This window comes from Prauserella flavalba (genome assembly GCF_003202235.1).
GTDB lineage: Bacteria > Actinomycetota > Actinomycetes > Mycobacteriales > Pseudonocardiaceae > Prauserella_A > Prauserella_A flavalba.
The window spans coordinates 284,748-341,735 of record NZ_MASU01000009.1; the positions used below are offsets into that span (position 1 = coordinate 284,748).

The 56,988-nt window shown below is 71.5% G+C and carries 52 protein-coding genes (2 of these 52 running past the window's edge); 23 read left to right on the top strand and 29 right to left on the bottom strand.

The features are described 5' to 3' along the window. The 8 genes from BA062_RS23395 to BA062_RS23430 form a co-directional block, all read right to left on the bottom strand. On the bottom strand, positions 1-230 hold the beginning of the coding sequence (locus BA062_RS23395; protein WP_110340177.1) for an MCE family protein. It extends 1,075 nt beyond the left edge of the window; 230 of the gene's 1,305 nt are visible here — the first part of the coding sequence; its start codon is at positions 228-230; its stop codon lies beyond the left edge, outside the window. Then, positions 227-1,075, bottom strand: a complete 849-nt coding sequence (locus BA062_RS23400) for an MlaE family ABC transporter permease (protein ID WP_168214069.1) — start codon at positions 1,073-1,075, stop codon at positions 227-229. The genes BA062_RS23395 and BA062_RS23400 overlap by 4 nt, the downstream gene beginning before the upstream one ends. Continuing rightward, entirely contained in the window at positions 1,075-1,869 is a 795-nt protein-coding gene (locus BA062_RS23405) for an MlaE family ABC transporter permease (protein WP_110340181.1), read from the bottom strand. The genes BA062_RS23400 and BA062_RS23405 overlap by 1 nt, the downstream gene beginning before the upstream one ends. Before the next feature lie 24 nt (positions 1,870-1,893). After that, entirely contained in the window at positions 1,894-2,655 is a 762-nt protein-coding gene (locus BA062_RS23410) for a glucose 1-dehydrogenase (protein WP_110340183.1), read from the bottom strand. A gap of 7 nt (positions 2,656-2,662) precedes the next feature. Then, entirely contained in the window at positions 2,663-4,171 is a 1,509-nt protein-coding gene (locus tag BA062_RS23415; protein ID WP_110340185.1) for an aldehyde dehydrogenase family protein, read from the bottom strand. A gap of 9 nt (positions 4,172-4,180) precedes the next feature. Then, complete coding sequence (locus tag BA062_RS23420; protein WP_110340187.1) at positions 4,181-5,074, bottom strand: 3-oxoacyl-ACP reductase; 894 nt, start codon at positions 5,072-5,074, stop codon at positions 4,181-4,183. Next, positions 5,071-6,159, bottom strand: a complete 1,089-nt coding sequence (locus BA062_RS23425; protein WP_110340189.1) for a Zn-dependent alcohol dehydrogenase — start codon at positions 6,157-6,159, stop codon at positions 5,071-5,073. The genes BA062_RS23420 and BA062_RS23425 overlap by 4 nt, the downstream gene beginning before the upstream one ends. A 91-nt stretch (positions 6,160-6,250) precedes the next feature. Continuing rightward, on the bottom strand, positions 6,251-6,442 hold the full coding sequence (locus BA062_RS23430) for a ferredoxin (protein ID WP_110340191.1): 192 nt from the start codon (positions 6,440-6,442) through the stop codon (positions 6,251-6,253). 89 nt (positions 6,443-6,531) lie between these two features. On the opposite strand from BA062_RS23430, the gene BA062_RS23435 reads away from it, so the two are divergent. Genes BA062_RS23435 through BA062_RS23450 form a run of 4 tightly spaced genes read left to right on the top strand, consistent with a single transcriptional unit; the run spans position 6,532 to position 11,559 of the window. Further along, a complete protein-coding gene (locus BA062_RS23435; protein ID WP_110340193.1) occupies positions 6,532-7,713 on the top strand; it encodes an acyl-CoA dehydrogenase family protein in 1,182 nt (393 codons plus the stop codon). Positions 7,714-7,721: 8 nt separating this feature from the next. Further along, positions 7,722-8,786 (top strand): acyl-CoA dehydrogenase family protein, encoded by a 1,065-nt coding sequence (locus BA062_RS23440; protein ID WP_110340195.1) that lies wholly within the window; start codon positions 7,722-7,724, stop codon positions 8,784-8,786. Then, positions 8,783-10,381: a long-chain-fatty-acid--CoA ligase gene (locus BA062_RS23445; protein ID WP_110340197.1), complete on the top strand. Its 1,599-nt coding sequence runs from the start codon at positions 8,783-8,785 to the stop codon at positions 10,379-10,381. Before BA062_RS23440 ends, BA062_RS23445 begins: the two co-directional genes overlap by 4 nt. A 5-nt stretch (positions 10,382-10,386) precedes the next feature. Then, positions 10,387-11,559 (top strand): LVIVD repeat-containing protein, encoded by a 1,173-nt coding sequence (locus tag BA062_RS23450; RefSeq protein WP_110340499.1) that lies wholly within the window; start codon positions 10,387-10,389, stop codon positions 11,557-11,559. A 64-nt stretch (positions 11,560-11,623) separates the two neighbouring features. Here the strand turns inward: BA062_RS23450 and BA062_RS23455 are convergent, their stop codons facing one another. The 3 genes from BA062_RS23455 to BA062_RS23465 all read right to left on the bottom strand — a co-directional run bounded on the left by BA062_RS23455 (position 11,624) and on the right by BA062_RS23465 (position 16,517). Further along, positions 11,624-14,323, bottom strand: a complete 2,700-nt coding sequence (locus BA062_RS23455; protein ID WP_110340199.1) for a bifunctional acetate--CoA ligase family protein/GNAT family N-acetyltransferase — start codon at positions 14,321-14,323, stop codon at positions 11,624-11,626. Positions 14,324-14,328: 5 nt separating this feature from the next. Beyond that, positions 14,329-15,501, bottom strand: coding sequence for an acetoin utilization protein AcuC (locus BA062_RS23460; RefSeq protein WP_110340201.1), 1,173 nt, complete (start codon positions 15,499-15,501; stop codon positions 14,329-14,331). Positions 15,502-15,668: 167 nt separating this feature from the next. Beyond that, positions 15,669-16,517, bottom strand: coding sequence for a sulfurtransferase (locus BA062_RS23465; protein ID WP_110340203.1), 849 nt, complete (start codon positions 16,515-16,517; stop codon positions 15,669-15,671). A 138-nt stretch (positions 16,518-16,655) separates the two neighbouring features. Here BA062_RS23465 and BA062_RS23470 point away from each other — a divergent pair, with 138 nt between their 5' ends. The 3 genes from BA062_RS23470 to galE all read left to right on the top strand — a co-directional run bounded on the left by BA062_RS23470 (position 16,656) and on the right by galE (position 19,751). After that, positions 16,656-17,351 carry an iron-dependent transcriptional repressor DtxR gene (locus BA062_RS23470; protein ID WP_110340205.1) on the top strand — a complete coding sequence of 232 codons (696 nt, stop codon included), beginning with the start codon at positions 16,656-16,658 and terminating at the stop codon, positions 17,349-17,351. Beyond that, entirely contained in the window at positions 17,348-18,520 is a 1,173-nt protein-coding gene (gene galK, locus BA062_RS23475; protein ID WP_110340207.1) for a galactokinase, read from the top strand. The genes BA062_RS23470 and galK overlap by 4 nt, the downstream gene beginning before the upstream one ends. Before the next feature lie 226 nt (positions 18,521-18,746). Further along, positions 18,747-19,751, top strand: a complete 1,005-nt coding sequence (gene galE / locus BA062_RS23480; protein ID WP_110340209.1) for a UDP-glucose 4-epimerase GalE — start codon at positions 18,747-18,749, stop codon at positions 19,749-19,751. Here galE and BA062_RS23485 read toward each other — a convergent pair. Continuing rightward, positions 19,717-20,817 carry a DUF4192 domain-containing protein gene (locus BA062_RS23485; RefSeq protein WP_110340211.1) on the bottom strand — a complete coding sequence of 367 codons (1,101 nt, stop codon included), beginning with the start codon at positions 20,815-20,817 and terminating at the stop codon, positions 19,717-19,719. The two genes, galE and BA062_RS23485, sit on opposite strands and share 35 nt — an antisense overlap. A gap of 160 nt (positions 20,818-20,977) precedes the next feature. Then, positions 20,978-22,747: a Xaa-Pro dipeptidyl-peptidase gene (locus BA062_RS23490; protein ID WP_110340213.1), complete on the bottom strand. Its 1,770-nt coding sequence runs from the start codon at positions 22,745-22,747 to the stop codon at positions 20,978-20,980. A 150-nt stretch (positions 22,748-22,897) separates the two neighbouring features. Between BA062_RS23490 and BA062_RS23495 the strand changes: the two genes are divergently transcribed. The 3 genes from BA062_RS23495 (at position 22,898) to BA062_RS23505 (ending at position 25,743) form a co-directional block, all read left to right on the top strand. After that, positions 22,898-23,650, top strand: coding sequence for a class I SAM-dependent methyltransferase (locus BA062_RS23495; protein WP_110340215.1), 753 nt, complete (start codon positions 22,898-22,900; stop codon positions 23,648-23,650). A 77-nt stretch (positions 23,651-23,727) separates the two neighbouring features. Then, positions 23,728-24,657, top strand: coding sequence for a serine hydrolase (locus BA062_RS23500; protein ID WP_110340217.1), 930 nt, complete (start codon positions 23,728-23,730; stop codon positions 24,655-24,657). Between the two features lie 12 nt (positions 24,658-24,669). Continuing rightward, a complete protein-coding gene (locus BA062_RS23505; protein ID WP_110340219.1) occupies positions 24,670-25,743 on the top strand; it encodes a DUF2293 domain-containing protein in 1,074 nt (357 codons plus the stop codon). On the opposite strand, the gene BA062_RS23510 is transcribed toward BA062_RS23505, so the two are convergent. Both BA062_RS23510 and BA062_RS23515 read right to left on the bottom strand, forming a co-directional pair. After that, positions 25,714-26,163 carry a CBS domain-containing protein gene (locus BA062_RS23510; protein WP_110340221.1) on the bottom strand — a complete coding sequence of 150 codons (450 nt, stop codon included), beginning with the start codon at positions 26,161-26,163 and terminating at the stop codon, positions 25,714-25,716. The genes BA062_RS23505 and BA062_RS23510 overlap by 30 nt on opposite strands. A 92-nt stretch (positions 26,164-26,255) precedes the next feature. Beyond that, positions 26,256-27,164, bottom strand: a complete 909-nt coding sequence (locus BA062_RS23515; protein ID WP_110340223.1) for a neutral zinc metallopeptidase — start codon at positions 27,162-27,164, stop codon at positions 26,256-26,258. 80 nt (positions 27,165-27,244) lie between these two features. On the opposite strand from BA062_RS23515, the gene BA062_RS23520 reads away from it, so the two are divergent. After that, the gene (locus tag BA062_RS23520; RefSeq protein WP_110340225.1) at positions 27,245-29,293 is read left to right on the top strand and encodes a prolyl oligopeptidase family serine peptidase; all 2,049 of its coding nucleotides are present in this window, start codon (positions 27,245-27,247) and stop codon (positions 29,291-29,293) included. On the opposite strand, the gene BA062_RS23525 is transcribed toward BA062_RS23520, so the two are convergent. The 4 genes from BA062_RS23525 to BA062_RS23540 form a co-directional block, all read right to left on the bottom strand. After that, entirely contained in the window at positions 29,281-30,045 is a 765-nt protein-coding gene (locus BA062_RS23525) for an SDR family oxidoreductase (protein ID WP_210406969.1), read from the bottom strand. The two genes, BA062_RS23520 and BA062_RS23525, sit on opposite strands and share 13 nt — an antisense overlap. A gap of 95 nt (positions 30,046-30,140) precedes the next feature. Then, complete coding sequence (locus BA062_RS23530) at positions 30,141-33,005, bottom strand: vitamin B12-dependent ribonucleotide reductase (protein WP_110340227.1); 2,865 nt, start codon at positions 33,003-33,005, stop codon at positions 30,141-30,143. A 34-nt stretch (positions 33,006-33,039) separates the two neighbouring features. Further along, positions 33,040-33,537, bottom strand: coding sequence for a transcriptional regulator NrdR (gene nrdR, locus BA062_RS23535; RefSeq protein ID WP_110340229.1), 498 nt, complete (start codon positions 33,535-33,537; stop codon positions 33,040-33,042). A gap of 288 nt (positions 33,538-33,825) precedes the next feature. Next, on the bottom strand, positions 33,826-34,278 hold the full coding sequence (locus BA062_RS23540; RefSeq protein WP_110340231.1) for a LysM peptidoglycan-binding domain-containing protein: 453 nt from the start codon (positions 34,276-34,278) through the stop codon (positions 33,826-33,828). Positions 34,279-34,509: 231 nt separating this feature from the next. On the opposite strand from BA062_RS23540, the gene lexA reads away from it, so the two are divergent. Beyond that, the gene (gene lexA, locus BA062_RS23545; protein ID WP_110340233.1) at positions 34,510-35,199 is read left to right on the top strand and encodes a transcriptional repressor LexA; all 690 of its coding nucleotides are present in this window, start codon (positions 34,510-34,512) and stop codon (positions 35,197-35,199) included. 8 nt (positions 35,200-35,207) lie between these two features. Here the strand turns inward: lexA and BA062_RS23550 are convergent, their stop codons facing one another. The 3 genes from BA062_RS23550 to BA062_RS23560 all read right to left on the bottom strand — a co-directional run bounded on the left by BA062_RS23550 (position 35,208) and on the right by BA062_RS23560 (position 38,336). Further along, the gene (locus BA062_RS23550; protein WP_391353747.1) at positions 35,208-36,239 is read right to left on the bottom strand and encodes an SdiA-regulated/phytase-like domain-containing protein; all 1,032 of its coding nucleotides are present in this window, start codon (positions 36,237-36,239) and stop codon (positions 35,208-35,210) included. 11 nt (positions 36,240-36,250) lie between these two features. Then, positions 36,251-37,630 (bottom strand): GTPase HflX, encoded by a 1,380-nt coding sequence (gene hflX, locus BA062_RS23555; protein WP_245959977.1) that lies wholly within the window; start codon positions 37,628-37,630, stop codon positions 36,251-36,253. A 202-nt stretch (positions 37,631-37,832) separates the two neighbouring features. Further along, positions 37,833-38,336, bottom strand: coding sequence for an ArsR/SmtB family transcription factor (locus BA062_RS23560; protein WP_110340235.1), 504 nt, complete (start codon positions 38,334-38,336; stop codon positions 37,833-37,835). Positions 38,337-38,398: 62 nt separating this feature from the next. Between BA062_RS23560 and BA062_RS23565 the strand changes: the two genes are divergently transcribed. Further along, positions 38,399-39,640 carry an MFS transporter gene (locus BA062_RS23565; protein ID WP_110340237.1) on the top strand — a complete coding sequence of 414 codons (1,242 nt, stop codon included), beginning with the start codon at positions 38,399-38,401 and terminating at the stop codon, positions 39,638-39,640. On the opposite strand, the gene dapF is transcribed toward BA062_RS23565, so the two are convergent. From dapF to BA062_RS23580, 3 genes are read right to left on the bottom strand one after another with little or no spacing between them, the layout of a single operon-like run. Then, positions 39,637-40,461 carry a diaminopimelate epimerase gene (gene dapF / locus BA062_RS23570; protein ID WP_110340239.1) on the bottom strand — a complete coding sequence of 275 codons (825 nt, stop codon included), beginning with the start codon at positions 40,459-40,461 and terminating at the stop codon, positions 39,637-39,639. The genes BA062_RS23565 and dapF overlap by 4 nt on opposite strands. 10 nt (positions 40,462-40,471) lie before the next feature. After that, positions 40,472-41,377 (bottom strand): tRNA (adenosine(37)-N6)-dimethylallyltransferase MiaA, encoded by a 906-nt coding sequence (gene miaA / locus BA062_RS23575; RefSeq protein WP_110340241.1) that lies wholly within the window; start codon positions 41,375-41,377, stop codon positions 40,472-40,474. After that, complete coding sequence (locus BA062_RS23580) at positions 41,374-42,066, bottom strand: class III extradiol dioxygenase subunit B-like domain-containing protein (protein WP_110340243.1); 693 nt, start codon at positions 42,064-42,066, stop codon at positions 41,374-41,376. The genes miaA and BA062_RS23580 overlap by 4 nt, the downstream gene beginning before the upstream one ends. Before the next feature lie 171 nt (positions 42,067-42,237). Here BA062_RS23580 and BA062_RS23585 point away from each other — a divergent pair, with 171 nt between their 5' ends. Beyond that, positions 42,238-43,557, top strand: coding sequence for a DUF349 domain-containing protein (locus BA062_RS23585; protein ID WP_110340245.1), 1,320 nt, complete (start codon positions 42,238-42,240; stop codon positions 43,555-43,557). Between the two features lie 83 nt (positions 43,558-43,640). On the opposite strand, the gene BA062_RS23590 is transcribed toward BA062_RS23585, so the two are convergent. Then, positions 43,641-44,309: an aldehyde dehydrogenase family protein gene (locus BA062_RS23590; protein WP_110340247.1), complete on the bottom strand. Its 669-nt coding sequence runs from the start codon at positions 44,307-44,309 to the stop codon at positions 43,641-43,643. Beyond that, a complete protein-coding gene (locus tag BA062_RS23595; RefSeq protein ID WP_110340249.1) occupies positions 44,306-45,316 on the bottom strand; it encodes a 2-dehydropantoate 2-reductase in 1,011 nt (336 codons plus the stop codon). The genes BA062_RS23590 and BA062_RS23595 overlap by 4 nt, the downstream gene beginning before the upstream one ends. Before the next feature lie 177 nt (positions 45,317-45,493). On the opposite strand from BA062_RS23595, the gene BA062_RS23600 reads away from it, so the two are divergent. The 7 genes from BA062_RS23600 to BA062_RS23630 all read left to right on the top strand — a co-directional run bounded on the left by BA062_RS23600 (position 45,494) and on the right by BA062_RS23630 (position 54,157). Continuing rightward, on the top strand, positions 45,494-45,739 hold the full coding sequence (locus BA062_RS23600; RefSeq protein ID WP_110340507.1) for a DUF6457 domain-containing protein: 246 nt from the start codon (positions 45,494-45,496) through the stop codon (positions 45,737-45,739). A gap of 124 nt (positions 45,740-45,863) precedes the next feature. Continuing rightward, positions 45,864-47,603 (top strand): thiamine pyrophosphate-binding protein, encoded by a 1,740-nt coding sequence (locus BA062_RS23605; protein WP_245959967.1) that lies wholly within the window; start codon positions 45,864-45,866, stop codon positions 47,601-47,603. Positions 47,604-47,621: 18 nt separating this feature from the next. After that, positions 47,622-48,851 (top strand): formyl-CoA transferase, encoded by a 1,230-nt coding sequence (gene frc / locus BA062_RS23610; RefSeq protein WP_168214070.1) that lies wholly within the window; start codon positions 47,622-47,624, stop codon positions 48,849-48,851. Between the two features lie 3 nt (positions 48,852-48,854). Continuing rightward, positions 48,855-50,990, top strand: a complete 2,136-nt coding sequence (locus BA062_RS23615; RefSeq protein WP_110340253.1) for an acetate--CoA ligase family protein — start codon at positions 48,855-48,857, stop codon at positions 50,988-50,990. Positions 50,991-51,022: 32 nt separating this feature from the next. Beyond that, positions 51,023-52,531 (top strand): Nramp family divalent metal transporter, encoded by a 1,509-nt coding sequence (locus BA062_RS23620; protein ID WP_168214071.1) that lies wholly within the window; start codon positions 51,023-51,025, stop codon positions 52,529-52,531. Further along, complete coding sequence (locus BA062_RS23625) at positions 52,532-53,080, top strand: hypothetical protein (protein ID WP_110340254.1); 549 nt, start codon at positions 52,532-52,534, stop codon at positions 53,078-53,080. A 72-nt stretch (positions 53,081-53,152) separates the two neighbouring features. Further along, the gene (locus tag BA062_RS23630; protein WP_110340256.1) at positions 53,153-54,157 is read left to right on the top strand and encodes a TerC family protein; all 1,005 of its coding nucleotides are present in this window, start codon (positions 53,153-53,155) and stop codon (positions 54,155-54,157) included. 48 nt (positions 54,158-54,205) lie between these two features. Here BA062_RS23630 and BA062_RS23635 read toward each other — a convergent pair whose 3' ends face one another. Continuing rightward, on the bottom strand, positions 54,206-54,394 hold the full coding sequence (locus BA062_RS23635) for a hypothetical protein (RefSeq protein ID WP_110340258.1): 189 nt from the start codon (positions 54,392-54,394) through the stop codon (positions 54,206-54,208). A 91-nt stretch (positions 54,395-54,485) separates the two neighbouring features. Next, positions 54,486-55,232: a GntR family transcriptional regulator gene (locus BA062_RS23640; RefSeq protein ID WP_110340260.1), complete on the bottom strand. Its 747-nt coding sequence runs from the start codon at positions 55,230-55,232 to the stop codon at positions 54,486-54,488. A gap of 253 nt (positions 55,233-55,485) precedes the next feature. Here BA062_RS23640 and sucC point away from each other — a divergent pair, with 253 nt between their 5' ends. Both sucC and sucD read left to right on the top strand, forming a co-directional pair. Continuing rightward, entirely contained in the window at positions 55,486-56,655 is a 1,170-nt protein-coding gene (sucC, locus tag BA062_RS23645; RefSeq protein ID WP_110340262.1) for an ADP-forming succinate--CoA ligase subunit beta, read from the top strand. 5 nt (positions 56,656-56,660) lie between these two features. Continuing rightward, a protein-coding gene (sucD, locus tag BA062_RS23650; RefSeq protein ID WP_110340264.1) for a succinate--CoA ligase subunit alpha crosses the window boundary here: on the top strand, positions 56,661-56,988 show its beginning. Its footprint extends 557 nt past the window's final position; the window shows 328 of its 885 coding nt (coding positions 1-328); it begins with the start codon at positions 56,661-56,663; the stop codon falls past the right edge of the window.

The following is a 56,988-nucleotide window of genomic DNA, read 5'->3' on the forward strand; positions in this document are numbered from 1 at the left end:
CCGGTGGTCTCGATGGCACGGACCTCGCCGACGAGCATCCCGCGCACCTTCACGTCGGCACCCACGCGCATCTGGTTGCCGACGTGGCCGGTCTCCAGCCGCACGCCCACGTAGTCGGTGAACGCCTTGTTGTAGATCGCCACGCACAGCGCGAGCAGCAACGCCGCCACGATCAGGAACACCAGGCCGAGTACCTGGTGCCAGAGCCTGCGCAGCAGCGTCGCCCTCACCCGGAGATCCTCACCGTCGTCGACGAGCCCCAGATCGCGAGGCTCAGGAAGAAGTCGATCACCACGATCAGCACGATCGACGTCCGCACGGCTCTGCCCACCGCGACGCCGACGCCGGCCGGTCCCCCGCTCGCCGTGTAGCCGTAGTAGCAGTGGGACAGGATCACGAGCGCGCTGAACACGATCACCTTGAGGAACGACCAGAGCACGTCCTCAGGTGGCAGGAACAGGTTGAAGTAGTGGTCGTAGGTGCCGGCCGACTGCCCGTAGAACCACACGGTGATCTGCCGCGACGCCAGGTACGACGACAGCAGCCCGACGGCGTAGAGCGGGATCACGGCGGTGATCCCGGCGAGCACGCGCGTGGTGACGAGGTAGGGCATGCTCGGCACGCCCATCACCTCCAGCGCGTCGATCTCCTCCGAGATGCGCATGGCGCCCAGCTGGGCGGTGAACCCGCAGCCCACGGTCGCCGACAGCGCGAGCCCCGCCGCGAGCGGCGCGACCTCACGGGTGTTGAAGTACGCGGAGATGAAGCCGGTCAGCGCGGCGGTGCCGAGCTGGTCAAGCGCGGAATAGCCCTGCAGGCCGACGATGAGGCCGGTGAACAGGGTCATGCCGATCATCACGCCGAGGGTCCCGCCGATCACGGCGAGCGCGCCCGTGCCGAAGCTGACCTCGGTGAGCAGGCGCAGCATCTCGCGGCGATAGCGGCGCACGGTACGCGGAGCCCACGCGAGCGCCCTGGCGTAGAAGGAGAGCTGCCTGCCGAAGCCCTCGAGGCTCGCGCCGGGCCGCGCGATGATCTCCAGGGTCCGGTCGGACACCGTCGGCTGCCCGCTCATCACAGGGCCTTCGGCGGGACGATCTGGAGGTAGATCGCGGTCAGCGCGACGTTGATGAGGAACAGCAGCAGGAAGGTGATGACCACCGCCTGGTTCACCGCGTCACCCACCCCCTTCGGCCCTCCCTCCGGGTTGAGCCCTCGGAACGCGGCCACCACCCCGGCGACGAAGCCGTACAGGAACGCCTTGATCTCACTGATGACGAGGTCCGGCAGCTGCGCGAGCGCGTTGAAGCTCGCGAGGTACGCGCCGGGGGTGCCGCCCTGCATGACGACGTTGAAGAAGTAGCCGCCCAGCACGCCGACCACGCTGACGAGGCCGTTGAGCAGCACCGACACGACGATCGCCGCGAGCACCCTCGGCACGATCAGCCGCTGGATGGGATTGACGCCGAGCACCTCCATGGCGTCGATCTCCTCGCGGATCTTGCGCGCCCCGATGTCAGCACAGACGGCGCTTCCTCCGGCACCGGCCACGAGCAGCGCCGTGATCAGCGGGCTCGCCTGCTGCACGATCGCGAGCGCGCTCGCCGCCCCGGTGAACGACTGCGCGCCGATCTGCTGGGTCAGCGAGCCGAGTTGCAGTGCGATCACCGCGCCGAACGGGATCGCGACCAGTGCGGTGGGCAGGATCGTCACGCTGGCGAAGAACCAGCACTGCTGGATCCACTCCCTGGTCTGGAACGGCCTGCGCGGGATCGCGCGCAACACCTCCCAGGCCAATGTCGCGAGCCTGCCCACCTGCGCCAGCGCGGCGGTGCCGGGGATCGTCATCGACCCCTGCTGGGCTCCCATCAGACCTCCGGCCGCTCTACTCGGTCACAGCTTCAGCGCGTGTGTGGCCGTGGCGCCCCCGTCCGCCACGAACTCGCCCCCCGTGCAGTACGAGCTCTCGTCGCCGGCCAGGAACAAGGCCACCTCGGCGATCTCCTCCGGCCGCCCGACCCGCTGCAGTGCGAGCCTGCGGGCCACCCGCGAGAAGTCCACCTCGGCGCCCCCGGCCGCGTCGCTCACCATCTGGGTGTCGATCATGCCGGGATGCAGTGAATTGACCCTGATGCCGCGTTCCCCGAGCTCGAGCGCGGCCACCTTGGTCATTCCCCTGATCGCGAACTTACTCGCCGTGTAGGCGACCAGGAACGGCATACCCGCGAGTCCCTCCACAGAGGACACGTTGACGATCGAACCGCCACCCGCGTTCGACATGGGTTCAACGACCGAGCGCATGCCGAGAAACGCCCCGACCTGGTTGATTCTGATCACCCGCTCGTAGTCGGCGAGCGTGGTCTGGCCCAGCGGCGAGAAGTGCAGCACCCCGGCGTTGTTGACCAGGACCGTGAGCGAGCCGAACTCGGCGACCGTGCGGTCCACGACCCGCGCCCAGTCGTCCTCCTCGGCCACGTCGAGGTGCACGTAGGCGGCCGAGTCGCCGAGCTCACCGGCGAGCGCCTTGCCCTCGGCGTCGTTGACGTCGGCGATCATGATCTTGGCGCCCTCGGCGGCGAACCGGCGCGCCGCGGCGGCGCCCTGGCCGCGCGCGGCTCCGGTGATCAGGGCGACCTTTCCCGTCAGCCTGCCCATGCCCGTGTCACATCATCTCGTCGGTCAGCGGCAGGAACACCGACTTCAGCTCGGTGTAGGCCTCGATCGCCGACAGCCCGCCCTCGCGGCCGAGCCCGGACTGCTTGAACCCGCCGAACGGCAGGTGCGGTTCGATCTGGAAGCCGTTGACGCCCACCGTGCCCGCCTTGAGCGCGCGCGTGACCCGGAAGGCCCGCTGCACGTCGGCGGTGAACAGGCCCGCGCCGAGCCCGTATTCGGTGTCGTTGGCGAGCGCGATCGCCTCGTCCTCGTCGTCGAAGGGCACCACGGCGAGCACGGGACCGAAGATCTCCTCCTGCGCGATGGTCGCCGAGTTGGCGACGTCGGCGAAGATCGTCGGTGCCACGAAGTTGCCGCCCGCGAGGTCGCCGCCGAGCCGCTCGCCGCCGGTGACGAGCCTGCCCTCGGTCTTGCCCTGCTCGATGTAGCCGAGCACCCGGTCGAGCTGGCGCCCGTTGATGAGCGGCGCCGAGATCACGGTGGGGTCGAACGGGTCGCCGTAGGTCACCGCGGCGGCCATGCCCTGCGCGGCGCCGAGGAACTCGTCGTAGACGTCGCGGTGCACGAGCGCCCGCGTGTTGGCCACGCACGCCTGCCCGGACAGGCCCATCGTCACGGCGCCGACCACGGTCGCGGCGGCGACCCCGACGTTGGGCGCGTCGGCGAACACCACGGCCGGGCTCTTGCCGCCCAGCTCCAGCGAGACCCGCTTGAGGGTGCCCGCCGACGCCTCGACGATGTGCTTGCCGACGGCGCGGCTGCCGGTGAAGCTCACCTTGTCGACGTCCCGGTGGTTGATCAGCGCCTCGCCCACCTGCTCGCCCGTGCCCGTCACAACGTTGAGCACGCCCTCGGGCAGGCCCGCCTCGATGAGCAGCTCCACCATGCGCAGCACGGAGAACGTGCAGTACTCCGAGGGCTTGAGCACGATCGTGCAGCCCGCCGCGAGCGCGGGGGCGACCTTCTGCGCGAACAGCAGGAACGGCGCGTTCCACGGCAGGATCGCCGCGACCACGCCGATCGGCTCGCGGAACGTCATGGCGAGGTGGTCGCCGCCCTGGTACGGCGGCAGCGTCTGGCCGCCGAGCTTGTCGACCCACCCGGCGTGGTGGTCGAAGACGTCGGCCGCGGCGCCCACCGAGGTCGCGTAGATGCCGCCGAACGACAGCGGCACCGAGTTGTCGAGCGCCTGCAGTGCGCGCAGCTCGTCGGCGTGCTTGCGCAGCAGCTCGGCATAGCGGTGCAGCAGCCCGATCCGCACGCCCGCGCGGGGCCGCGACCACGTGCCCGAGTCGAATGCCTTCCTCGCGGCGGCGACGGCGGCGTCCACGTCGGCCGCGGTGCCTTTGGCGAACTCGCCGACCTCCTCGCCGGTGGCCGGGTGATGGTGGGTCCAGGTGGCGCCGCTCTCGGACGGGCACCAGGTGCCGCCGATGAGGAGCTGGCCTGCCTTGAGCCCCACCGACTCGCGGTGCGGCTGCACGGTGAGCGTCATGTGTTCTCCCTAGGGAAGTGACAGAACGTCGTTGGCTGCGAACATCCGATCGGGGTCACGCCCGGCGAAGTACCCGCCGACGTGCTCGGCGAGCTCGGCGGTGGTCCACGTGCCGCCCGCCGTGTCGAAGCGCCGCTCCACCTCCGGCGGCTTGAGGAGGGCGACCATGCCGCCGTGCACCACGAACACCTGGCCGTTGATCGCGGCGGCGGCGGGCGAGGCGAGGTAGGCGACGAACGGGGCGACGTGGTCCACCGACAGCGGGTCGGCGCCCTCGGCGGGCGCGTCGCCGAAAACCGACTCGGTCATGGCGGTGCGGGCCCGGGGGCAGATGGCGTTGGCGCAGACGCCGTAGCGGGCGAGTGCCCGGGCGCTCGACACGGTGAGCGCGGCGATGCCCGCCTTGGCGGCGCTGTAGTTGGGCTGGCCGGGCGAGCCGACGAGGAACGCCTCCGACGCGGTGTTGACGATCCGGCCGTACACCGGTCCGCCCTCCACTTTGGACTTCCCTCGCCAGTACGCGGCGGCGCCGCGGCACAGCAGGAAGTGCCCGCGCAGGTGGACGCGGAGCACGGTGTCCCACTCCTCGTCCGACATCGAGAACAGCATCCGGTCGCGCAGCACGCCCGCGTTGTTGACGAGCACGTCCAGCCCGCCGAAGTGCTCGGTCGCCGCGGCGAGCAGCGCGTCGGCGGTCTCGCGCTCGCCGACGTCGCCGGTGACCGCGAGCGCCTTGCCCCCGGCGGCCTCGATGTCGGCGACGGTCCGCGCGGCGCCCTCGCCGACGTCGTTGACCACCACCGCCGCACCGGCCGACGCGAGCGCGAGCGCCTCCGCGCGCCCGAGCCCCGCGCCCGCCCCGGTGACGACGGCGGTCCTGCCCTCCAGGCTGACCGGGCTCACCCGAGGGTCACCACCTGGCGGATGACGTCGCTGGTGCCCTGGCGCAGCACGCCGAGGCCGTCGTTGATCTCGCTGAAGCCGAGGCGGCGGGAGATCATGCCGTCGAGATCGAGCAGGCCGGCCCGCCAGAACCTGAGCATCCGCGCGGTGTCGCGGTGCACGTGCGCGGAGCCGTAGAACGAGCCGAGGATCTTCTTGTCGTGCAGGAACAGCTCCTGCGCGCTGAACTGCACCATCGCGTCGGCCTTGCCCGCACCGACGATGATCACGGAGCCGCCGCGGCGGGCGTTGTCCCACGCGGAGCGGATCGTGGCGGGCAGGCCGACCACGTCGAAGGCGTGGTCGAAGCCCTCGGCGGCGGTCAGCGACTCCTTGAGCCCGGCAAGACCTTCCGGCGTGGTCGCGTGGGTGGCGCCGAAGCGGAGGGCGACGTCGTGCTTGGCCTCGACCGGATCCACGGCGACGATCGTGGTGGCACCGGCGATGCGCGCGCCCTGGAGCACCGAGATGCCGACGCCGCCGCACCCGATCACCGCCACCGTGGAGCCCGGCGTGACCTTCGCGGTGTTGAGCACGGCCCCGACGCCGGTGAGCACGCCGCACGCGATGAGCGCGGCGGTCTCGAACGGCACGTCCTGGTCCACTTTGACCGCGCCCGAGGCGGGCACCACCACCTCCTCGGCGAACGTGCCGAGCCCGGCGTAGCCGAAGATCGGGCTGTCGCCCTGCTTGAACCGGGGCGTGGTGAACGCCGCGATCGCGTGGACCGCGCACAGGTTCGGCTCGCCGCGCAGGCAGCTCGGGCAGCTGCCGCACGGCGGCACGAACGACACGGTGACGTGGTCGCCGGGCGCGAGATGCTCGACGCCCTGGCCCACCTGGAGCACCTCACCGGCGCCCTCGTGGCCGATGATGCCGGGCGCGAGCGCCGGCAGGGTGCCGTCCATCGCGGACAGGTCGCTGTGGCAGATGCCCGATGCGCGCACGCGGATCCGGACCTCGTGGGGACCCGGGTCCACCGTCGTGACGTCGTCGCGCAGCTCGAGCTTCTCGTCGCCGATCGCGTTCAGTACGGCTGCTCTCACTCCGGCTGCCTCCCGCCAGGTCACCGCGAGCCGCCCTTGGCCCGCGTTTCCCGCAAGACTAGAATCTGTTCTTGTTGAGGGCAAGCCTCAATCAGTCGCTCTTGAACAGGGCATTCCTGGGGCAAGCGTCGATTGCTTGGGAAACAAGTTCTACTTTGTCGTCCGACACCTCGGCCCGGCTGATGAGCAGCTCGTCGTCGTCATCGAGCTCGAACACCCCTGGCGCGATCCCCGCGCAGACCGCGTTGGCCTCGCACAGGTCCCGGTCGACCTCCACCCGCATTCCGACCTCCTCGAAGAACTAGAACCTGTTCTACACTAGCCCGGCGGGCGAGCCCGGCACCATGTCCAACGCGCGAGCGGGAGGATCAGATGCGGATCGGTTTCACATCCGAGCAGGAACGGCTGCGCGCCCACCTCCGCGAGTACTTCGCCGAGCTGATGACCCCCGAACGCAGGGAGGGCCTCGCGAGCGACGGCGGAGAGTACGGCGATGGCCTGGCGTACAAGGAGATCGTGCGACAGCTGGGCAAGGACGGGTGGCTCGCGATCGGCTGGCCGGAGGCCTACGGCGGGCAGGAGCGCTCGATGCTCGACCAGCTCGTCTTCACCGACGAGGCGGCCATCGCCGGGGTGCCGGTGCCCTTCCTGACGATCAACACCGCGGGGCCGACGATCATGCGGTTCGGCACCGAGGAGCAGAAGGCGTTCTACCTGCCGAGGATCGCCGCCGGCGAGCTGCACTTCTCGATCGGCTACTCCGAGCCCGGCGCCGGCACCGACCTCGCGGCGCTGCGCACGCGGGCCGTGCGCGACGGCGACGAGTACGTGATCAACGGGCAGAAGATGTGGACGAGCCTCATTGAGTACGCCGACTACGTGTGGCTCGCCGCCAGAACCGATCCGGGCGCGCCCCGCCACAAGGGGCTCAGCATGCTCGTGGTGCCCACCTCGGCCGAGGGGTTCTCGTGGACCAAGGTGCGCACGGTCGCCGGACCGGGCACGAGCGCGACCTACTACGACGACGTTCGCGTGCCCGTCAGCGCGCGCATCGCGGAGGAGAACGCGGGCTGGCCGCTGATCACCAACCAGCTCAACCACGAGCGCGTCGCGCTGACCTCCGCCGCCCCGCTGGCGTCGGCGCTCGCCGACGTGCTCGCCTGGACGCGCGAGACCAAGCAGCCCGACGGCAGCCGCGTGATCGACGCCGAATGGGTGCGCACGCACCTGGCCCGCGTGCACGCCCACACGGAGTACCTCAAGCTGCGCAACTGGCGGATCGCCTGGGCCGCGGCCGAGAGCGAGCTGGGACCGGCAGAGGCGTCGGGCACCAAGGTGTTCGGCACCGAGCTCGCCACAGAGGCCTACCGGCTGCTCATGGAGGTGCTCGGCGCGGCCGCCGTCGTGCGCGAGGGCTCGCCGGGGGCGCTGCTGCGCGGGCGGATCGAACGCGCGCACCGGTCGGCGCTGATCCTCACCTTCGGCGGCGGCACCAACGAGATCCAGCGCGACCTCGTCGCCGCGACCGCACTCGGTCTTCCCGTCAAGCGCTAGGGGCAACCATGGACTTCACCCTCACCGAAGCACAGCAGGACCTCGCGGCGCTCACCCGCCGCATCGCGAACGACCACGTCACCCCCGAGTCGCTCGGGCCGGCGGGCGCGGGCGGCTTCGACCGTGCACTGTGGACGGCCCTGGCCAGGGCGGGCGTGCTCGACGCCGCGCTGCCCTCGGCGGTCGGCGGCGGCGGGTTCGGGCTGCTCGAACAGTGCTCGATCCTGATCGAGCTGGGCCGGGCCGTCGCCCCGGTGCCCTACCTGCCGGGCATCGCCGCGGCGGCCGCCACGCTCGCCGAATTCGGCACCCCCGAGCAGACGGAACGCTGGCTCGTTCCCGTGCTGCGCGGCGAGCGCGTGCTCGCCGTGGCCCTGCCCGACACCGGCGCGCCCACCGGGTTCACCGCCGAACGCGACGACGCCGGCGTGCGGATCACCGGTGCGCAGTCGGCGGTGCCCTTCGGTGCGTTCGCCGACGGCTTCCTCGTGCAGGCCACGTCCGCCGACGGCGAGCTCGTCGCCGTGGTGGACGCGAACGACCTCACGGTGTCCCCGCAGTCGGCCGTGGACCACGCCGACGCCGCGCTCGCCGAGGCCACCGACGCGCGCGCGAGCGCCGTGCTGCCCGCACGGGCGGTCCCGTGGCTGCGAGCGCGCGCCACGGCCGGGCTCTGCGCGTTCCAGCTCGGGGTGCTGGAACGGGCCGTGGAGCTCACGGCGGAGTACGCGCGCGAGCGCACGCAGTTCGGGCAGCCCATCGGCGGGTTCCAGGCCGTGCGGCACCGCCTCGCGGACGCACACCTCGATGTCGAGGCGGTGCGGCTGACCCTGTGGCAGGCCGCGTGGCGGCTCACCGAACGAGAGGACGCCGCCGAGGAGGTCGCCACGGCCAAGTACTGGGCGGCCGAAGCCGGACACCGCGTCGCCCATACCGTCGTGCACGTCCACGGCGGCGTCGGCATCGACGTCGACCACCCGGTGCACCGCTACTTCGTCGCGGCCAAGCGCACCGAGTTCGCGCTCGGCGGCGCGACCGCGCACCTGCGTGAGCTCGGCTCGCAGCTCGCATGAACGCCGTTCCCACCGTCACCGAGCTGCTGCTGGCCCGCACCGGCGACGAGCACGCCGGGCTGCGGTTCGCCGACCGCGCGTGGACGTGGGCGGAGTGCGTACGGCGGAGCGCAGCGCACGGCGCGCTCCTGCGCACGCTGCTGCGTCCCGGCCCGCCGCCGCACGTCGGAGTGCTCGCGGACAACGTGCCGTCGTTCGCCTTCCTGCTCGGCGGCGCCGCGCTGTCGGGCACGGTGCTGGCCGGGCTGAACCCGACCCGCCGGGGCGAGGCGCTGGCGCGCGACGTCCGGCTCGCCGACTGCCAGTTCGTGCTCGCCGAGGCGAAGTACGTGCCGCTGCTGGCCGACGTGGGCGTGCCCGTACTCGACCTCGACGGTCCGGAGTGGACGGAACTGCTCGCCGCGCACGCCCGCGCCGAGCCCAAGCCAGTGCCCGCCCGCCCTGACGACCTGCTGATGCTCATCTACACCTCCGGCACGAGCGGCGACCCGAAGGCGGTGCGCTGCACCCACGGCAAGATCGCGTTCCCCGGCCGGATGCTCGCCGAGCGGTTCGCGCTGTCCACGGCGGACACCGTGTACGTCGCGATGCCGATGTTCCACTCCAACGCGATCATGGCGGGCTGGGCGGTCGGGCTGGCGGCCGGTGCCACGATCGCGCTGCGCCGCCGGTTCTCCGCGTCGGGCTTCCTCCCCGACGTGCGCCGGTTCGGCGCCACGTACGCGAACTACGTCGGCACACCGCTGTCCTACGTGCTCAGCACGCCAAGGCTGGCCGACGACGCCGACAACCCGCTGCGCGTCGTGTACGGCAACGAGGGCGCCGAGGCCGACCTCGCCGCGTTCGCCGAGCGGTTCGGCTGCCGCGTGGTGGACGCGTTCGGCTCCACCGAGGGGGGCGTCGGGTTCGCGCGCACCCCGGACACCCCGCCCGGCTCGCTCGGCAGGCCCACCCCCGGTGTCGAGGTGCTGCACCCCGGCACTGGCGCGCCGTGCCCGCCCGCGCGGTTCGGCGCGGACGGCACGCTGCTCAACGCCGCCGACGCCGTGGGCGAACTGGTCAACACCACCGGCGCCGGCTGGTTCGCGGGCTACTACGGCGACGACGCCGCGACCGAGGAGCGGCTGCGCGACGGCCGGTACCACACGGGCGATCTCGCCTACACCGACGAGCGGGGCTTCTGCTACTTCGCGGGACGGCACGGCGACTGGCTGCGCGTCGACGGCGAGAACCTCGGCACGGCACCGATCGAACGGGTACTACTGCGCCACCCCGCGGTCGCGGAGGCCGCCGTGTACGCGGTGCCGGGGCGCGTCGGCGACGACGTGATGGCCGCGCTCGTGCCCGAGCCCGGCGCCACGCTCACTCCCGCCGAGTTCGGCGCTTTCCTGGCCGCGCAGCCCGATCTCGGCCCCAAGCAGCTACCACGCTTCGTGCGGATCGTCGACCAACTGCCGAGGACGGCCACGTTCAAAGTGGTGAAACGCCGGCTTGCCGCCGAGGGCGTGGACTGCTCCGATCCGGTGTGGTCCAGACCGAATGCGGCGCCGATGTACGAAACCCGCCCCACGCGGGACGAATCTGCCCTACCGTGACCGGCATGCGAAGCCGAGGACCGCTCTGCGCTCTCTCCGCACTCAGCCTGGTCGCCGCCGTGTCGGTGGTGTCCGCACCCGCGGCGAGCGCCGCGCCGGTCACGCTCACGGCGAGCGACTTCCGCCTCGCCGAGGGCGCCTACAACGCCGTGATCGCGAAACTCGACGACGCCCTGCCGAACGCGTCGCTGCCCGCCGTGCTGGACAGCGCCAACCGCACCGGCACCACGAGCGGGTGCGACCCCTCCGCGACCGGGCAGGTGGCGGCGTTCTGCTGGCAGTCGGGCGACAACGGCACCGCCGACTGGTACCCGCAGGGCATCAGCACCACCGCCGACGCCTACGGCAGCGGCACCTACGAGGGCCGCACCGCGCTGTTCGTCAGCTGGTACTACAACGGCTCCGGCACCAACAAGGGCGTCCGTGTGTCCTTCGTGGACTACGCGACCCCATCCGCGCCGAAGTACCGCCACGTGCTGCTCGTCGAGCCGTACACCAACTCGGCGGGCCTGCCCGACTTCCGCCCGGTGACCGTGCACGCCGGCGGCATCTTCACCTACGGCCACTACCTCTACTCGGCCGACACGTGGGGCGGGTTCCGGGCCTTCGACCTGCGGCACCTGTGGAAGGTCTCGACCGGGGACGAGTCGAAGATCGGCAGGCAGTCCGACGGCAGCTACCACGCCTTCAACTACGCCTACGTGCTCCCGCAGGCGCAGAAGTTCACGGCGTCCACCACGAACGGCGTCGCGCGGCTGCGCTACTCGGCGGCCTCGCTGGACCGCACCAGCTCGCCCGACAGCGTGGTCGTGCCCGAGTACAACGCCGACGGCACCGGCTCGCGCGTCGTGCGGTTCCCGATCGACTACACCGACCGCAAGTTCAAGGAGTCGGCCGACGGCTACACCCACGCCACCGAGGCCTACCGCACCGACATCGCCAGCATGCAGGGCGCGACGGCGATCAACGGCGAGTTCCTCGTGTCGGCGAGCGCGGGCTCGGGCTCGCGCGGCTCGGTGTACACGTTCACGGCGAGCAGCGGACCGGCCAAGCACAGCGGAGCCCAGCCGATCGGCCCCGAGGACCTCTCCTACCGGGGCCCGCAGCAACAGCTGTGGGGGCTCACCGAGTACCCCGGCAAGCGCTACGTCTACGCGATGAAACCCTCGGCGTTCTAGGCCGGAGCGGTGGCGCTCGGGCCTTCGCGGCAACCGGCCGGGCCGCCGCCGGACGGCACGCGGATCAGTCCTCCGGCGCGGTGATTGGGCGCAGCCTGCGCGGTCCCGAGTCCGGGCGCGACGGCGGCGGTCCCAGTACCATGCGCGCGTTGGTGACGAAGGCGCCGTCGGGCGAGGCGAGGATCGGGTCGAGCGACAGCGAGCGCACCTCGGGGTTGTCCTCGGCCAGCGCCGCCACGCGCAGCACCAGGTCCTGCAACGCCGCCAGGTCGGCGGGCTCGTCGCCGCGGTAGCCGGTGAGCAGCGGCGCCGTCTTGGGCTCGCGCACGATCGTCGCGGCGTCGACGTCGGTGAGCGGCACCGCGCGGAACGCCTGGTCGCCGAGCAGCGTGCTCACCACACCGGAGAGGCCGAAGGCGACGAGCGTGCCGAACGACGGGTCGTCCTGCAGCCCGATCACGCACGACACTCCCTTCGGTGCCATGCGCTGCACGTACACCTCGTCGGCGCCCGAGACCTCCCGCAGATCGCGGTAGCTGACGCGCACCGAGTCCTCCGACGTGAGGTCCAGCCGCACGCCCGCGAGGTCCGGCCTGCCGCGCAGCCGGTCGTCGAACGCCTTGAGCGTCACCGGGTAGCCCAGCTCCGCCGCGGCCGCCACGGCGTCGTCGGCGCCCGCGACGAGCCGGAACGGCACCACCTCGATGCCGTAGCACGCAAGCAGCCGCACCACCTCGTCGTCGGTCAGGACCCGGTTGTGGTCGTCGGCCAGCAGCTCCCGGACCATGCCCCGCGCCTGCTCCGCGTGCAGGCCCGCGGGCCGCACGAGCGTGCCTTGTGGCCGCTGCCGCCACGCGGCGTAGCGCACCACGCGCGCGAGCGCGTTCACCGCGCGCTCCGGGCTCGGGTAGCTCGGGATCGACCCCGCCGAGGGCGCCCCGTCCTCGCCCGGCACCGCCAGCTCGGCGGGCACCCCCTCGGCGGCGAGGAACGTCGAGACGATCGGCTTCTGGACCGTGTCCTTCCGCGCCGTGACGGTCTCCCGCAGCGACCGCGCGTAGGCCGTGCCGGGAATCGCCACCGGGGGCACGAACACGGCGACGAGGGCGTCCACGTCCGGCGAGTCCAGCGCCTCCCCCACGGCTGCCGCGAACTGCTCGGGCGAGGCCTGCGGGCCGACGTCCACCGGATCGATGCCGAGCCGCAGCCCCTGCGCCCGCGCGGTGTCCGCGGCGAGCAGCCCGATCGCGCTCGAGTTGCCGACGATCGCGATCCGCGAACCCGTGGGCAGCGGCTGGTGGGCGAAGACCAGCGCGGTGTCGAACAGCTGCGCCAGCGAGTCCACCCGCACGACCCCGGCCTGCTCGAACAGTGCCTGCACGCTCGACTCGTCGATCTCGGTCGAGGTGGCCGCCAGCTGCGGGCGCACCGCGTGCCGCCCGGACTTCACCGCCACGATCGGCTTGCTGCGCGCGAGCCTGCGCGCGAGGCGCGCGAACTTGCGCGGGTTGCCGAACGACTCCAGGTACAGCAGCACGAGATCGGTCCTCGGGTCGGTCTCCCAGTACTGCAGCAGGTCGTTGCCGGAGACGTCGGCGCGGTTACCGGCCGACACGAACGTCGAGAGCCCGAGCCCGCGCGCCTCGGCGTCGGCGAGGATCGCGGTGCCCAGCGCACCGGACTGGCAGAAGAAGCCCGTGCGCCCGCGTTTGGGCAGCCGGGGCGCGAGCGTGGCGTTGAGCCGCACGCGCGGGTCGGTGTTGAGCACGCCGAGCGCGTTCGGGCCCACCACGCGCATGCCGTGTGCCCTGGCCTCGCCGACGAGCCGCAGCTCGGCGTGCTGCCCGTGCGGGCCCGCCTCACCGAAGCCCGCCGACACGATCACGAGCGTCTTGACGCCTTTGGCCAGCGCGCCGTCGAGCACCGACTCCACCTGGTCGGCGGGCACGGCGACGATCGCGAGCTCCACCGGGTCGGGGATCTCCAGCACCGATTTGTACGCGCGCACGCCGCGCACGGAGGCGTGCTCGGGGTTGACCGGGTAGACCGTGCCCGCGAAGTCGGCCGCGAGCAGGTTGCTCAGCACCGCGTACCCGATCTTGGTCGGGTCGGTGGACGCGCCGATGACGGCGACCGAGCGCGGGTGCAGCAGGTTGTGCACGCTGCGCGCCTCGGCGGCCTGCTCGCGGGCACGCGCCACGGCCAGCGACTCCTCGGTGGGGTCGATGTCGAACTCCAGGTGCACCACGCCCTCCTCGAACGCGCGGCTCACCTGGTAGCCGGCGTCGCGGAAGACCCGGATCATGGCCGAGTTCTCGGCGAGCACCTCGGCGACGAACCGGCGTAGGCCCCGCTCCGACGCGGCGGCGGCGAGGTGCTCCAGCAGGATCGACCCGAGGCCACGGCCCTGGTGCGCGTCGTCGACCACGAACGCGACCTCGGCCGATTCGGCGTCCAGCCGCTCGTACCGGCCCACGGCCACCACGTCGTCGCCGAGCAGCGCCACGAACGCCACGCGGTCGTGGTGGTCGACCGTGGAAAAGCGCTCCAGGTCCCGCGCCGGGATGCGCGGGTAGGCGCCGAAGTAGCGCAGGTAGCGCGTGCGGTCGGACAATCTGCCGTGCAGCGCCACGAGCCCGTCGGCGTCCGTCGGCACCACGGGTCGCAAGTGGACGGTTCCGCCGTCGGAGAGCAGGACGTCGGCCTCCCACTGGCGCGGGTAGTCGAAGGGATCGAAGTTCCGCTCGCCGGTGTCGCTCGTCATCTCGATCAGTCCCTCGGATCGTCCGGATCCAGGCCGTGCAGCGGGAAGACCGCCCTGCGGGTGTCGCGGATCGCCACGTCGACGGCGTCGTCGAGCCCGTCCCCCCACGGCGCGAACCCGGTGTCGCCGCCGTCGGTCATGCGCAGCGGCAGCTCCGCCCTCGGCGCCGCCTCGCGCACCAGATCCGACCACTCGGCGGGCAGCGGGGTGTCCGGATCGACGTCGCGGTCGAGCACCGTCGCGATCAGGTGGGTCCACGACCGCGGCACCACGCGGATCAGCTGGTAGCCACCGCCGCCGACCGCGAGCCACTTGCCGTCGGCGTGGGTGTCGGCGAGCTCGCGCAGCGCGCGGTAGATCGTGCGGTGACCGTCGACGGTCAGGGACAGGTCGGCGAGCGGGTCCTCCTCGTGGGAGTCCACGCCGCACTGGGTCACCAGCAGCTGCGGACGGAACTCGGCCAGCAGCGACGGCACCACGGCGTGGAACGCCCGCAGCCAGCCCGCGTCCTTCGTCCTCGGCGGCAACGGGATGTTCACGGCGCTGCCCTCGGCGCCCTCGACCCCGGTCTCGCCGGAGTACCCGGTGCCGGGGAACAACGTGAAGGGGTGCTGGTGCAGAGAGATCGTGAGCACGCGCGGGTCGCCGTAGAAGGCGGCCTGCACGCCGTCGCCGTGGTGCACGTCGGTGTCGATGTAGGCGATGCGGTCGAACCCGTTGTCCAGCAGCCACGAGATCGCCACCGACAGGTCGTTGTACACGCAGAAGCCGGACGCGTGGTCGCGCATGGCGTGGTGCAGCCCGCCCGCGATGTTCACCGCCCGCAGTGCCCTGCCCTCGGCGATGCGGCGCGCGCCGAGCATCGTCGAGCCGACGACCAGCGACGACGCCTCGTGCATGTTCGTGAAGATCGGGTTGTCGCTGGTGCCGAGCCCGTGCCCGACGTCCCAGCTCGCCATCGGCGCCTGCTTCACCGCTTCGAGGTACTCCGCGGCGTGCGCGCGGTACAGCTCGACCTCGGTCGCCGGCTCCGGCACCAGCAGGGGCACGTCCTTCAGCACCCCCAGCGCGGTCGCGAGCTTGACCGTCAGGTGCAGGCGGACCGGGTTGAACGGGTGCTCGCCACCAAGGTCGTAGCCGAGCAGTGCGGGGTCCCAGACGACGGCGGAGGACGACATGAAAAGAGAGTACTGCCGCGCGCAGCGCGTCCTTGGGGGGCGGCGGCCGGGTGACGGGAGGGCGTACTGCCGCGCGCAGCGCGTCCTTGGGGGGCGGCGGCCGGGTGACGGGAGGGCGTACCGCCGCGCGCAGCGCCTCCTGGGGGCCGCGGCCGCACGCCAGGAGGCTAACCGGGTTCGGGACCCGTCGCCGCGGGCCTGGCCGGATCGGCCGACCAGTTCGACCACGACCCCGCGTAGAGGGCCACCGGCTCACGCCTGCCCGCGACCTCCATCGCCAGCACGATCGAGCTGGCGGTGATGCCCGAGCCGCAGTAGGCGCCCACCGGCACCCCGTCACCCACGCCGAGCCTCGCGAAATGCTCGGCGAGCTCCCGGGGCGAACGCCAGCGCCCTTCGGACCCGACATGCGCGGCGAACGGGGCGTTGCGGGCGCCAGGGATATGACCGGCGCGAGGGTCGACGGGCTCCGTCTCACCCGTGTAGCGCTGCGGTGCCCTCGCGTCGAGCAGCACGCCCTCCCGGGCGAGCGCCGCGGCCTCGTCGGCGTCGAGCACGGGCAGGCCGCCGGGGCGGACCTCGAGGTCGCCCTCGGCGGGCTCCGGCTCCTCCGTCGTGACGGGCCTGCCCTCGGCCTCCCAGGCCGCGAAGCCGCCGTCGAGCACGGCGACCTCGGTGTGGCCCGCCCAGCGCAGCAGCCACCACGCCCGCGCGGCCACCGACGAGTCCGCGTCGTCGTAGGCCACGACGGGACGACCGGCGCGCACGCCCGCGGCGCGCAGCACGCGCTGCAGCGCGGCCGGGTCAGGCAGCGGGTGCCTGCCGCCCGGCCCGGGCGGTGCGGCGAGCTCGGTGTCCACGTCGACGTAGACGGCGCCCGGCAGGTGCCCGGCCCGGTAGGACTCCGCGCCCGGCGGACCGGTGAGGCGCCAGCGGACGTCGAGGACCGTGGGGCGGTCCGCGGCCGGCGCGTCGAGCAGGTCCGCGAGTTCGGCGGTCGTGATGACGGAACGCATGCGGCTCATCCTTTCCCGGCCCCGGCCGGTCACGCACCGTGGGCGGCCCGCCGGCCAATACGCCGTCGTTACGTGATCGCCTGCCGTAACTGTCCGGCACAACGACTACCATGAGCAACGCGAACAAAGGGGACAGGCGTGAACGATCTCATCGACACCACCGAGATGTACTTGCGCACCATCTACGAGCTCGAGGAAGAGGGTGTCGTGCCGCTGCGCGCGCGTATCGCGGAGCGGTTGCAGCAGAGCGGCCCGACCGTGAGCCAGACGGTGGCGCGAATGGAGCGTGACGGGCTGGTGGTGGTGGCCGACGACCGGCACCTCCAGCTGACGGACCACGGCCGCGAGCTCGCCATCGCCGTGATGCGCAAGCACCGCCTCGCCGAGCGGCTGCTCGTGGACGTCATCGGCCTGGAGTGGGAGCACGTGCACAACGAGGCGTGCCGCTGGGAGCACGTCATGAGCGAGGCCGTCGAGCGCAAGCTCGTGCAGCTGCTCGACCACCCGACCACCTCTCCGTACGGCAACCCGATCCCCGGCCTCGACAAGCTGGGCGAGGGCGAGCCCGCGCCGCCGGCCGAGGCCGACCTGGTGCGCCTGGACGAGGTGGCCCGCTCGGGCGGCGGCAAGGTGGAGATCCGGCGCATCGCCGAGCACGTGCAGCTCGACGAGTCGCTGATGACCGAGCTGAAGTCCGTGGGCATCGTGCCCGGCCAGACGGTGCACGTCGGCAAGATCAACGGCGGTGGCTCCACCGTCGAGGTCTCCGACGACCACAACTCGGCTCAGGTCGCGGCGTCGGTGTTGCACGCCGTGCTGGCGCAGGCGCGGTGACCTCTGCCGCAGCGGCGGCGGGCGCGTTCCGCACCCTGCACGGCGCCGAGCCGCGCGGGGTGTGGTCGGCGCCCGGGCGCGTCAACCTGATCGGCGAGCACACCGACTACAACGACGGCTTCGTGCTGCCGTTCGCCCTGCCCCATCGCCTCGCCGCCGCGGGCTCCCCGCGTGACGACAAGGTGCTCACCCTGGCGACGCTCGGCTCGGACGGCCGCATCCAGCAGGCCGGCCCCGTGCGGATTCCCGACCTGCGCCCCGGCGAGCCGGAGGGCTGGGCCGCCTACCCCGCCGGTGTCGCGTGGGTACTGCGCGAGCACGGCATCGACGGCGGCGCCGACCTGGTGATCGCCGGTGACGTGCCCACGGGCGCGGGCCTGTCGTCGTCGGCCGCGATCGAGTGCGCCGTGGCGCTCGCCCTGCTCGGCCTCGCGGGCCACGGCGAGCCGGACCAGGCCCGCCGCGCCGAAATCGCCCGCTGGGCGCAGCGCGCCGAGAACGAGTTCGTCGGCGTGCCGACCGGCGTGCTCGACCAGACCGCGTCGCTGTGCTGCGTCGAGGGCCACGTGCTGTTCCTCGACGTGCGCACCGGCGAGACCGAGCAGGTGCCGTTCAACGCCGAGGGCGCCGGCCTGCGCGTCCTCGTGATCGACACCCGCGTCAAGCACGCGCACAGCGAGTCCGGCTACGGCGAGCGCAGGCGCGGCACCGAGCGGGCCGCCGAGCTGCTCGGCGTCGGGGCGCTACGCGACGTCACCGGCGACGGCCTGGCCGCGGTGCTCGACACGCTGCCCGCCGAGCTGGCCCCGCTCGTGCGCCACGTCGTCACCGAGAACGACCGCGTGGTCGAGGTCGGCCGGCTCCTGCGGGAAGGCCGGATCGCCGACATCGGTCCCGTGCTCGACACCTCGCACGTCAGCATGCGCGACGACTACCGCATCTCCTGCCCCGAGCTCGACCTCGCCGTCGACACCGCCCGCGCGGCGGGCGCACTCGGCGCGCGCATGACCGGCGGCGGCTTCGGCGGCTCGGCGATCGCGCTCGTCCGCGACACCGACCAGCGGGCCGTGGAGAACGCGGTGAACGCCGCGTTCGAGCAGGCCGGGTACCGCAGACCCCGGTTGTTCACCGCGGTGCCCTCGGCGGGTGCGGGCCAGGACAGACCCTGATCCCGGCCCGCCACGGGCGGGGTGCACACTGTGCTCCGTGCCCGCGTCCGGCGATCACCGGTGGCGGGTGTCACCATCGGGGAAGCCCGCACCGGCACCCCGGTTCCCGGAACCCGCCGGGCACAGCGGCACACCAGCCCGCGCCCGGCTCCGGCACAGGCCCCGCTCGTAGCGTGGCCGCCGAGCACCCCCGATCCGCAGTCGCAACGAGGAAGGCCCCGAGCAGATGCCCACCGACACGGCACCGTCCGCCAAGCCCATGAAACTGGTCGTCACGGGTGGAGCCGGTTACATCGGCAGCGTGTGCGCGGCCCGGCTTGTCGAGGCCGGCCACGCCGTCACCGTGGTGGACGACCTGTCCACCGGCCACGAGGACGCCGTGCCCGAGGGCGCCGAGTTCGTCCGCGGTGACGCGGCCGAGGTCGCCGCAACGTTGCTGGGTCAGGGTTTCGACGGGGTACTGCACTTCGCGGCGAAGTCGCTCGTCGGCGAGTCGATGCAGGATCCGGGCACCTACTGGCGCGGCAACGTGCTCACCTCCCTCCGGTTGCTCGACGCGATGCGCACGCACGGCACACCGCGCCTGGTCTTCTCCTCCACCGCCGCGACCTACGGCGAGCCCGACACGAGCCCCATCCCGGAGACCGCGCCCACCCGGCCCACCAACACCTACGGCGCGACCAAGCTCGCCATCGACCACGCGATCACCAGCTACGCGCGGGCCCACGGACTGGCCGCGGTGAGCCTGCGCTACTTCAACGTCGCGGGCGCGTACGGCCGCTACGGCGAGCGGCACGCCACCGAGACGCACCTGATCCCGCTCGTGCTGCAGGTCGCCACCGGAGACCGCGCCCAGGCGCAGATCTACGGCGACGACTACCCCACCGACGACGGCACGGCGGTGCGCGACTACATCCACGTCACCGACCTCGCCGACGCCCACCTGCTGGCGGTGGAGCACGCCCGGGCCGGCGAGCACCAGATCTACAATCTGGGCAACGGCACCGGTTTCTCGGTGCGCCAGGTGATCGAGGCCTGCCGTGAAGTGACCGGCCACCCGATCCCCGCCGTGGTCGGCCAGCGCCGGGCCGGTGACCCGGCCGTGCTGGTGGCGTCGAGCGAGGGCGCCAGGACCGCGCTGGGCTGGAAGCCCGAGCGCACCGACCTCACCGGGATGGTCGCCGACGCGTGGCGCTTCACCCAGGACCGCAGGGCGGCGAACCCCGCGTAGGCGGCTCCTCCTCGTCCTCGGGCCCCCACAACGCCGAGGCGTCGCAGGTGCCGCCGAGCTTGGCGAGCTTCGCGGGCGGCATCGCGTGGGCCAGCGCCCGCGCCAGCAGCCCGGCCAGCACGTGGTCGGGATGGGCCTCCAGCGCCCTCTCGACGGCCATGCCCGCCAGCGGACCGTCTCCCCTCACGTAGGCGGAGTAGGCGAGCAGGCTCGCCACCTGAGCGCGCTCCGGTTTCGGGGTGGCCCGCACGAGCGCGAGCCACAGCCGCTCCGCCGTGGCCGCGCGCGGCCCGCCCGGAGGCAGTGCCGTCGCCAGGCAGGCGTCCCTGACGTCGGCGAGCTCGAGCGCGATGGCCAGCTCGGCGATCTCCTGGTCGGAGAACGTCAGCTCGCCGCGGGCGGCTCTCGCCAGCGCCGCCCGCACCGCCGTGAACGCGCGGCCGAGCAGCGCGGGACCCGGCTCCGCCGTCACCCCGAGCAGGTCGACCGCGACGTCGAGCAGCGCGGCCCGGCGGGAAAGTGCCGGCTCGTCGTCGGGAGCGAGCTGCTCGGCCATCTCCTCCCTGCTGGCGAAGGTGACCAGGCCCGCGTGCGCGGACACGGCCGCCATGACGGACGAGTCCGGGTCGGGTAGCCGTCCGCCGCAGCCCGGTTCGTCGTAGCAGCGCCACCGCGCGCCCTCCCGGATCTCGGGTACCCACAGGGCGTGCACGAGCGGGATACCGCGCTCGCCGAGCACGGCCGTGAGGGCGCCGACCAGCGTGGCGTACGGCGGCCCGGTGCCCTGTTCCGGCGGGTCCCCGCCGACGACGGCGATGGTGACGCCGCCGGGTTCCCCGGCCAGCAGCGGTTGTTCGAGCTGGAGCGCGAAGCCGGTCTCGTGGCCCGGTTCGGGCAGGTCCGCACGGAGCACGCAGCCGACGCGGCTCGCGGACGATCCACTGTGGACGACCGCGAGTACCGAGTCGGCGGGGCGGAATCCGATGAGGTGCGGGAGCGCCGCGAGCAGTTGCCCCGGCGCGCGGAGGTCGACCGTGGTGATGCCGGTCGTGGATGAGGTGGTCATGGATCCACGATGGCGTGGGGAGGGCGGGGGTGGCGGGGGTGGGAGGAATCTGTGGACGGGTGGGGGTGAGTTGAACAAGGGGGCCGGAGGGGCGGCGGTGGAGCGGGTTGGTGTCGGTGGGCGGGGCTAAGGTGGTGCGGGCCCCGCCCGCCGACCGCGCTCAGAACGCCGCGCGCAGGGCCGCCTTCCCGCCGACGACCGGCACCTCCACCGCCGTGTTCCGCACGTCGATCGCCAGCCCCGCGCCGGGCTCGGGCCGCAACGTGAAGTCGTGGTCACTGGACAGCAGCACGAACTCCAGGCGGTGTCCCGCGGCGAGCACGTAGTCGTCCGGCTGCAGGCCGAACGACACGTCGTACGGCACCCCGGGCCGGATCGGCTGCGTGCGCCACGGGCTCGTGCGGTTCTGCGGATCCGTCCAGCCGCGCGTGATCACGGTCGACGTGCCGTCGGGCGCCCGGTCCACCAGCACGCCGGTGACGTTCGCGGCGGGCCGGTCGAACGCGACCTTCAGCTCCACCGACGCCGTTCCGCTCAACCGCACGGGGTTCCGCGCCGGACCGGTGGAGTAGGCGAGCCGGTTCGCCGACGACGGCGCGTCGACGAGCTGTTCCACGGTCTTGGTCGCGTCGTCGGTGAACCGCTCGACGACGGGCCGTCCGCGCAGCGGGCCGGACACGTCGAGCCCGCCGCGTGCGGAGCCGCCCGGCCTCGGATACAGCGTCACGTCCCGGGTCCCGGGCGCAGGCCAGTCGGCCTCGTCGGTCCACGACAGGTCCTCGCGCTGCACCGTGGACCTCGGCTCGTCCTCGATCCCGTTGTCGACGCCGTACAGGTAGTGGGAGAACCAGCGGTTGAGCGTGCGCAGCCATTCCTGCTGCCGCAGCCCGTACGGGTCGGCGTGGCCGGACTGGTGCCACCAGATCCTGCGTTCCACGCCCGCCTTGCCCAGCGCCTCGTACCACCTGGCCGCCTGGCTCGTGGTGACGTTCCAGTCGTTGAGGCCGTGCACCACGAGCACCGAGGCACGCACGTCGCGGGCGTCGTCGAGGTAGTTGCGCTCGTGCCAGAAGGCGCTGTAGTCGCCGGTGACGCGGTCCTGTTCCCTGGCGAGCTCGTCGATCATCGGACGGCAGATCGCCCGGTCGTCGCGTGTGTACACGTATTCGGCGAGCACGTCCGCGTCCTCGCCCTGGAAACCGCCGGGCGCCACGACGGCGCCGTCCTCACGGTAGTAGTCGTACCAGTCCGAGATCGCCGCGATCGGCACGATCGTCTCGAGCCCCTCGACGCCGGTGCTCGCGACCGCGTTGGGCAGGGTTCCGTTGTAGGACACGCCCATCATGGCCGTCTTGCCAGTGGTCCAGTCCGCCGTGACGGGTGTGCCCTCGGCGTCCCTGGCCTTCGCCCTTCCGCCCAGCCAGTCCACGACGGACTTGGCGCCGATCGTCTCGTTCTCGCCGCCGGTGGTGGGGCAGCCGGTGGAGGCGCCGCTGCCGAGCGACTCGGCGTAGACGACCGCGAACCCGCGCGAGACGAGGTACTGCTCGTAGCGCCAGGTGATCTGCGGCTGGGGCTTGCCGTGCCCGTCCGGGACGTACAGCTCCACGTCGACGTTGTGGTTGACGACGTCGTTGCCGCCCGCGTAGTACGGGCTCGCCTGGTAGACCACCGGCACCCGCAGGCCCTGCTCGGTGGCCCTGGGTCGGACGATCTCGACGTGCACCTCGTCGTCGGCGCCGTCGCGGTCGCTGTCCACCGGCGCCGTCACCCAGAGACTCTCGCGTACCACGTCGGCGGGATCGAACACCGGCTGCGCCTGCCCGTCCTCGAACACCGGCCCCGGCGGCGGCTCCGCCTGCGCCGCGGCGGGAACCAGCGGCAGCGCGATGACGGCGGTGAGCAGGACGGCGAGGCGTGCGGCTCTCACGGTGCCCCCAGTCGGTCGGCGATCGGAGTGGTTCGACCTTTCCGGCGCCGTCCCACGGTGTCAAGGAAGGCGGTGCGGATCCCGACGAAAGGTTGTGCCCGCGGGGATCGCGCCCGGTAAACCGGTGGCGGGCGCTGAGACGATCGGAGTATGTCTCGTTCGTTCGACGATCTGGTGGTCGAGGCCGCGACCGCTCCGGTCGACGGCTGGGACTTCTCGTGGCTCGGGGGCCGGGCCACCGAGCAGCGCCCGTCCTGGGGGTACCAGCGGCAGCTGGGCCGGCGGCTGGCCCGGGCGTCGGCGGCGCTGGACGTGCAGACCGGCGGCGGGGAGGTGCTGGCCGGGGTGCCGCGGTTCCCGCCGGTGCTGGTGGCGACGGAGTCGTGGCCGCCGAACGTGGCCGCGGCGGCGCGGTCGTTGCGGCCACGGGGCGCGGTCGTCGTCGAGACCACGGACGAGCCGCCGCTGCCGTTCGCCGGCGCGGCGTTCGACCTGGTGACCAGCCGCCACCCGGCGACGGTGTGGTGGGAGGAGATCGCGAGGGTGCTCCGGCCGGGCGGGACGTACTTCGCCCAGCACGTGGGCCCGGGCACCATGTGGGAGCTGGTGGAGTACTTCCTCGGCCCGCAGCCGGAGGCGCGCCGGAAACGCGATCCCGAGCGGGAGGCCGCGGACGCGCGGGCCGCCGGCCTGGAGGTCGTGGACGTGCGGTCGGAGCGCCTGCGCGTGGAGTTCTTCGACATCGGCGCCGTGATCTGGTTCCTGCGCAAGGTGATCTGGACCGTGCCCGGCTTCACCGTGGACGCCCACCTCGGCCGGCTGCGCGAGCTGCACGAGCTGATCCGGCGCGACGGCGTGTTCACCGCCCACTCGGCCCGCACCCTGATCGAGGCGAGGAGATGACCAACTGAGAACCCGGTGCGCCTGATGTTCACACCGAGTTGACCGGCAACGTACCGATCGGGTGATTCGCTGGTCCGGTGAAGCGTCGGGCGATCGGCCTCAGTGCGCTGGCGGCGGGACTCGTCGCGACCGTGATCACCGTGTCGGCGGTGACCAGGGCCGACACCGTGGCGTCTCCCGAGCCGGAGGCGCCCACCCGTGCCCCGGTCACCGAGGAGGCGTTCACACGGCCGCCGCTGACACCCACCACCGAGGCCCCGGCGCCGGAGCGGGAACGCGCGGAGCTGGCGCGGGCGGTCTCCGGGGCCGTGACCGCGGTGGTGCCGGGCACGCGCATCGGCCTCGCCGTCCACGACCGGCTCACCGACTCGATGCTCACGAGCCTCAACGCCGACGCGCAGTTCTACACGGCCTCGGTGGTCAAGCTGCTGATCGCCACCGAGGTGCTGCGCGAGGCGGACTGGCAGGTCCCCGGCGGCGCCGAGCGCGAGGAACTGCACGCGATGCTGGCAGGCAGCGCCGACGGGGTGGCGTCCGCGCTGTGGGGTGCTTATGGCGGCACCGAGATCGACCGGAACGTCGCGGAGCTGATGGGCCTCACCGGTACGAGCCCGCCCCGCGAGCCAGGCCAGTGGGAGCTGACGCGGATGAGCGCGCGCGACGTGGTGACCGTCTACGAGTACCTCGACGACGAGCTGCCTCGGCCCGCGAGCGACTTCGTGCTCAGCGCGCTGGCGGACGCGAGGCGCGTGGCGGTGGACGGCTTCGACCAGTACTTCGGGATCCCCGCCGTGTTGCCGGACGGCGAATGGGCCGTCAAGCAGGGCTGGATGGAGGTGCGCGACGGGCTCGTGCTCAACACCACCGGCATCGTCGGCTCCGACCAGCGCTACATCGTGTCGCTGCTCGCGCACCTGCCCGGCGGCACCGGCTTCGCCGAGGCGAGGACGGCGCTCACGGCCGGTGTCGCAGCGCTCGCGCCGAGCCTGGAGGAACAGGCAGGCTAGGCTGTCGGCGCCATGACGAAGCTGCGCCAGCGGGTGATCGACGCCGCCGAGACCGCCCTCGCCCGACAGCACTACGTTGCGCCGATCGAGTTGTTCTCCGCGCTCGGCTGGCTGCCCGTTTCCCGAGCCGAGGAGTGGCGCTCCGGCCGCGTTCCCTGCCTCGAGCACGCCCTCCCGGTGGACGCGCGCAAGGTCACCGACGCCGTGGCCCACCTGCGCGACTGGGCCGCGGCCCGTGGCCTGACGGCCAGCGACACCGCCTACCTCGCCCGTACCCGTGACAAAAGGCCCCTGCGCTTCACCGCCGACGGCGGCGAAACGGTCGAGCGTCTCTGCCGCACGCACTGGATGTCACCTGAGCTGTCCCCGAAACGCCTCGAACGGCTGCGGGAACGGCAGAACAAGGCACCGGACCTCACAGTGACCACCGCGGAGCAGGCGTGGACGTGCGCGGGCTGTGGCGCGAACGCCGGCGCGGGCGAGTTCCAGCTCGTCGAGGACACCGGCCCGCTGTGCCTGACCTGCGCCGACTTCGACCACCTCGCGTTCCTGCCCTCGGGCGACGCCGCGCTGTCCCGCCGCGCGAGGAAGGAGAGCACGTTGTGCGTGCTCGTCGTGCGGCTCAACCGCAGGCGCAAGCGGTACGAGCGGCAGGGCATCCTCGTGGAGCCGGCCGCGCTCGACCGGGCCGAGGAGCAGTGCCTCGCCGACGAGGACCTGCGCGCCCGCCGCCGGGTCCGCGACGCCGAGCGGCGCGCCGTCCAGGACGTGGAGTTCCAGGCCCGGTTCGCGGCCGAGATCGTGCGGCTCTTCCCCGGCTGCCCCCGCGAGCGGGCGCGGGCGATCGCCGAACACGCCGCCACCAGGGGCAGCGGCCGTGTCGGACGTTCGGCCGAGGGCCGGGCACTCGGCGAGGACGCCGTGCGACTGGCCGTGATCGCGTCGGTGCGGCACCTCGACACCGCCTACGACGACCTGCTGATGTCCGGAATGCCGAGAGTGGACGCGCGCGAGCGCATCCGCTCCGACATCGACCGGGTGCTGCGCGGCTGGGAGTCAGCCGGTGGCGTTGAACGTCCCGCCTGAGATGTAGGCCTCCAGCTGTTCCTGGTTCTGCTCCAGCTCGTCCATCCGGGACTTCACCACGTCGCCGATGCTGACGATGCCGCCGAGCCTGCCGTCGACGAGCACCGGAACGTGCCGGATCCTGCGCTCGGTCATCACGGCGCTGAGCTGGTCGACCGAGTCCTGGGGGGTGCACGTGGCCACGACCGTGGTCATGATGGCGGCGACGGGCCGGTCGAGCAGGCCGGGACCGTGTTCGTGCAGGCGGCGCACGACGTCGCGCTCGGACACGATGCCGGCCACCTCGTCGTGGTCGTCGACGACCACCAGCGCGCCGACGTTGTGCTGGGCGAGTCGGGCGAGCAGCTCTCTGACGGTCGTCTCCGGAGCAACGGTGGCCACCATCGCCCCCTTGCTCCGCAGCAGATCGGCAATGCGCATGAATGTCTCCTCCCGCCGAGAACCGTGAGCTGCCTCACACCAGGTTAGTGGTCGGGTGGGCAGCGTGAAAGCTCTCGGCCGGGGCGCCGACCTCAGGCGACCTCCGCGGCGGGCGCGGTCCACGTGTTGCACGCGGAGGGACCGTCGGCCGCGAACCCGGTCTCCGCCCAGCGGACCTGGTTCTCCAGCGTCCCGTGGGTGTCGCTGTCGATGCTGTTCGCGAAGTCGCCGACCCCGCTGCGGGCCTCCTCCCAGCTGATCTCCCCGCGACCGGCGACGGCGGCGAGGAAGAGCCCCGCGAAGCAGTTGGCCTGCAGCTCGGTGCGCCGCGTCAGCTCCAGCTCGCCGGGCGACCCCGGGTCCAGCCCGGCCATCAGCTCCGCCATGGCCGCGAGCGTGCCGCTGAGCTTCTGCACGTGGTGGCCGTACTCGTGCGCGAGCACGGCGAGGTGCGCGGGACGGTACAGCCCCAGGTACTCGATCAGGCGTTCCCTCGGCATGTAGATGATCCCGTCGGCGCCGCAGTAGAACGCGGTGGCCTCGTCCTCGCCGGGCATCGCGCCGCAGCGGCTCGACGCGTCCGACGCGATCTCCAGCCCCGCCTCGGCGAACCGGGACCCGGTACCGGTCAGCACCGGCTCCCAGGCGGCGTCGAGGCAGGTCAGCGCCGCTGAGTAGAACGTGCGAAGCCGCTCGGGGGAGCCGTCGAGCCCGGGCAGGTCGCAGGTGACGCCCGGCAACGTGACGCCCTCACCCAGCAGCGGGCCGGCACCCGGGTCCGCGGCGGGCTCGTTCGCGGGAGCCCTCGGCGGCGACTCCACCGACGGCGTCGCCACGAGTCCGTGGACGGCGTCCGGGGACGGCAGCGCGACACCTTTCACGGGCGCGGCCGCCCTGCCCGCGAGCGCGACCACGCCGACGACCCCCAGCACGAGCACGAGCACGCCCAGCACCGCGAAGGGGTTGTTCCTGGCGGGGCGGACATCGTCGATTCTGTCCACAGTGCACGTCAGCCTATCGGCGCGGCACCGCGTCCCGGATCACGAAACGGGAACCGATGCGCGCTGGCAGACTGGAGGCCATGACCGACGCAACACCCCCTGTGGACGACGACCCGTACCTCTGGCTGGAGGACGTCACCGGCGAGCGTGCGCTGGACTGGGTGCGGGCCCGCAACGCCGAGACGGTCGCGCGGCTCACGGGCGGTGAGCGGTTCGACCGGGTCCGCGGCGAGCTGCGCGAGGTGCTCGACGCCGACAACCGCATCCCCTACGTACGCCGTCGCGGGGAGCATCTCTACAACTTCTGGCGCGACGCCACCCAGCCGAGGGGACTGTGGCGGCGCACCACGCTGGAGGAGTACCGCAAGGCCGAACCGGACTGGCAGGTGCTCATCGACGTCGACGCGCTCGCGGAGGCCGAGGGCGAGAACTGGGTGTGGCAGGGCGCCGAGGTACTGCGGCCCGGGCTGCGGCGCTGCCTCGTGGAGCTGTCCCGCGGCGGCGCGGACGCGACCGTGGTGCGCGAGTTCGACCTGGAGCGGCTCGAGTTCAGGGGCGTCGCGGACGGCGGCTTCGAGCTTCCCGAGGCGAAGAGCTCCGTCGGCTGGATCGACGAGGACCACATCTACGTCGGCACCGACTTCGGCGAGGGCTCGCTCACCAGCTCCGGCTACCCGCGCGTGGTGAGGGAATGGCGGCGCGGGACCCCGCTCGCCGAGGCGCCCGTGGTGTTCGAGGGCAAGCCCGACGACGTGTCGGTGCGCGCCTACCACGACTCCACCGAGGGCTGGGAACGCGACTTCGTGCGCCGCAACGTCGACTTCTACCGCTCGGAGCTGTACCTGCGCACGGCGGACGGGCTCGTGCGCATCGACGTCCCCGAGGACGCGAACGCCTCCGTGCACCGGGAGTGGCTACTGGTGCGCACGCGCACGCCGTGGGGCGAGTACCCGGCCGGCGCGCTGCTCGCCGCGAGACTCGACGCCTTCCTCGCCGGTGAGCGCACCATGACCGTGTTGTTCGAGCCGGACGCGCACACCTCGCTCGACTACTACGCGTGGACCCGCAACCACCTGGTGCTGGGCACGCTGAGCGACGTGAAGACCAGGCTGCGTGTGCTCACCCCGGCGGACGGCGGCTGGCTGGACGAGCCGCTCGCGGGCGTTCCCGAGGTCGGCAGCGTCGACCTCGTCGGCACCGATCCCCATGGCGGCGACGAGTTCTTCCTCGACGTCACCGGGTTCACCGAGCCGTCGACGCTGGTGCGCGGCGTGGTGGGCGGCACACTGGAGACGCTGCGGCAGGCGCCCCCGTTCTTCGACAGCGCGGGGCTGGTGGCCGAACAGTTCTTCGCGACGTCGGCCGACGGCACGCGGATCCCGTACTTCGTGGTCGGCGCCCACGAGAACCGGCCGGGGCCGACGCTGCTCACCGGCTACGGCGGGTTCGAGGTGTCGCAGACGCCGTACTACAGCGGCATGACCGGCAGGGGCTGGCTCGCCAGGGGCGGAACCTACGTGCTGGCGAACATCCGCGGCGGCGGGGAGTACGGCCCGGACTGGCACAACCAGGCGATCAAGGCCAACCGCCACCGCGTCTACGAGGACTTCGCCGCCGTGGCGGCGGACCTGGTGGAGCGCGGCATCACCACGCCGGCCCGGCTCGGTATCCAGGGCGGCAGCAACGGCGGGCTGCTGATGGGCGTCATGCTCACCCGCTACCCCGAGCTGTTCGGCGCCATCGTCAGCCAGGTGCCGCTGCTCGACATGCGCCGCTACCACAAGCTGCTCGCCGGAGCGTCGTGGATGGCCGAGTACGGCGATCCCGACGATCCCGCCGACTGGGCCTACCTCTCCCGGTACTCGCCGTACCATAACGTCCACAGTGGACGATCTTATCCTCCGGCGCTGTTCGTGACGTCCACGCGCGACGACCGGGTGCACCCGGCGCACGCGCGCAAGATGGTGGCCCGGATGCGGGAGCAGGGCTATGCCGCCGCGGACGTCGGCTACTACGAGAACATCGAGGGCGGGCACGGCGCGGCGGCCGACAACGCGCAGCTGGCGTTCAAGTGGGCGCTGGTCTTCGAGTTCCTCTGGGAGCGGCTGGCCGGCGATCAGCGGCGCTGAGCGAGGAACTCCTCGAACGTGACGCGGCCCTCGGCGTGCCCGGGCGCGAGGTGCAGACCATCGCGGTAGGCCCGGTAGGACCGGCCCGCCAGCGGGACGCTCACGATCTTGCGCGCGCGCCCGGCCGTGTCGAGGTAGGCGCGGGCGAGGTCGCTGAGCTCGCGGACCTCCGGCCCGCCGAAGTCCGGCACGCGGCCCGAGGGCGCCCCGGTGGCCAGCTCGGCGAGCCGCGCGCCGACCTCGCCGGAGTCGACGGGCTGCACGCGCACGCCCTGGGGCAGCACGAGCACGGGCGGCCGGGCCAGTGCGGACAGGATGCGGTACACGAGGTCGTGGAACTGCGTGGCGCGCAGGACGGTCCACCCGACGCCGGAGTCGGCGACCACGCGCTCGGCCGCGAGCTTGCCGCGGTAGTACGGCAGCGGGTGCCGATCGACGCCGGCGATCGAGATGTAGACGACGTGCGGGCAGCCCGCGTCCTTCGCGGCGGCGAGCACGGTGCGGGCCAGCTCTGCCTCACCGCGCACCGCGTTGGTGGCGCAGTGAACCACCGCGCTCGTGCCCTCGACGGCGGCGGCCAGCCCGGTGCCGCCGCGATAGTCCACAGTGGCCCATTCGTGCGGCTGCGGCCCGGCGGGCGCCCGGCGACGGCTGGCGACGCGAACGGGTTGGCCGCGGTCGAGCAGGTACCGCACGACGTGCCTGCCCAGCGTGCCGGTGCCGCCGGTCACCAGGATCGGAGAGATCGCCATGCCCGAGTCTCACGCGGCGCGGCACGTCACCGCAACAGCGGAAGGCCGGAGATCGGCGAGCGATCTCCGGCCTTCCGCGTCACAGGCTCAGCGCGTCAGCTGCAGCCAGAGGTGGCTCCGCAGCCCTCGCAGGCGTAGCACGAGCCGGCCGGGCGCATCTTCGTTCCGCACGTCATGCACAGCGGCGCGTCGGCGGCCTTGCCGAGGTGCAGCTCCATCAGCTCCGTGGTGGTGTGCGCCTCCCGCAGCCTCGCGGAGTCGTCCTCCTGCGAAGCCTCCTGCTCGACCGGGCGCGTGCCGCTGGCGTCCACGCTGCTGCGCAGCGCCTCCAGGTCCACGCTCTCCGGCTCGGCGTTGCCGTTGCCGTAGTCGGCCTCGACCTGCGCGGAACGCTCGTCGGCGGTGAAGATGCCGAGCTGCGCGCGCTTCTCGTAGGGCAGGTAGTCCAGCGCCAGCCTGCGGAACAGGTAGTCGAGCACGCTGGTGGCCATCCGCACGTCCGGGTCGTCGGTCATGCCGGCAGGCTCGAAGCGCAGGTTGGAGAACTTCGAGACGTAGAACTCCAGCGGGATGCCGTACTGCAGGCCCACCGAGATCGACATCGAGAACGCGTCCATGACACCGGCCAGCGTGGAGCCCTGCTTGCCGAGCTTGACGAAGATCTCGCCGAGGCCGTCGTCGGGGTACGAGCCCGCGGTCAGGTAGCCCTCGGCACCGCCCACGGTGAACGACACCGTCTGGCTCGGGCGCTTCTTCGGCAGGCGCTTGCGCACCGGGCGGTACTCGACGACCTTCTCCGGCTCCGCCTCGGCCTTCTCCTTCTTGCCGGTGGAGAGCGGCTGGCCGACCTTGCAGTTGTCGCGGTAGATCGCCAGCGCCTTGAGGCCGAGCTTCCAGCCCTGGAAGTAGATCTCCTCGACCTCCTCGACGGTCGCCGACTCCGGCATGTTGACCGTCTTGGAGATGGCGCCCGACAGGAACGGCTGCACGGCGGCCATCATCCGCACGTGGCCCATCGGCGCGATGGAGCGCTCACCGACGGCGCAGTCGAACACCTCGTAGTGCTCGGGGCGCAGGCCCGGAGCGTCCACGACGTGGCCGTGCTGCGAGATGTAGTCGACGATCGCCTCGATCTGCTCGCCCTGGTAGCCGAGCGAGTGCAGCGCGCGCGGCACCGCGTTGTTGACGATCTGCATGGAGCCGCCGCCGACGAGCTTCTTGAACTTCACGAGCGAGAAGTCCGGCTCGATGCCCGTGGTGTCGCAGTCCATCATGAAGCCGATGGTGCCGGTCGGAGCCAGCACGCTGGCCTGCGCGTTGCGCCAGCCCGACGCCCCGCCGATCTCGATGCCGCGCTGCCACTCCCGGGTCGCGAGCGAGCGCACGTTGACGTCGTTGGTGTGGTAGGTGCGGATCAGCTCGTTGGCCGCCGCGTGCTTGCGCATCACGCGCTGGTGCGCCTCGGCGTTGCGGGCGTAGCCCTCGTACGGGCCGACGACACCGGCCAGCTCGGCCGAACGCCGGTAGGACACGGCCGTCATCAGCGACGTGATCGAGGCGGCGAGCGCGCGCCCGCCGTCGGAGTCGTAGGCGTGACCGGTGGCCATGAGCAGCGCGCCGAGGTTGGCGTAGCCGATGCCCAGCTGCCGGAACTTCCGCGTGGTGTCCGCGATCGGCTCGGTCGGGAAGTCCGCGAAGCAGATCGAGATGTCCATCGCCGTGATGACGAGCTCGACGGCCTTGGCGAACAGCTCCGCGTTGAACGTGCCGTCGTCGGAGAGGAACTTCAGCAGGTTCAGCGACGCGAGGTTGCAGCTGGAGTTGTCGAGGTGCATGTACTCCGAGCACGGGTTGGACGCGGTGATGCGGCCCGACTCGGGGCAGGTGTGCCAGTCGTTGATCGTGTCGTCGTACTGGATGCCGGGGTCGGCGCACTCCCACGCCGCCTGCGCCATCTTGCGGAAGAGGTTCTTGGCGTCGACCCGCTCGATGACCTCGCCGGTCAGCCGCGCGCGCAGCCCGAAGTCGCCCTTGTTCTCCACGGCCTGCATGAACTCGTCGGAGACGCGGACCGAGTTGTTGGCGTTCTGGTACTGCACCGACGCGATGTCGGCGCCACCGAGGTCCATGTCGAACCCGGCGTCGCGCAGCACGCGGATCTTGTGCTCTTCCTTGGCCTTGGTCTCGATGAACTCCTCGACGTCGGGGTGGTCGACGTCGAGCACGACCATCTTCGCCGCGCGCCGGGTGGCGCCACCGGACTTGATGGTGCCCGCGGAGGCGTCGGCGCCGCGCATGAACGAGACCGGGCCCGAGGCCGTGCCGCCCGAGGAGAGCAGCTCCTTGGAGGAGCGGATGCGCGAGAGGTTGAGGCCCGCGCCGGAGCCGCCCTTGAAGATGCGGCCCTCTTCCTTGTACCAGTCGAGGATCGACTCCATCGTGTCGTCGACGGAGAGGATGAAGCAGGCGGAGACCTGCTGCTTGGACGAGGTGCCGACGTTGAACCACACCGGGGAGTTGAAGCTGAACACCTGGTGCAGCAGCATCCAGGTCAGCTCGTGCTCGAAGATCTCCGCGTCGGCGGGCGAGGCGAAGTAGCCGTGCTCGGTGCCCGACTCGACGTACTTCTTCACCACCCGGTCGATGAGCTGCTTGAGGCTGCTCTCGCGCTGCGGGCTGCCCACGGCGCCCCGGAAGTACTTGCTGGTGACGATGTTGGTGGCGTTGAGCGACCAGAACTCGGGGAACTCGACCCCGCGCTGCTCGAAGTTGATCGTGCCGTCACGCCAGTTGGTCATGACGACGTCGCGGCTCTCCCACGTGACCTCGTCGTAGGGATGCACGCCCTCGGTGGTGTAGACGCGCTGGACCTTCAGGCCCTTGCGCGCGGCCGCACCGCTCTGCCGCTTCTTCCCCGACCTGCCGGAGGCCTCGGCGCCGACCCCCACGGTTTCTGTCATGACTCCCACTCCCGCGTTCGCATTCGCGGCGACGTCACGCGTCGTCCGCACTCTTCCCGCTGCCGGCGGCCGGATCGGCCGCACCCGCAATCGCCTGCCGAAGATCCGAGATCTCCTTCTCGAAGTCCTCGATCGAGGAGAACGAGCGGTACACACTCGCGAACCGCAGATAAGCCACAGCGTCCAGCTCGCGAAGCGGGCCCAGGATGGCCAGCCCCACCTCGTGGCTCGGTATCTCCGCGACGCCCGCCGCCCTGATCGACTCCTCGACGCGCTGAGCGAGCTGCTGTAACGCGTCGTCGTCGACGGGACGGCCCTGGCACGCACGGCGCACTCCCAGAACCACCTTGTCGCGGCTGAACTGTTCGGTGACCCCGGAACGCTTCACGACGGCGAGGACCATCGTCTCCGAGGTGGTGAACCGGCGACCGCACTCCGAGCACGAGCGACGGCGGCGAATCGCCTGGCCTTCATCCACCTCACGAGAGTCGACGACACGGGAATCGGCGTGCCTGCAGAATGGGCAGCGCATGTGCCGATCACCTCCTCATCGCACCGGGTCCGACCGTGGTGTCCGACCACGGGGCCGCAATCGCCCTGGTGATCGTTGTGTGGACACCCGGTGGGTGAACACCGACAAGCTGTGGATAACTCTGTCGATTCTACCCCAACTTGTGGACCAACTACAGCCATGTAACTACTACATGTTGGGGTTGACCTTAAGAGCAGCGGGCCCCCTGGCGCAAGCTGACACGGCATGCACGAGGGAGTGACGGCCGACATAAGGGCCGCACTCGGAGTAGAGGGAGCGGTCGGGGCGTCAGCCGCCCGCGGGTACGACGAGTGGCGTCCCTGCGTCGACCTGCGCGCCCGTGAGCCCGTTCAGCTCCTGGATGCGCTCGACGACGGCGGCCGGGTCACTGCCCGGCGCCGCGCGCTCGGCGAGGTCCCACAGCGTGTCACCCGGCGCGACCGACACCACCACGGTGCCCGACGGGACTCCTGCCTCCCCTCCGCCCGCGATACCGCCCGCGAAGAGCCCGAGCCCGACCATCCCCAGGCACACCGCGGCACCGAGCGCGAGCAGCAGCGGCCAGCGCGGCGCCACCGGCCTCGGCGCGCACGTGGCCACCCCGGCGGGCCTCCGCCCGGCGACGACCCGCGCCCTGGTCGGCGGGCGCCGGGTCTCGCCCGTTCGCGACCTCCGCACGACCCTGCCCGGGTGCTGGACCCGGCCGATCTCGCGGACTTCCCGCTCCACGACAACCGACATCGCAAACCTCCTCGAACATGCGTTCTATCGAACGCCCGTGCGAAGGTGTACCACCAGGGTCCGACAAAATCGAGCGCGGCACGGCGTGTCGATCGAACAAATGTTTGAAATCGCCGTCGGCGCGGGCTAGCGTCGAGTGTGGACAGCGGGCAGGCCCACGGACGCCCGCACGCGGCAGGACAGGCAACCCCGGGCACGGCGATCGCCGGCCCTCGACTGGGAGGCAACGCGGTGGCACGCAAGACCAAGGACGACGGCGGCAAGGTGCACGCCCTTCCGGAGATCGAGGACCCGGACGAGAGCCTGACCCCGCGTCAGCAGAAGGTGCTCGAGGTGATCCGGGACTGGGTCGACCGGTTCGGCTACCCGCCGAGCGTCCGGGAGATCGGCGAGGCCGTGGGGCTCACGTCCACGTCGTCGGTCTCGCACCAGCTCCGCGCGCTGCAGCGCAAGGGGTACCTGCGCCGCGATGCGAACCGCCCGCGCGCGGTCGGCGTGCTCTCCGCCGAGTCCGACCGGGCCGCCGCGCTGGCGGAACAGCTGCCGAAGCCCGCCTTCGTGCCGCTCGTGGGCCGCATCGCCGCCGGTGGCCCCGTGCTCGCCGAGGAGGCCATCGAGGACGTCTTCCCGCTGCCGCGGGACATCGTCGGCGAGGGCGACGTGTTCCTGCTGAGCGTCACGGGTGACTCGATGATCGACGCCGCCATCACCGACGGCGACTGGGTCGTGGTGCGCCAGCAGCCGAACGCCGAGAACGGCGACATCGTGGCCGCGATGATCGAGGGCGAGGCGACGGTCAAGACGTTCAAGCGCAAGGACGGGCACGTCTGGCTGATGCCGCACAACGAGGCGTACGAGCCGATCCCGGGTGACGACGCCACGATCCTGGGCAAGGTCGTCGCGGTCCTGCGGCGGCTGTAGCGGCCCGGCTAACGGCGGCGGAGCCTGCTGAGGCCGAAGACGAGTACCGCCGCCACGCCCACGGCGATGGCGATCCCCGGCAGCACCGGCACGCCCGAGCTGTCCTGCTCGGCCGCCGGAGCGGGGCTTCCCGCGGCCTCCTCCGGTCCGCCGGCGGGCTCGCTCGGCGCGGTCTCCACGTCGACGAGGCCGGCCGCGCCGCGCACGACCCGCACCGGGCTGCCCGCGCCCTCGCTGACCGAGAGCAGCGAGCCGTCCGGTTCGAACGCGATCGCCTCCCCCTGCGCCTCGTCCGGCAACGGCACCCGCACCGGCGAGCGCTGCAACGCGGCCACGACGTCGCCGTCCGGCGCGGGGTACAGGTAGGCGTCGGTGTAGGTCCGCACCGCGAACACGCTGCCGTCGGCGTTCGTGGCCGCACCGGTGACGAGCATCGAACCGGCCGTGCCCACAGGGCCACCCGGCGTGTCCGTGGCCGACAGGCTGAGCGAGCCGACCTTCTCCAGCGGGGTCGGCCCAGGACTGGCGAGCGGCGCCGAAGGCCGGTACACCGCCGAGCCGCCCAGCACGTTCTTGGTGATGAGGTACGGCGTGCCGGCACGGTCGAGCAGCAGCGCCTCGGCGTCGTGGGCGCCGTCGGGGTAGGTCAGCCGGTACAGCGTGGCCTGGCCGCCGGGCGGCACGGCGTGCAGCGCCACCGTGTCCCGCCGCTTGCGGTTGTCGCCGGTGTCGCCGAGCCACAGCGTGCCGTCCGGGGCCAGCGCGAGGTCCTCGACGTCGTAGGGGTCCGTGGGGTCGGTGAGTACGTCCTGCACCGAACAGTCCTTGCCCAGCACGAAGATCTCGATGCTCGTGCCGCCGTCGTTGACGGCGTACCAGCTGCCGTCGTCGGCGGCCAGTCCCGACACCTCCGCGAGCCGCTCGTCGCCGAGCGAGCAGACCGTGTCGGGAGCGGGCGCCTGCGCCGAGGCGGGCACGGCGCCGGCGGCGAGCAGCAGCGCGAGGATGGACGCGCCCGCTGCCCACCGCCGACCGTGCAAGCTCACACCCGTCAGATCGCGGAGCCGTTGGTGACATAACGCTGCAGCGCGGCGGCCAGGTCCGGGTGGACCCTGGCCTGCAGCCGTGTGCCCTCCGGCGTGTGCTCCTCCGCGAGCACCTCGCCGTCGGCGTGGGCCCGCGCGACGAGCTCGCCCCGCGCGTACGGCACCAGCACGTCCACCGCGACCTCCGGCCTGGGCAGACGCTGGGCGATCTCCTCCACGAGCGTGGCGACGCCCTGGCCGCTGCGCGCCGACACCACGACGGCGCCGGGCAGCAGGTGCCGCAGCCTCGCGAGGCTCACCTCGTCCGCGGCGTCGGCCTTGTTGATCACGATCAGCTCCGGCGGCAACGCGTCGGAGCGCCGTTCGGCGATCTCGTGGAGCACCTCGTGCACCGCGTTCACCTGCTCCTCGGGAGCGGGCGCCGACCCGTCCACGACGTGCACGAGCAGGTCGGCGTCGGCGGCCTCGTCGAGGGTCGAGCGGAACGCGTCGACCAGCTGGTGCGGCAGGTGCCGCACGAACCCGACGGTGTCGGTCAGCGTGTACGCCCTGCCGTCCGGGGTCTCCGAACGGCGCGTGGTCGGGTCGAGGGTGGCGAACAGCGCGTCCTCCACCAGCACGCCCGCGCCGGTGATGGCGTTGAGCAGACTCGACTTGCCCGCGTTGGTGTAGCCGACGATGGCCACGCTCGGCACCTCGTTGGCGACGCGGCGGCCGCGCTTGGTGGCCCGGATGGTGTCCATCGCCGCGATCTCGCGGCGCAGCTTGGCGACCCGCTTGCTGATGCGCCTGCGGTCGGTCTCCAGCTTGGTCTCACCGGGACCGCGCAGGCCCACGCCACCGTTCGCGCCGCCGGCGCGGCCACCGGCCTGCCGGGACAGCGACTCACCCCAGCCCCGCAGTCGCGGGATGAGGTACTGCAGCTGGGCCAGCTCGACCTGGGCCTTGCCCTCACGGGAACGCGCGTGCTGGGCGAAGATGTCGAGGATCAGCGCCGTGCGGTCGATGACCTTGACCTTGAGCTTCGCCTCCAGCTGACGCAGCTGGCCGGGCGAGAGCTCACCGTCGCAGATGACGGTGTCCGCGCCGGTCGACGCCACGATGTCGGAGAGCTCGCGCACCTTGCCCGATCCGACGTACGTGGCCGGGTCCGGCCTGCTTCTGCGCTGCACGAGGCCCTCGAGGATCTGGGACCCCGCGGTCTCAGCGAGACGGGCCAGCTCCTCGAGCGACGCCTCGGACTGTGCGGCCGTCCCTTCGGTCCAGACGCCGACGAGCACGACCCGTTCGAGCCGCAGCTGCCGGTACTCGACCTCGGTGATGTCGGTGAGTTCGGTGGAGAGGCCCGCGACCCTGCGCAGTGACGCGCGGTCCTCGAGCTCCAGTTCCCCCTGGGAGAGCTCCGTGCCGTCGGCGTACTGGCCGAACTCGTCGAAGAGCTCCTCCGGCTCGTATTGTGCTTCCGCCCGCGGGATGTCGCGGGGACTCGGCTTGCTCACATGCCTCCAGTTGTGCTGTCGGGCCGACTCACCGATCGACCTCGTCTGCGTTCCATGCTGCCACGATCCGCGCGATTCGCCGAACCGTTTAGCGACTCGGGTACATCCCGATGTAGACGGCCATCCGCTCGGCGTCCGGGTCGACGGGCCTGCTCCGGAAGTCCTCGAGCAGCTCCTGGATCCGGTTCTCGAACTCCTGGCGCTGGTCCTGCGGCACCTGGGCGACGAAGCGCCACTGCTGCAGCTCCCCCGCCTCCAGCTCGGCGATCTCGGCGAGGTAGGCCTCCAGCATCGCCTCGCGGAGGCGGACGTCGCTGCCCGCGGAGTCGAGCGCCCACGAAAGACCGGTGGAGCGGTAGGGAATCTCCTGCGCGCCCCGGTTTCCCTTGCGGCGCCGTTGCGGCTCGAGAAAGCCCGTCTCGACCAGCTTGCGCACGTGGTGCAGCGTCGTGGCCGGGTCGCGGCCGAGCCGCTGGGCCAGCTCCTTGTTGGTCAGCGCCTCGGAATAGGTCAACCGGATGATGCGCAGCCGTATTCCCGAGGCCAGCGCGTTCGCCTCGGCCTCGGTCGCCTTGCGTCGCCGCGTTCCCACCTGGTCAGAGTACGAGCCACAAGTGATTGACACTTTCCAATCGCTTACCCACACTCGTTCGGGTGAGCTCCGACTCCCTGTGGTTCCACCGCGACTTCCGCCGCCTGTGGGCCGGCGACACCGCGAGCCAGTTCGGCACGTTCGTCGGGCACACCGTGCTGCCGGTGCTCGCCGCGACCGTCCTCGCGGCCTCGCCACTGGAGATGGGCCTGCTCACGGCGGCGGAGCACGCCGCGTTCCTGCTCATCGGGCTGCCCGCGGGCGTGTGGGTGGACCGCCTGCGCCGGAAGCCCCTGATGCTGCGCGCCGACCTCGCCCGCGCCACGCTGCTGCTCAGCGTGCCGCTGGCCTGGTGGGCGGACGTGCTCACGCTCACCCACCTGATCGTCGTCGCCCTGCTGGTGAGCGTGTGCACGCTGTTCTTCGACGTCGCCTACCAGTCGTACCTGCCGTTCCTCGTCGGCCGGGAGAAGCTCGTCGAGGGCAACGCGAAGCTGCAGGTCAGCCAGTCCGTCGCCCACGTCACCGGCCCCGGCCTCGCCGGAGTGCTCGCGCAGGCGCTCGGCGCGGCCAACGCCGTGACGGCCGTCGGGCTGAGCTACCTCGCCTCGGCGTCGTGCCTGCGCCGCATCCGCGCCGTCGAACCGGAGCCGGAGCCGCGCGGTGAACGCAGACTGCTCGCCGACATCGGCGAGGGGCTGCGGTTCGTGTTCGGCAACCCCAACCTGCGGGCCATCACCACGTGCACGGCCGTGGGGAACTTCGCGGGCGGCGGGCTCACCGCGGTGCAGGTGCTCTTCCTGACCCGCCACGTGGGGCTCTCCCCCGCCGGGGTCGGGTTCGTGCTGGCGGGCGCCGGTGTCGGCGGCGTGCTCGGCGCGCTCGCGGCGAGCCGCCTGATGCGGATGCTCGGGCAGGCGCGCGCCGTGTGGCTGGTGCCGCTGCTGACCTGGCCCGCCGAGTTGCTCGTGCCGCTCGCCGCGCCCGGCTGGCGGGCCTCGCTCGCCGCGATCGGGCTCGCGGTCGCCGGGGCCGGGATCGTCGTCTACAACGTGGCGCAGGTCAGCTACCGGCAGGCGATCTGCCCCGACCGTCTGCTCGGGCGCATGAACGCGAGCGTGCGGTTCGTGGTGTGGGGCACGATGCCGCTCGGCGGGCTGCTCGGTGGCGTGCTCGGCGAGCTGATCGGGGTGCCCGCGACGGTGTGGGTCACCGCGAGCCTGCTCGCCGGGGCGGCGCTGTTCGTGGTGTGCTCACCGCTGCGCGGGCTCCGCGACATCCCCCGGACGCCCGCCGCCGCCTAACCGACGCTGTTCCACCAGGTGCCGTCGAGCTCGCCACGGCCGACGAACACGGCGGGGCCGGTGAGCGTGGACGCACCACGCTCGACCGTCACCGTCACTCTGCCACCTGGGATGTCCACAGTGGACTTACCGGTGTCGGTTCCCGCGAGGTGCAGCGTGGCGGCCACCGCCGCGACCGTGCCGGTGCCGCACGCGCGCGTCTCGCCCACCCCGCGCTCGTAGACCCGCATCCGCAGCGCGTCGGTGTCGAGCACGTTGACGAACTCCAGGTTGACGCCCTCGGGGAAGAAGTCCCGGTCGTAGCGGGGCGCGTCGCGCAGGTCGAGTGAGGCGACGTCGTCGTCGAGCGTGGAGACCAGGTGCGGGTTGCCGACGTCCACGGCGACCCCGGACAGCTCCCGGTCGCCGACCACCGCCACCGACGTGCCCGTGATCCGCGCCGGTCCCATGTGGACGGTCACCGACCGGTCGGAGTGCACGCGCACCGGGCGGTCGCCGGCCCGGGTTCCGACGACGAAGTCGGGGCCGGTGGCCAGCCCCGCGTCCACGAGATAGCGGGCGAACACGCGCACGCCGTTGCCGCACATCTCCGCGACCGAACCGTCGGCGTTGCGGTAGTCCATGAACCATTCGGCGGCCGAGTCGGCGCCGAGGGTGGCCGAGCGGACGACGCGCAGCACGCCGTCGGCGCCGAGCCCGCGCTGCCGGTCGCACAACGCGGCCACGCGCGCGGGCGTCAGCTCCAGCCGGGCCGACGCGTCGGGCAACAACACGAAGTCGTTCTGCGTGCCGTGCCCCTTCAGGAACTCGATGCCACCCATGCCACCAAGATTACGGGGCGAGCCAGGACGCGACCCGATCGGTCAGGCCCTCCGTGGCGCCGTCGAACCAGTGGATCCGCTTGTCCCGCCGGAACCACGACCGCTGCCTGCGCACGAACCGCCGCGTCGCCTGCGCCGTCGCCGCCGCGGCACCGGTGAAGTCGTCCGTTCCCTCGTCGAACGCGGCCAGCACCTGCTGGTAGCCGAGCGCGCGCGAGGCGGTCTTGCCCTCGCGCAGGCCCCGTTTCTCCAGCTCGCGCACCTCGTCGACGAGCCCGGCCGCGAACATGTGCTCCACCCGCAGGTCCACGCGGGCGTCGAGCTCGGCGACGTCGCGGTCGACACCCACCAGCACCGTGCCGTAGCGGGGCTCGCCGGGCTTGGGCAGGTTGGCCGAGAACGGCTGCCCGGTGATCTCGATGACCTCCAGTGCGCGGACGATGCGGCGGGTGTTGCCCGGCAGGATCGCCGCGGCGGCCTCCGGGTCCGCGGCGGCGAGCCGCTCGTACAGCGCGCCGGTGCCCAGCCTCCGTGCCTGTTCCTCCAGCCCGGCCCGCACCTCCGGGTCGGTGCCCGGGAAGCGCAGGTCGTCGAGCACCGCCTGGACATAGAGCCCCGATCCGCCCACCAGCACCGGCACCTTCCCGGCCGCGAGCAGGCGCTCGATCTCGGCGCGCGCGTCGCGCTGGTAGGCCGCCACGGACGCCGCCTCGGTCACGTCGAGCACGTCGAGCAGGTGGTGCGGGACACCGCGGCGCTCCTGCTCGGTCGCCTTGGCGGTGCCGATGTCCATGCCCCGGTAGAGCTGCATGGCGTCGGCGTTGACGACCTCGCCGCCGAACGCCAGCGCCAGCTCGACCCCGAGCGCCGTCTTGCCGGTGGCGGTGGGGCCGACCACCGCGATCGGCCGGATCACGACCGCTCCCAGACGGCCACGTGGTAGGCCACGCCCAGCGGCGCCTCCGAGTACAGCAGCTCGCCGTGCCAGGTGCCCGTGCGGGCGAGCCCGGCCAGCACCTGCCACGGCACGCGGCCCTGCACACCCAGCTCGGCGGCGAGCCCGGGCGCGATGCCCAGCAGCGCCCCGGCGTCGGCGGCGGCCAGCGCGGCGCCGACCTCCGCGTCGAAACCGGGCGCGCGCGGGTCGTCTCCGCCGGGTGCCGCGACGCCGTGCCGGTTGGAGCCGTCGCCGAGCACCAGCAGGCCGATGTCGCCGTCGAGCGCGGCCAGCCGCTCGCCCACGGCGGCGCACTCCCCGGGACCCGCCGACGGGGTGAGCAGCTCGACCTCCACCGACTCGGCCCCGGCCTGCTCCCGCAGCCACCCGGCGAGCAGCGCGGGCAGCGGCAGGTCGGCGGGCTCGCCGTCGGCGGCACCGGAGAGCGCGACGCGCACGTCGACCCCGAAACCCCGGAATGTGCCGCACGCCGAGGGCGGAATCGGGCAAGCTTGTGCGGTGGCGCCGACAGCGACCCAGCGAGGGGGAAGCCGTTTCACGGCCGCCACGCAGGCGTCGCGGAGGGACGCGGTCTGCTCGACGGCACCCGGCACGAGTTCGGGCACCAGGAGCGGGGGCTGGGGCACCACGGCGGCACGCGTGATCACGCGTTCCGAGGTTACCCGGCGCGCCCATGGAGGTACGTCTTGAGGCATGAGGTACCCAGAACCGCGCTGACCTGTTTGAATGCGGGCCTGGAACCGAACACGCAACACCCGGCCCCGCCGCCAGCGGGGCGCCCGCGCACCGGCGGGCCGACAGGCGAGAAGGAGCCGGCCATGGCCGAGCAGAACACCCCGAACGGCAGCGATGTTCCGGCGCCGCACCAGGTGCCGCACACCCCGGCCGGCGCGCACGCCGCACCCGCGGTCCCGCCTGCCGAGCCGCACCCGGACCGCTGGGGCCGCATCGACGAGGACGGCGCGGTGTTCGTGCGGACGTCCGACGGCGAGCGGCAGGTCGGCGTGTGGCAGGCGGGGTCGGCCGAGGAGGGGCTCACGCACTTCGCGCGCCGCTTCGACGACCTGCGCACCGAGGTCGAGCTGCTGGAGACCCGCCTGACCTCGGGAGCAGGGGACCCCAAGCAGGCGCTGGCGAGCGCCTCGCAGCTGCGCGACGGGCTCGCCGACGCCGCCGTGGTGGGTGACATCGACGCGCTGAAGGCCCGCATCGAGCACGTCATCGGCCACGCCGAGCGCGCGCTGTCCGAGGTGAAGCAGGAGAAGGAGCAGGCGAGGGCCGCCGCCGTCGGCCGCAAGCAGGCGCTCGCCGAGGAGGCCGAGCACATCGCCGCGGAGTCGACCCAGTGGAAGGCCGCCGGCGACCGGCTGCGGGCGATCCTGGACGAGTGGAAGACGATCAAGGGCGTCGACCGCAAGACCGACGACGAGCTGTGGCGCCGGTTCTCCAAGGCCCGCGAGGCGTTCAACCGCCGCCGGGGCTCGCACTTCGCGGAGCTCGACAAGCAGCGCGCGGCCGCGAAACGGCGCAAGGAGGAGCTGATCGCCGAGGCCGAGTCGATGGCCGGCTCCACCGACTGGGGGCCGACCGCGGGCCGCTACAAGGAACTGATGGTGGAGTGGAAGGCCGCTGGCCGGGCTCCGAAGGACACCGACGAGGCGCTGTGGCAGCGGTTCCGCGCCGCGCAGGACGCGTTCTTCGCCGCGCGCTCGGCGGCATTCTCCGAGCGCGACGCCGAGTTCGCCGACAACGCCGCGCGCAAGGAGGAACTGCTCGCCGAGGCCGAGAAGATCGACGCGGCGGCGAACCTCGAGGCCGCCAAGTCGCAGCTGCGCAAGATCCAGGAGCGCTGGGACGAGATCGGCAAGGTCCCGAGGGAACGCATCCGGGAGCTCGACGGCCGGCTGAAGGCCGTGCAGGACAGCGTGCGCGCCGCCGAGGAGTCGAAGTGGCGCCGCACCGACCCGGAGGCGCAGGCCCGCGCGGCCCAGTTCCGCGAGCGCGTGGAGCAGTTCGAGTCGCAGGCGGCGAAGGCCCGCGCGGCGGGCGACGAGCGCCGCGCCAAGCAGGCCGAGGAGCAGGCCGCGCAGTGGCGGGAGTGGCTGGAGGCCGCCGAGGCGGCCGTCGCCGACCGCTGACCGGCAGGCCAACTGCAGTGAAGGCCACCTTCATTGCGTTCAACGCAGGGAAGGTGGCCTTCACTGCAGACGGGGCTGAGTGGTCAGGTAGCCGCCCGCCTGGTCACGGCACCGACGAGGGACAGCCCGCGCCGCGTGCCGTCGGGGTAGGAGACGCAGCCGACCACGTCGGGGCGGGTCAGCGCCGCGTCGACCATCGGGCCGCCGCCGTGCACGAGCGTGAACGGCACGCCGTGCCTGGCGGCGAGTGCGGTGACCAGCGCGAGCGCGTGCCCGGTCTCCTCGGGTGCCTTCACGACGACGGCGTTGCCCACGAGCGCCTGCACGAACATCGCGTACACCAGCGCGGGCGCCGGGCAGCCGCGATCGGCGAGGTTGCTGACCGGGCCGCGCAGCGGTTCCCTTCCCGCCACGAGCCCGTCGATCTGCTCGACGCAGCGGAGCGTCTCGTCGAGGCATTCGTCGAGGCCGGAATCCATGCCGGGCAGTGAGGCCAGCAGGTCCCGGTGCTCGGTCAGCGCGTCGAGCGAGGCCAGCACGCGCACCTTGCGCTCGGTGAGCGGCGCGAACGCCCACGTGCGGTGCTCGTTGAGGCTCGCGCGCACGGCCCTCGCCGCGTCGGCGGCGTCGAGCTCGGGCACGCCCTCCGGCCGGAACAGCCCGCCCCAGAAGGGCAGCGGCCTGCCGCCGTCGAAGGCTTCGGGGGCGACGGCCTCGGCCTCGCCTGCCCCCGGTTCGGCGGTGAGTGTCATCGGGCACCTCCCTGGGCTGCGGCCAGTGCGGGCGTGGCCGTGGTGACGTGGGCGTTGAGCAGGTCGGCGAGCGCGTTCACCACGCGCAGGGTCGGCACGGCGACGTCGGCCAGTTCCGCCAGTTCCACCACGGCGGCGAGGATCGCGTCGAGCTCGAGCGGCTTGCCCTTCTCCAGGTCCTGGAGCGTGGAGGTCTTGTGCTCCCCGGTGCGCTCGGCACCGGCGAGCCTGCGCTCGATGGAGACGTCGGTATCGACGCCCAGTGCCGTGGCGACGTCGAGCGTCTCGCGCATCATCTCCACCACGAGCGCGCGCGTGTTGTCGTGACGGCAGATCGCGGCCATGGTCGCCCTCGCGAGCGCGCTGATGGGGTTGAACGCGATGTTGCCCATCAGTTTGACCCAGATGTCCTTGCGCAGCTCGGGTTCCACGGGGCACTTGAGCCCGCCTGCCACCATCGCGTCGGCGAACTCGGTGCAGCGGGCGGAGATCGTTCCGTCCGGCTCGCCGATGGACAGGCGCGTGCCTTCCAGGTGCCGGATCACGCCGGGCTCGGCGATCTCGGTGGCCGCGTAGACGACGCAGCCGATGGCTCGCTCTGGCGCCATCACGGCGCTGACGGCGCCGCCGGGGTCGACGGCTTCGATGCGCCTGCCCTCGAAGGGGCCGGGCACGCCGTGGAAGTACCACCACGGGATGCCGTTCTGCGCGGCGATGAGCGAGGTTTCCGGGCCCAGCAACGGTTCCAGCAGCGGGCCCGCGCTCGCGTACTGGTTGGCCTTGAGCCCGAGGAACACGTGGTCGACGGGGCCGATCTCCGCCGGGTCGTCCGTGGCGTGCGGCGTCGCCGAGAAGTCTCCCCTCGGGCTCAGCACGCGCACTCCCGACTCGCGCATCGCCCGCAGGTGCGCGCCGCGGGCGACGAGGTGGACTTCGGCTCCCGCGCGATCGAGCGCGGCGCCGACATACGCGCCGATGGCGCCGGCACCGAGAACAGCAACTTTCACGTCTGACTCCGTTCTTGGCCGAATCTGTGCGTCGGCTCCAGCGAGAGAAGGTGTGGAGCCCGCTCGGGACAGAAGGACGGGTCGCGTCCGAGGTGGAAGGCATCTTGCCAGCAGGTTGTATGCAGTATACGGTATGGCAAGCTCCGGTCAATGGGTCCGACCCGGGAGGTGCGGTTCATGGACGAACTGCGGGAATGGACGACAGCACTGTGCGCCGACCTCGGACTGGACGCCGATCAATGCGACCACGCACTGGTTCTCGGCATGGCCCGCGACGTGGGCCGGGTCGTCGCCAGGCCGGCCGCACCCATCACCGTCTTCCTCGTCGGCATGGCCGTCGCGCGCGGTCTTCCGCCCGCCGAGGCCGCGGCGCGACTGGGCGCACTGACCGACGACTGGCCCCGATTCGACTGGCGTGACTAGGGATTCGGGCGAACGCGAATCCGGCTCTGGACAACACGTTGATCGAGGGCCACGATAACTCCATATGGTATGCAGTATGCGGTAGTCAGCAAGGACTGCACGGTCTGAAGGAGTGACGACGCACATGGGGCAGATGTCCAAGACAGAGCCGGAAAGCGCGAGCCAGCCGAGCGCGCTGGCCGCCACCAACGGCGAACCGCAGACGATCTCCGGCGGGCACCTGGTGGCGAAAGCGCTCAAGGCAGAGGGCGTCGACGTGATCTTCACGCTCTGCGGCGGCCACATCATCGACATCTACGACGGCTGCGTCGACGAGGGCATCGACGTGATCGACGTGCGGCACGAGCAGGTCGCCGCACACGCCGCCGACGGCTACGCCCGCGTGACGGGGAAACCGGGCTGCGCGGTGGTCACCGCGGGACCCGGCACCACCGACGCCGTCACCGGCGTCGCCAACGCGCTGCGCGCCGAGAGCCCCATGCTGCTGATCGGGGGCCAGGGCGCACTGACCCAGCACAAGATGGGCTCACTGCAGGACCTGCCCCACGTCGACATGATGGCGCCCATCACCAAGTTCGCGGCCACCGTGCCCGCGACCGAGCGCGTCGCCGACATCGTCACGATGGCGTTCCGCGAGTGCTACCACGGCGCGCCGGGACCGTCGTTCCTGGAGATCCCGCGCGACGTCCTCGACGCGAAGGTGCCGCTGGAGAAGGCCCGCATCCCCAAGGCGGGCGCCTTCCGCGCGTCCACGCGCAGCGCGGGCGACCCCGCCGACATCGAGCGGCTCGCCGACCTGATCGTCAAGGCCGAGAAGCCGTGCGTCCTGTTGGGCAGCCAGGTATGGACGTGCCGCGCGACCGACGCCGCGATCGAGTTCGTCCGCACCCTCAACGTGCCCGCGTTCATGAACGGCTCCGGTCGCGGCACGCTGGCCCCCAAGGACCCTCACCACCTGCAGCTGGCCCGCCGCTACGCCTTCCAGAACGCCGACCTCATCATCATCGTCGGCACGCCCTTCGACTTCCGGATGGGCTACGGCAAGCGCCTCTCCACCGAGGCCACGGTCGTGCAGATCGACCTCGACTACCGCACCGTCGGCAAGAACCGCGACGTGGACCTCGGCATCGTCGGCGACGCGGGCCTCGTGCTCTCCGCCGTCACGCAGGCCGCCTCCGGGCGCGTCGACAACGGCTCGACCGGCCGCAAGGCGTGGCTCGAGGAACTGCGCGCCGTCGAGACCGCGGCCTACGAGAAGCGCCTGCCGCGCCAGCTGTCGGACTCCAACCCCATCGACCCGTACCGGCTGGTGCACGAGATCAACGAGTTCCTCACCCCGAACTCGATCTACATCGGCGACGGCGGCGACATCGTCACCTTCTCCGGACAGGTCGTGCAGCCGAAGTCGCCCGGCCACTGGATGGACCCCGGTCCACTCGGGACACTCGGCGTCGGCGTCCCGTTCGTCATGGCGGCGAAGTACGCGCGACCCGACGCCGAGGTGGTCGCGCTGTTCGGTGACGGCGCGTTCAGCCTCACCGGGTGGGACTTCGAGACGCTCGTGCGGTTCAACCTGCCGTTCATCGGCATCATCGGCAACAACTCGTCGATGAACCAGATCCGCTACGGCCAGATCCAGAAGTACGGCGAGGGCCGCGGCCGGGTGGGCAACACCCTCGGCGACGTGCCCTACGGCGAGTTCGCCCGCATGCTCGGCGGCTACGGCGAAGAGGTCCGCGACCCCGCCGACATCCGTCCCGCGCTGGAGCGCGCCCGCGAGTCGGGCAAGCCGTCACTGATCAACGTGTGGGTCGACCCGGACGTGTACGCGCCGGGAACGATGAACCAGACCATGTACAAGTAGGGCGAAGGGGCTTGCATCATGGGAAAAGCACTCGAGGGTGTCCGCGTCCTTGACATGACACATGTCCAGTCCGGACCGTCCTGCACGCAGATACTGGCCTGGCTCGGGGCCGACGTCGTCAAGCTGGAGGCACCGAGCGGGGACATCACCCGCAAGCAGCTGCGCGATCTGCCCGATGTGGACAGTCTGTACTTCACGATGCTGAACAGCAACAAGCGCAGCATCACGCTCAACATGAAGAGCGACGAGGGCAAGCGGATCTTCACCGAGATGCTGCCGAAGTTCGACGTGCTGGCCGAGAACTTCGGGCCCGGCGCCGTCGACCGCATGGGCTTCACGTGGGACCGGCTGCGGGAGATCAACCCCCGGCTCATCTACGCCTCCATCAAGGGCTTCGGCGAGGGCCCCTACACCCACTTCAAGGCCTACGAGGTGGTGGCGCAGGCGATGGGCGGCTCGATGAGCACCACCGGGTTCGAGGACGGGCCGCCGCTGGCGACCGGTGCGCAGATCGGCGACTCCGGCACCGGCATCCACACCGTGGCCGGCATCCTCGCGGCCCTCTACCAGCGCGAGCACACCGGCAAGGGCCAGCGCGTCACGGTCGCCATGCAGCACGCCGTGCTGAACCTCTGCCGCGTCAAGCTGCGCGACCAGCAGCGGCTCACGCACGGCCCGCTCGCCGAGTACCCCAACGACGAGTTCGGCGACACCGTGCCGCGCTCGGGCAACGCCTCGGGCGGCGGGCAGCCGGGCTGGGCCGTCAAGTGCGCGCCCGGCGGGCCGAACGACTACATCTACGTGATCGTGCAGCCCGTCGGCTGGGAACCCATCACGAAGCTGATCGGCAGGCCCGAGCTCGCCGACGACCCGGAGTGGTCGACCCCGGAGGCCCGGCTGGACAAGCTCGACAAGATGTTCCAGCTGATCGAGGAGTGGAGCATCAACCACGGCAAGTGGGAGGTGCTGGCGCGGCTCAACGAGCACAACATCCCGTGCGGGCCCGTGCTGTCCACCAAGGAGATCATCGAGGACTCCTCGCTGGCCGACAACGAGATGGTGCTGTCGGTCGACCACCCCAAGCGCGGCGAGTACAAGACGGTCGGCTGCCCGATCAAGCTGTCCGACTCCGCCGTCGACGTCCGCCGCTCGCCGCTGCTGGGCGAGCACAACGAAGAGATCTACCTGAGCGAGCTGGGCCTGGACACGGACCGGTTCACCGAACTCAAGGCGAATGGAGTGATCTGAGGTATGCCGGCTCCAGACAAGGCCGCCGTCCGCGAGATCATCGACAAGGTACGCGCGGAGGGCCGCGACGGGCTCACCGCGCCCGAGGGCAAGCGGGTCGCCGACGCCTACGGCATCCCCACCCCGGCCGAAGGGCTCGCCACCACCGCCGACGAGGCGGCGGCACTGGCCGAGCAGATCGGCGGGTCCGTCGTCTGCAAGATCGTCTCCCCCGACATCCTGCACAAGACCGAGGCGGGCGGCGTGCTCGTCGGCATCGACGGCCCGGCCGCGGCGCGGGAGGCGTTCGACAAGATCGTCGCCAACGCGAAGGCGTACAACGCCGAGGCCACCATCACCGGCGTGCAGGTGCAACAGCTGGTCGGCGGCGGCCAGGAAGTGATCATCGGCGCCACGAGCGACCCGACGTTCGGCAAGATCGTCGCCTTCGGCCTCGGCGGCGTGCTCGTCGAGGTGCTCAAGGACGTCACGTTCCGGCTCGCGCCGCTCGACGCGGCCGAGGCCAGGTCGATGGTCGACGGCATCAAGGCCGCCGAGGTGCTGCACGGCGCCCGCGGCGCGGAGCCGGTGGACGTCGGCGCGCTCGCCGACGTGATCCAGAAGGTGTCCGCGCTGGTCACCGACTTCCCCGAGATCCGCGAGTTCGACCTGAACCCCGTGTTCGCGAGCGGCAGTGGGGCGGTCGCCGCCGACATCCGCATCCTCGTCGAGACCGGTGAGGTCACCGAGCCGCCCAGGTTGTCGCAGGAGGAGATCCTCGAGTCGATGACCCGCCTGATGAACCCGCGCGCGGTCGCGGTCGTCGGCGCCTCAGACCAGGAGGGCAAGATCGGCAACTCGGTGATGAAGAACCTGATCAACGGCGGCTACGCGGGCGAGATCTACCCGATCAACCCCAAGGCCGACGAGATTCTCGGGCGCAAGGCGTACAAGTCGGTGGGCGACGTGCCCGGCGAGGTGGACGTCGCGGTGTTCGCGGTACCGGCCAAGTTCGTGGCGGGCGCGCTCACCGAGTGCGGCGAGAAGGGCATCCCGGCCGCGGTGATGATCCCGTCCGGCTTCGCCGAGACCGGCAACCAGGAGCTGCAGGACGAGATCGTCGAGATCGCGCACCGGTACAAGATCCGGATGCTCGGCCCGAACATCTACGGCTACTATTACACGCCGCAGAACCTGTGTGCGACGTTCTGCACGCCCTACGACGTCAAGGGCGGCGTCGCGCTGACGTCGCAGAGCGGCGGCATCGGCATGGCGATCCTCGGCTTCGCCCGCACCTCGAAGATGGGTGTCTCGGCGATCGTCGGCCTCGGCAACAAGTCCGATGTGGACGAGGACGACCTGCTGACCTACTTCGAGCAGGACGACAACACGCAGGCCGTCGCCATGCACCTCGAGGACCTCAAGGACGGCAGGGCGTTCGTCGAGACGGCCAAGCGCATGACCAAGAAGAAGCCGGTCGTCGTGCTCAAGGCGGGGCGCACCGCGCTCGGCGCGCGGGCCGCGAGCTCACACACGGGCGCGCTCGCCGGTGACGACAAGGTCTACGACGACATCCTCCGGCAGGCCGGCGTCGTGCGTGCGCCGGGGCTGAACGAGATGCTCGAGTACGCGCGGGGCCTTCCGCTGCTGCCCACGCCGCAGGGCGAGAACGTCGTGATCATCACCGGTGCCGGCGGCTCGGGCGTGCTGCTCTCCGACGCGTGCGTGGAAGCCGGACTGTCCCTGATGGACATTCCGCCGGACCTGGACGAGGCGTTCCGCCGCTACATCCCGCCGTTCGGGGCCGCCGGTAACCCGATCGACATCACCGGTGGCGAGCCGCCGTCGACCTACGAGGCGACGATCCGGCTCGGGCTGGAGGATCCGCGCATCCACGCGCTGATCCTGGGGTACTGGCACACGATCGTGACACCGCCTATGGTCTTCGCCGAGCTCACCGCGCGTGTCGTGGAGGAGGCAAGGGCGAAGGGCATCGACAAGCCGGTCGTCGCGTCGCTGGCAGGCGACACCGAGGTCGAGAAGGCCAGCGATTACCTGTTCGATCACCGAATCATCGCCTATCCGTACACGACCGAGCGGCCGGTCGCGGTGCTCGGCGCCAAGTACCGCTGGGCGAGGGCAGCAGGCCTGCTCAGCTAGCAGGGGCAGCCACCTCGAAAACTGGAGGTCCAATGGTGGATTCTTCGAAAGTACCCGTGTCGGGCTCCGCCGGGCAGACCGGCGCCGATACGGGCAAAGCCGAACGGGTGTGGCGAGCCGGCGGGCTCGATCCCATGCCGATCCGCAAGCTGCCCGACGCTCCGCCCGCGATCCACCTGCTGGGCCCGACGGTGTTCCTCGTCGCCCTCGGTGTGGGTATGGGTGAGTCGTACATGTGGCCGAGACTGGTGCTGGTCTTCGGCCCGGAGATCAGGTGGCTGTTCCTGATCGGTGTCACGCTCCAGGCCGTGGTGATGCTGGAGATGGCCCGGTACGCCATGGCGACCGGGGAGAGCATCTTCACCGGCGCCGCCCGCGTGTTCAAACCACTGATGTGGTTCTTCTTCGCGGTGGCGATACTCGTCTATATCTGGCCGGGCCATCTCTCCGCGGGCGCCGCCGCGTTCGAGGAGATCACCGGCATACCGTGGGTGCTGACGGCGTGTATCGCGCTGGTGCTCGTCGGCGTGGTGTTCACGCTGGCGAAGGTGATCTACAACCTGCTGGAGAACGTGCTGTCGCTGCTCATCGGCGTACTGGTGGTCGGCACGGCCATCGTCGCGTCGCTGGTGGGCAGCTGGAACGACCTCGCCAGCACCATCACCGGCATGTTCAACTTCGGCTACCTGCCGTCGGACGCGATGTCGAGCACGTGGTTCCCGATCGTGGTCGGCGCCATCGCCTTCGCGGGACCGTCGGGTATGCAGCAGATGTGGTACACGCTGCACCTGAGGGACAGCGGCGCGGGCATGGGCGCGCACGTGCCGAAGATCCGCGGCCTGCGGCATGCCTCCGAGCAGGAGGAGATGCCCGCCCGCGGGTTCATGTTCGACACCAGCGACCCCGCCGAGATGCAGAAGTGGAAGGGCTGGCGCCGCTGGGTCACCTTCGACGCGCTGCTCCTGTTCTGGGGCATCACGATGCTGGTGACCGTCTCCTTCACCGTGCTGGCACAGGCGGCCGCGCGCGAGAACCCGAACGTGCGCAGCCTCATCGAGGGCGGTGACCGCGACGCCGCGCTGAACGCGATGTCCGACGCGTTCGCCTCGGTGGGCGGCTCGGTGCTCGGTGGCGTGTTCTTCGGTTTCATCGCACTGATCGGTCTCAACGCGACACTCGGCCTGTTCGACTCGTTCTCGCGTGGTCAGGCGGACATGACGTACTTCTTCGTGCCCGGCGCCAAGCGGTTCAAGATCTCCCACCTCTACGCGTTCTTCCTGTGGGCCGTGATCATCTTCGGCATCCTGATCCTGAACTTCGGGCCTGCCGACGGACCGAGCGGCGTGCTCGACATCCTCGCGTTCCTGTCGACGTTCGCCATGGGCGCCTACTGCGTCGTGCTGCTACTGGTGAACAACCGGATGCTGCCCAAACCGATCCGGCCGAAGTGGTGGTCGAACCTCATCATCGGCTTCGGTGCGGTGTTCTACCTGGGCATGCTGTTCTACAGTCTCTTCCGATTCGGCGTGGTCGTGAACTAGATGGACACGACACGCCTGCTCCGGCTCGGCGAACTCGCCCTTCCCGGGTTCGTCGTGGGACTCATCGCCGGTGCCGTCGCCGGTGGGCTGGCCGGGATCGTCGGCCAGCCCATCGGCTGGGCACTCGTCAGCATGCTCGCTCTGGGTGTACCGCTCGCCCTGCTGGGCGGCGGGTACGGACTGCTCGCCGCGTTCCGGAAGGTCCGCATCGGCGCGTTCGCGCCCGCGGCGCTGTTCTGGCTCATCGGGTTCCCGCTGGCCAGGCTGGCCCACGAGGTGCTGACGTACCTCATCCTCACCGGCGAGCCGCAGCTGCCTCCGGACGTGCTGGGTTTCCTCGCCTACCAGGGGATCATCAGCGCGGGCTTCGCCATCGGGTTCCTGTGGCTGCACGAGCGCATCGCGCCGCGGTGGTGGAGGCGGATGGCTCCGCACAACCCGGAGGCCGCGGAGATCTACTCGGTGTACGCCGCGTACGCGAAGCACGTCTACGAACAACGGCAGGCACGGCGGCGCAGCCGTGGCCGTGCCACGACGCAGCAGCGCTGAGCCAGGACCGGACCGGCACCATCCGCCTGCACGGGCGGATGGCCGGTCCTGCCTGCCGAGATTGGGGCGACGTTGAACATTCCAGTGTGGGTCTGGCTGGTGACCATCGCCAGCCTGACGGCCATCATCTGTTTCGACTTCTACCTGGTGTCCCGCAACCCGCGGCACCCGTCGCTGCGTGAGTGCACGATCTGGGTCTGCTGTTATGTGGCGCTCGCCGCGCTGTTCGGCGTCGGCGTGCTCGTGCTCGCGGGGCCACAGCACGGCGGCGAGTTCTTCGCCGGCTGGATCACCGAGTACTCGTTGTCGGTGGACAACCTGTTCGTGTTCGTGATCATCATGTCGAGCTTCGCGGTGCCGAGGGAGTACCGGCAGAAGGTGCTGCTGATCGGCATCGTCGTCGCGCTGTTGCTGCGCGGCCTGTTCATCGCCGTCGGTGCCGAGGCCATCACGCGCTTCGACTGGCTGTTCTACGTCTTCGGCGCGTTCCTGCTCTACACGGCGTGGAAGCTGTTGCTGCACAAGGATGACGACGAGGACGAGTTCAAGGAGAACGCGGTCCTGCGTTCGGCCAAGAAGTTCCTGCCCGCCACGGACGAGTACAACGGGGCCAAGCTGACGATCCGGGTCGACGGACGCCGCCTGGTCACCCCGATGCTCATCGTGATGATCGCGATCGGGACCACGGACCTGCTGTTCGCACTCGACTCCATTCCCGCGATCTTCGGGCTCACCAGGGAGCCCTACCTGGTGTTCACCGCCAACGCGTTCGCCCTGATGGGGCTGCGGCAGCTGTTCTTCCTCATCGGGGGCCTGCTCGACCGGCTCGTGTACCTGAGCACGGGGCTGGCCGTGGTGCTCGGCTTCATCGGTCTCAAGCTGATCGCCGAGACCCTGCACCACCACGGTGTGCCGTGGGCGCCCGAGGTGCCGATCCTCGTGTCCCTCGGCGTGATCATCGGCACCCTGGCCATCACCACCATCGCGAGCCTGCTGAAGGTCCGCAGGGACCGTTCACGGGAACTCGACGAGGCGGCGGCCTCCCGGCCGGACGTGGCCGAGGCACCGGCCGACTGACCCTGCGGCCGAGACCGAGCTGGCTCCGTTGCCAGCTCTCTCGGCACGTCAGGACGACGTCGTGCTGGGCCGCTCCTCGGCGGCACGCTGCCGCAGGAAGTCCTCGACCTCCTCGGTGGCCTGCTGCCCGGCCCGCGCCTGAGCGGTGGCGAGGCCGAGGCCCAGCACGCGGCCGTCGGCACTGAAGCCGGCCGGCTCCTGCGTGAGGGACTTCCACAGTTCCTTCCAGGTGCGCATCTCACAATCACCTCCTGTTCGCGCGCATCATTCACATCCCGGTGTCCGCCACGTCGCGGACCCGGTGGTCTTGGTGGGAAAGGGCGTCTCGTCAGACGCCGGGCGCGGTGCGCCTGCGGCGCGACCGGACCTGTACCGGAGCGACCTCCGGCTCGGGGTTCTCGCGGCGCTGCTCCAGGTAGGACTGGCGCGTCCGCTCGGTGTGCTCGCGCATCGTGCGGGACGCCGCGTCGGCGTCGCCAGCCTCGATCGCGTCGATGAGCCTGGCGTGCTCCTGCCACGACTGGTGGCCGCGGTGGCGGGCGATCGGCGTGTAGTACCAGCGGACCCTGCGGTCAACCTGCGACACCATGTCGAGCAGCACCTGGTTCCCGGAGAGCTCGGTGACGCAGCGGTGCAGCTCCGCGTTCGCCGCGACCATGCCGTCGATGTCGTCGGACGCCACGGCGGCCTCGCCCTGGGCACACAGCTTGCGCAGGCGGGCGACACCCTCGGCGTCGGTGTTCAGCGCCGCCAGCCGGGCCGACTCGGCCTCGAGCGCGGCCCTGACCACGAGCAGCTGGTCGACCTCCGCCTCCGTGGGCGCGTGCACGAACGCTCCGTAACCGGGGCGCAGGTCCACCCAGCCCTCGGAGTTGAGCAGCTGGAGCGCCTCGCGGATCGGCTGGCGCGACACCCCGAGCATCTCGGCGAGCTCGCTCTCGACGAGGTGCTGGCCCGGGGCCAGCTGCCGGGAGATGATCAGCTCCTGCATCGCCTGGTAGACCCGTTCACGGAGCGGCACCGGCCGGTCGATCCGGCGGGCAGACATCTGCTGCGGCAACTCGGTCGACGGCATGATGTACTCCCAACAGTCTGGATGGCGACGCTTGGCCCGGTGTATCGGCTAATTGGTCGACTGCCTACAGCATACAATGAGCAGATTGCCCGATCCTGGTGATGCCTATCACTACAGCGAGTGACATCGGTCTCGTCTCCTCATCTCAGGGTTGACCTTCGCTCCGGAGCGGAAACCTCGACTTCTGCATACAGAATACTGTATCCTAGCGTTGTGCTGTCGGCTGTGACATGACCGATGAAGGTGGGTGCCAGTGGATCTGTACGAGTACCAGGCGAGGGACCTCTTCGCCGCCCATGGTGTGCCGGTGTTGCCCGGCGCCGTGGCGAGTAATCCGGAAGAAGCGCGGGCCGCCGCCGAGGAGATCGGTGGGCAGGTTGTGGTCAAGGCGCAGGTGAAGACCGGTGGCCGGGGTAAGGCCGGTGGTGTGAAGCTGGCCCAGGATCCGGCGGAGGCGCAGGAGTTGGCCGAGGCGATCCTCGGGTTGGACATCAAGGGTCATGTCACGCGTCGCGTGCTGGTGACCGAGGCGTCGGACATCGCGCAGGAGTATTACTTCTCGTTCCTGCTGGACCGGGCCAACCGGACGTTCTTGGCGATGGCCTCGGCCGAGGGTGGTATGGAGATCGAGCAGCTGGCGCATGAGCGGCCGGAGGCGCTGGCGAAGGTGGCGGTGGACCCGATCGCGGGGGTGGACAAGGCCACCGCGACCGCGATCCTCACCCAGGGCGGGTTCCCGGCGGAGATCCGGGAGCAGGCCGCCGAGGTGGTGGTGAAGCTGTGGGAGACCTTCGTGGCCGAGGACGCCACGCTGGTCGAGGTGAACCCGCTGGTGCGGGACCCGCAGGACAGGATCGTCGCGCTGGACGGCAAGGTCACCCTGGACGGCAACGCCGCGTTCCGCCACCCCGAGCACGAGCAGCTGGTGGACACGCAGGCCGAGGACCCGCTGGAGGCCAAGGCGAAGGCCAAGGACCTCAACTACGTCAAGCTCGACGGGGAGGTCGGCATCATCGGTAACGGTGCGGGCCTGGTCATGTCCACCCTGGACGTGGTCGCCTACGCCGGGCAGCGTCACGGTGGGGTCAAGCCGGCGAACTTCCTGGACATCGGGGGCGGCGCCTCGGCGGAGGTGATGGCCGCCGGGCTGGACGTCATCCTCGGCGACCCCGCGGTCAAGTCGGTGTTCGTGAACGTGTTCGGCGGGATCACCGCCTGCGACGCGGTGGCCACCGGCATCGTCGAGGCCCTCAAGATCCTGGGTGACGAGGCCACCAAGCCGCTGGTGGTCCGCCTGGACGGCAACAACGTCGAGGAAGGCCGGGCGATCCTCGACCGGGCCAACCACCCGCTGGTCACCCAGGTGGACACCATGGACAACGCGGCCGACAAGGCCGCCCAGCTCGCCGCGGCAGGAGCCTGATCCCCATGGCCATTTTCCTCAACGAGAACTCCAAGATCATCGTGCAGGGCCTGACCGGCTCGGAAGGCACCAAGCACGCCACCAAGATGCTGGCCGCCGGCTCGAACATCGTCGGCGGCGTCAACGCCCGCAAGGCCGGCCAGACCGTCACCATCGGCGGCCAAGAGCTCACCGTCTACGGCACCGTCGAAGAGGCCATGAAGGCCACCGGCGCCGACACCTCGGTGATCTTCGTGCCGCCCAAGTTCGCCAAGGACGCCGTGATCGAGGCCATCGACGCCGAGATCGGCCTGGCCGTGGTCATCACCGAGGGCATCCCCGTGCACGACTCGG

Excerpts from the sequence above, each read along its gene's own strand:
- BA062_RS23400 (WP_168214069.1), bottom strand. The coding sequence starts at position 1,075 with ATGAGCGGGCAGCCGACGGTGTCCGACCGGACCCTGGAGATCATCGCG.
- BA062_RS23405 (WP_110340181.1), bottom strand. The coding sequence starts at position 1,869 with ATGGGAGCCCAGCAGGGGTCGATGACGATCCCCGGCACCGCCGCGCTG.
- BA062_RS23410 (WP_110340183.1), bottom strand. The coding sequence starts at position 2,655 with ATGGGCAGGCTGACGGGAAAGGTCGCCCTGATCACCGGAGCCGCGCGC.
- BA062_RS23415 (WP_110340185.1), bottom strand. The coding sequence starts at position 4,171 with ATGACGCTCACCGTGCAGCCGCACCGCGAGTCGGTGGGGCTCAAGGCA.
- BA062_RS23430 (WP_110340191.1), bottom strand. The coding sequence starts at position 6,442 with ATGCGGGTGGAGGTCGACCGGGACCTGTGCGAGGCCAACGCGGTCTGC.
- BA062_RS23435 (WP_110340193.1), top strand. The coding sequence starts at position 6,532 with ATGCGGATCGGTTTCACATCCGAGCAGGAACGGCTGCGCGCCCACCTC.
- BA062_RS23440 (WP_110340195.1), top strand. The coding sequence starts at position 7,722 with ATGGACTTCACCCTCACCGAAGCACAGCAGGACCTCGCGGCGCTCACC.
- BA062_RS23445 (WP_110340197.1), top strand. The coding sequence starts at position 8,783 with ATGAACGCCGTTCCCACCGTCACCGAGCTGCTGCTGGCCCGCACCGGC.
- BA062_RS23450 (WP_110340499.1), top strand. The coding sequence starts at position 10,387 with ATGCGAAGCCGAGGACCGCTCTGCGCTCTCTCCGCACTCAGCCTGGTC.
- BA062_RS23455 (WP_110340199.1), bottom strand. The coding sequence starts at position 14,323 with ATGACGAGCGACACCGGCGAGCGGAACTTCGATCCCTTCGACTACCCG.
- BA062_RS23460 (WP_110340201.1), bottom strand. The coding sequence starts at position 15,501 with ATGTCGTCCTCCGCCGTCGTCTGGGACCCCGCACTGCTCGGCTACGAC.
- BA062_RS23465 (WP_110340203.1), bottom strand. The coding sequence starts at position 16,517 with ATGCGTTCCGTCATCACGACCGCCGAACTCGCGGACCTGCTCGACGCG.
- galE (WP_110340209.1), top strand. The coding sequence starts at position 18,747 with ATGCCCACCGACACGGCACCGTCCGCCAAGCCCATGAAACTGGTCGTC.
- BA062_RS23485 (WP_110340211.1), bottom strand. The coding sequence starts at position 20,817 with ATGACCACCTCATCCACGACCGGCATCACCACGGTCGACCTCCGCGCG.
- BA062_RS23495 (WP_110340215.1), top strand. The coding sequence starts at position 22,898 with ATGTCTCGTTCGTTCGACGATCTGGTGGTCGAGGCCGCGACCGCTCCG.
- BA062_RS23505 (WP_110340219.1), top strand. The coding sequence starts at position 24,670 with ATGACGAAGCTGCGCCAGCGGGTGATCGACGCCGCCGAGACCGCCCTC.
- BA062_RS23510 (WP_110340221.1), bottom strand. The coding sequence starts at position 26,163 with ATGCGCATTGCCGATCTGCTGCGGAGCAAGGGGGCGATGGTGGCCACC.
- BA062_RS23520 (WP_110340225.1), top strand. The coding sequence starts at position 27,245 with ATGACCGACGCAACACCCCCTGTGGACGACGACCCGTACCTCTGGCTG.
- BA062_RS23525 (WP_210406969.1), bottom strand. The coding sequence starts at position 30,045 with ATGGCGATCTCTCCGATCCTGGTGACCGGCGGCACCGGCACGCTGGGC.
- BA062_RS23530 (WP_110340227.1), bottom strand. The coding sequence starts at position 33,005 with ATGACAGAAACCGTGGGGGTCGGCGCCGAGGCCTCCGGCAGGTCGGGG.
- nrdR (WP_110340229.1), bottom strand. The coding sequence starts at position 33,537 with ATGCGCTGCCCATTCTGCAGGCACGCCGATTCCCGTGTCGTCGACTCT.
- BA062_RS23540 (WP_110340231.1), bottom strand. The coding sequence starts at position 34,278 with ATGTCGGTTGTCGTGGAGCGGGAAGTCCGCGAGATCGGCCGGGTCCAG.
- dapF (WP_110340239.1), bottom strand. The coding sequence starts at position 40,461 with ATGGGTGGCATCGAGTTCCTGAAGGGGCACGGCACGCAGAACGACTTC.
- BA062_RS23585 (WP_110340245.1), top strand. The coding sequence starts at position 42,238 with ATGGCCGAGCAGAACACCCCGAACGGCAGCGATGTTCCGGCGCCGCAC.
- BA062_RS23590 (WP_110340247.1), bottom strand. The coding sequence starts at position 44,309 with ATGACACTCACCGCCGAACCGGGGGCAGGCGAGGCCGAGGCCGTCGCC.
- BA062_RS23600 (WP_110340507.1), top strand. The coding sequence starts at position 45,494 with ATGGACGAACTGCGGGAATGGACGACAGCACTGTGCGCCGACCTCGGA.
- BA062_RS23605 (WP_245959967.1), top strand. The coding sequence starts at position 45,864 with ATGGGGCAGATGTCCAAGACAGAGCCGGAAAGCGCGAGCCAGCCGAGC.
- frc (WP_168214070.1), top strand. The coding sequence starts at position 47,622 with ATGGGAAAAGCACTCGAGGGTGTCCGCGTCCTTGACATGACACATGTC.
- BA062_RS23615 (WP_110340253.1), top strand. The coding sequence starts at position 48,855 with ATGCCGGCTCCAGACAAGGCCGCCGTCCGCGAGATCATCGACAAGGTA.
- BA062_RS23620 (WP_168214071.1), top strand. The coding sequence starts at position 51,023 with ATGGTGGATTCTTCGAAAGTACCCGTGTCGGGCTCCGCCGGGCAGACC.
- BA062_RS23625 (WP_110340254.1), top strand. The coding sequence starts at position 52,532 with ATGGACACGACACGCCTGCTCCGGCTCGGCGAACTCGCCCTTCCCGGG.
- BA062_RS23635 (WP_110340258.1), bottom strand. The coding sequence starts at position 54,394 with ATGCGCACCTGGAAGGAACTGTGGAAGTCCCTCACGCAGGAGCCGGCC.
- BA062_RS23640 (WP_110340260.1), bottom strand. The coding sequence starts at position 55,232 with ATGCCGTCGACCGAGTTGCCGCAGCAGATGTCTGCCCGCCGGATCGAC.